Source organism: Pseudomonas wadenswilerensis (genome assembly GCF_900497695.1).
GTDB lineage: Bacteria > Pseudomonadota > Gammaproteobacteria > Pseudomonadales > Pseudomonadaceae > Aquipseudomonas > Aquipseudomonas wadenswilerensis.
Window position 1 is genome coordinate 171,422 of the sequence record NZ_UIDD01000010.1, and the last position, 57,671, is coordinate 229,092.

45 protein-coding genes, 1 other RNA gene and 1 pseudogene (2 of these 47 running past the window's edge) are annotated in these 57,671 nt (G+C 62.1%); 32 read left to right on the forward strand and 15 right to left on the reverse strand.

Annotated features, from left to right (window positions below; genetic code table 11):
• The 13 genes from ccoP (CCOS864_RS19625) to CCOS864_RS19685 all read left to right on the forward strand — a co-directional run.
• Positions 1-211 carry the final stretch of a cytochrome-c oxidase, cbb3-type subunit III gene (ccoP, locus tag CCOS864_RS19625; protein ID WP_115087974.1) on the forward strand. It extends 737 nt beyond the left edge of the window, so only the last 211 of its 948 coding nucleotides appear in the window; the start codon falls outside the window, past its left edge; it ends in the stop codon at positions 209-211.
• A gap of 487 nt (positions 212-698) precedes the next feature.
• A complete protein-coding gene (gene ccoN / locus CCOS864_RS19630) occupies positions 699-2,141 on the forward strand; it encodes a cytochrome-c oxidase, cbb3-type subunit I (RefSeq protein WP_115087975.1) in 1,443 nt (480 codons plus the stop codon).
• Complete coding sequence (ccoO, locus tag CCOS864_RS19635; RefSeq protein WP_115087976.1) at positions 2,141-2,749, forward strand: cytochrome-c oxidase, cbb3-type subunit II; 609 nt, start codon at positions 2,141-2,143, stop codon at positions 2,747-2,749. The genes ccoN and ccoO overlap by 1 nt, the downstream gene beginning before the upstream one ends.
• A gap of 5 nt (positions 2,750-2,754) precedes the next feature.
• Positions 2,755-2,952, forward strand: coding sequence for a CcoQ/FixQ family Cbb3-type cytochrome c oxidase assembly chaperone (locus tag CCOS864_RS19640; protein WP_010225992.1), 198 nt, complete (start codon positions 2,755-2,757; stop codon positions 2,950-2,952).
• Positions 2,949-3,929, forward strand: a complete 981-nt coding sequence (gene ccoP / locus CCOS864_RS19645) for a cytochrome-c oxidase, cbb3-type subunit III (protein ID WP_115087977.1) — start codon at positions 2,949-2,951, stop codon at positions 3,927-3,929. Before CCOS864_RS19640 ends, ccoP (CCOS864_RS19645) begins: the two co-directional genes overlap by 4 nt.
• 252 nt (positions 3,930-4,181) lie before the next feature.
• Positions 4,182-5,597 (forward strand): cytochrome c oxidase accessory protein CcoG, encoded by a 1,416-nt coding sequence (ccoG, locus tag CCOS864_RS19650; protein WP_115087978.1) that lies wholly within the window; start codon positions 4,182-4,184, stop codon positions 5,595-5,597.
• Positions 5,598-5,609: 12 nt separating this feature from the next.
• Positions 5,610-6,149 (forward strand): FixH family protein, encoded by a 540-nt coding sequence (locus CCOS864_RS19655; protein WP_115087979.1) that lies wholly within the window; start codon positions 5,610-5,612, stop codon positions 6,147-6,149.
• 102 nt (positions 6,150-6,251) lie between these two features.
• The gene (locus tag CCOS864_RS19660; protein ID WP_115087980.1) at positions 6,252-8,705 is read left to right on the forward strand and encodes a heavy metal translocating P-type ATPase; all 2,454 of its coding nucleotides are present in this window, start codon (positions 6,252-6,254) and stop codon (positions 8,703-8,705) included.
• A gap of 12 nt (positions 8,706-8,717) precedes the next feature.
• Positions 8,718-8,930 carry a cbb3-type cytochrome oxidase assembly protein CcoS gene (gene ccoS / locus CCOS864_RS19665; protein WP_010225999.1) on the forward strand — a complete coding sequence of 71 codons (213 nt, stop codon included), beginning with the start codon at positions 8,718-8,720 and terminating at the stop codon, positions 8,928-8,930.
• Positions 8,923-9,606, forward strand: a complete 684-nt coding sequence (locus tag CCOS864_RS19670) for a sulfite exporter TauE/SafE family protein (protein ID WP_115087981.1) — start codon at positions 8,923-8,925, stop codon at positions 9,604-9,606. Before ccoS ends, CCOS864_RS19670 begins: the two co-directional genes overlap by 8 nt.
• Positions 9,607-9,689: 83 nt before the next feature.
• Positions 9,690-11,072, forward strand: coding sequence for an oxygen-independent coproporphyrinogen III oxidase (gene hemN / locus CCOS864_RS19675; protein WP_115087982.1), 1,383 nt, complete (start codon positions 9,690-9,692; stop codon positions 11,070-11,072).
• Between the two features lie 214 nt (positions 11,073-11,286).
• The gene (gene fnrA / locus CCOS864_RS19680) at positions 11,287-12,021 is read left to right on the forward strand and encodes a Crp/Fnr family transcriptional regulator FnrA (RefSeq protein WP_010226003.1); all 735 of its coding nucleotides are present in this window, start codon (positions 11,287-11,289) and stop codon (positions 12,019-12,021) included.
• Positions 12,022-12,075: 54 nt separating this feature from the next.
• Positions 12,076-12,624 (forward strand): adenine phosphoribosyltransferase, encoded by a 549-nt coding sequence (locus CCOS864_RS19685; protein WP_115087983.1) that lies wholly within the window; start codon positions 12,076-12,078, stop codon positions 12,622-12,624.
• Between the two features lie 78 nt (positions 12,625-12,702).
• On the opposite strand, the gene recR is transcribed toward CCOS864_RS19685, so the two are convergent.
• Complete coding sequence (gene recR / locus CCOS864_RS19690) at positions 12,703-13,305, reverse strand: recombination mediator RecR (RefSeq protein WP_115087984.1); 603 nt, start codon at positions 13,303-13,305, stop codon at positions 12,703-12,705.
• Positions 13,306-13,669: 364 nt separating this feature from the next.
• Between recR and CCOS864_RS19695 the strand changes: the two genes are divergently transcribed.
• From CCOS864_RS19695 to CCOS864_RS28795, 5 genes and pseudogenes are all read left to right on the forward strand, one after another.
• Positions 13,670-14,215 carry a fimbrial protein gene (locus CCOS864_RS19695; RefSeq protein WP_115087985.1) on the forward strand — a complete coding sequence of 182 codons (546 nt, stop codon included), beginning with the start codon at positions 13,670-13,672 and terminating at the stop codon, positions 14,213-14,215.
• Between the two features lie 59 nt (positions 14,216-14,274).
• On the forward strand, positions 14,275-15,021 hold the full coding sequence (locus tag CCOS864_RS19700) for a fimbria/pilus periplasmic chaperone (protein ID WP_115087986.1): 747 nt from the start codon (positions 14,275-14,277) through the stop codon (positions 15,019-15,021).
• Positions 15,022-15,207: 186 nt separating this feature from the next.
• Positions 15,208-17,676, forward strand: a complete 2,469-nt coding sequence (locus tag CCOS864_RS19705; protein ID WP_115087987.1) for a fimbria/pilus outer membrane usher protein — start codon at positions 15,208-15,210, stop codon at positions 17,674-17,676.
• Positions 17,677-17,693: 17 nt separating this feature from the next.
• On the forward strand, positions 17,694-18,689 hold the full coding sequence (locus tag CCOS864_RS19710) for a fimbrial protein (protein WP_115087988.1): 996 nt from the start codon (positions 17,694-17,696) through the stop codon (positions 18,687-18,689).
• 699 nt (positions 18,690-19,388) lie between these two features.
• Positions 19,389-19,985: pseudogene (locus tag CCOS864_RS28795) on the forward strand (fimbrial protein); the annotation flags it as partial.
• A 111-nt stretch (positions 19,986-20,096) separates the two neighbouring features.
• Here CCOS864_RS28795 and CCOS864_RS19725 read toward each other — a convergent pair.
• From CCOS864_RS19725 to CCOS864_RS19765, 9 genes are all read right to left on the reverse strand, one after another.
• Positions 20,097-20,423 carry a YbaB/EbfC family nucleoid-associated protein gene (locus CCOS864_RS19725; protein ID WP_010226011.1) on the reverse strand — a complete coding sequence of 109 codons (327 nt, stop codon included), beginning with the start codon at positions 20,421-20,423 and terminating at the stop codon, positions 20,097-20,099.
• Positions 20,424-20,492: 69 nt separating this feature from the next.
• Positions 20,493-22,517 carry a DNA polymerase III subunit gamma/tau gene (gene dnaX / locus CCOS864_RS19730; RefSeq protein WP_115087990.1) on the reverse strand — a complete coding sequence of 675 codons (2,025 nt, stop codon included), beginning with the start codon at positions 22,515-22,517 and terminating at the stop codon, positions 20,493-20,495.
• 245 nt (positions 22,518-22,762) lie between these two features.
• An RNA gene (gene ffs / locus CCOS864_RS19735) (signal recognition particle sRNA small type) lies at positions 22,763-22,859 on the reverse strand.
• A gap of 189 nt (positions 22,860-23,048) precedes the next feature.
• Entirely contained in the window at positions 23,049-27,707 is a 4,659-nt protein-coding gene (locus CCOS864_RS19740) for an NEL-type E3 ubiquitin ligase domain-containing protein (RefSeq protein WP_115087991.1), read from the reverse strand.
• 76 nt (positions 27,708-27,783) lie between these two features.
• A complete protein-coding gene (locus CCOS864_RS19745) occupies positions 27,784-28,935 on the reverse strand; it encodes a zinc-binding metallopeptidase family protein (protein ID WP_115087992.1) in 1,152 nt (383 codons plus the stop codon).
• Positions 28,936-28,995: 60 nt separating this feature from the next.
• On the reverse strand, positions 28,996-31,350 hold the full coding sequence (gene ligA, locus CCOS864_RS19750) for an NAD-dependent DNA ligase LigA (protein WP_115087993.1): 2,355 nt from the start codon (positions 31,348-31,350) through the stop codon (positions 28,996-28,998).
• A gap of 131 nt (positions 31,351-31,481) precedes the next feature.
• Positions 31,482-32,360: a cell division protein ZipA gene (zipA, locus tag CCOS864_RS19755; protein WP_115087994.1), complete on the reverse strand. Its 879-nt coding sequence runs from the start codon at positions 32,358-32,360 to the stop codon at positions 31,482-31,484.
• Between the two features lie 204 nt (positions 32,361-32,564).
• Positions 32,565-36,053, reverse strand: coding sequence for a chromosome segregation protein SMC (smc, locus tag CCOS864_RS19760; RefSeq protein WP_115087995.1), 3,489 nt, complete (start codon positions 36,051-36,053; stop codon positions 32,565-32,567).
• Positions 36,054-36,055: 2 nt separating this feature from the next.
• Positions 36,056-36,715, reverse strand: coding sequence for a GntR family transcriptional regulator (locus tag CCOS864_RS19765; RefSeq protein ID WP_115087996.1), 660 nt, complete (start codon positions 36,713-36,715; stop codon positions 36,056-36,058).
• A 272-nt stretch (positions 36,716-36,987) separates the two neighbouring features.
• Here CCOS864_RS19765 and xdhA point away from each other — a divergent pair, with 272 nt between their 5' ends.
• The 4 genes from xdhA (at position 36,988) to guaD (ending at position 43,093) form a co-directional block, all read left to right on the forward strand.
• On the forward strand, positions 36,988-38,442 hold the full coding sequence (gene xdhA, locus CCOS864_RS19770) for a xanthine dehydrogenase small subunit (RefSeq protein WP_115087997.1): 1,455 nt from the start codon (positions 36,988-36,990) through the stop codon (positions 38,440-38,442).
• A complete protein-coding gene (xdhB, locus tag CCOS864_RS19775) occupies positions 38,435-40,831 on the forward strand; it encodes a xanthine dehydrogenase molybdopterin binding subunit (RefSeq protein ID WP_115087998.1) in 2,397 nt (798 codons plus the stop codon). Before xdhA ends, xdhB begins: the two co-directional genes overlap by 8 nt.
• Positions 40,832-40,932: 101 nt before the next feature.
• Positions 40,933-41,778 carry a xanthine dehydrogenase accessory protein XdhC gene (gene xdhC / locus CCOS864_RS19780; protein WP_115087999.1) on the forward strand — a complete coding sequence of 282 codons (846 nt, stop codon included), beginning with the start codon at positions 40,933-40,935 and terminating at the stop codon, positions 41,776-41,778.
• A 10-nt stretch (positions 41,779-41,788) separates the two neighbouring features.
• Positions 41,789-43,093: a guanine deaminase gene (gene guaD / locus CCOS864_RS19785; protein WP_115088000.1), complete on the forward strand. Its 1,305-nt coding sequence runs from the start codon at positions 41,789-41,791 to the stop codon at positions 43,091-43,093.
• Here guaD and aqpZ read toward each other — a convergent pair.
• Positions 43,090-43,782, reverse strand: coding sequence for an aquaporin Z (gene aqpZ / locus CCOS864_RS19790; protein ID WP_415842462.1), 693 nt, complete (start codon positions 43,780-43,782; stop codon positions 43,090-43,092). The genes guaD and aqpZ overlap by 4 nt on opposite strands.
• Positions 43,783-43,986: 204 nt before the next feature.
• The gene (locus tag CCOS864_RS19795) at positions 43,987-44,754 is read right to left on the reverse strand and encodes a GntR family transcriptional regulator (protein WP_115088002.1); all 768 of its coding nucleotides are present in this window, start codon (positions 44,752-44,754) and stop codon (positions 43,987-43,989) included.
• A 359-nt stretch (positions 44,755-45,113) separates the two neighbouring features.
• Between CCOS864_RS19795 and CCOS864_RS19800 the strand changes: the two genes are divergently transcribed.
• The gene (locus tag CCOS864_RS19800; protein WP_038996292.1) at positions 45,114-46,463 is read left to right on the forward strand and encodes an NCS2 family permease; all 1,350 of its coding nucleotides are present in this window, start codon (positions 45,114-45,116) and stop codon (positions 46,461-46,463) included.
• Positions 46,464-46,737: 274 nt separating this feature from the next.
• On the opposite strand, the gene uraH is transcribed toward CCOS864_RS19800, so the two are convergent.
• Positions 46,738-47,091 (reverse strand): hydroxyisourate hydrolase, encoded by a 354-nt coding sequence (gene uraH, locus CCOS864_RS19805; protein WP_010225132.1) that lies wholly within the window; start codon positions 47,089-47,091, stop codon positions 46,738-46,740.
• A 398-nt stretch (positions 47,092-47,489) separates the two neighbouring features.
• On the opposite strand from uraH, the gene puuE reads away from it, so the two are divergent.
• The 7 genes from puuE to CCOS864_RS19840 all read left to right on the forward strand — a co-directional run bounded on the left by puuE (position 47,490) and on the right by CCOS864_RS19840 (position 54,475).
• Positions 47,490-48,416, forward strand: coding sequence for an allantoinase PuuE (puuE, locus tag CCOS864_RS19810; protein ID WP_115088003.1), 927 nt, complete (start codon positions 47,490-47,492; stop codon positions 48,414-48,416).
• Positions 48,416-48,931, forward strand: a complete 516-nt coding sequence (uraD, locus tag CCOS864_RS19815) for a 2-oxo-4-hydroxy-4-carboxy-5-ureidoimidazoline decarboxylase (protein ID WP_115088004.1) — start codon at positions 48,416-48,418, stop codon at positions 48,929-48,931. The genes puuE and uraD overlap by 1 nt, the downstream gene beginning before the upstream one ends.
• 104 nt (positions 48,932-49,035) lie before the next feature.
• Complete coding sequence (locus tag CCOS864_RS19820; protein ID WP_045200421.1) at positions 49,036-49,539, forward strand: ureidoglycolate lyase; 504 nt, start codon at positions 49,036-49,038, stop codon at positions 49,537-49,539.
• Between the two features lie 50 nt (positions 49,540-49,589).
• The gene (locus CCOS864_RS19825; protein ID WP_115088005.1) at positions 49,590-50,915 is read left to right on the forward strand and encodes a urate hydroxylase PuuD; all 1,326 of its coding nucleotides are present in this window, start codon (positions 49,590-49,592) and stop codon (positions 50,913-50,915) included.
• Positions 50,916-51,048: 133 nt separating this feature from the next.
• Positions 51,049-52,404 (forward strand): nucleobase:cation symporter-2 family protein, encoded by a 1,356-nt coding sequence (locus CCOS864_RS19830; RefSeq protein ID WP_115088006.1) that lies wholly within the window; start codon positions 51,049-51,051, stop codon positions 52,402-52,404.
• Positions 52,405-52,538: 134 nt separating this feature from the next.
• On the forward strand, positions 52,539-53,324 hold the full coding sequence (locus tag CCOS864_RS19835) for an outer membrane protein OmpK (protein ID WP_115088007.1): 786 nt from the start codon (positions 52,539-52,541) through the stop codon (positions 53,322-53,324).
• Positions 53,325-53,686: 362 nt separating this feature from the next.
• The gene (locus tag CCOS864_RS19840) at positions 53,687-54,475 is read left to right on the forward strand and encodes an outer membrane protein OmpK (RefSeq protein WP_115088008.1); all 789 of its coding nucleotides are present in this window, start codon (positions 53,687-53,689) and stop codon (positions 54,473-54,475) included.
• A 107-nt stretch (positions 54,476-54,582) separates the two neighbouring features.
• Here the strand turns inward: CCOS864_RS19840 and CCOS864_RS19845 are convergent, their stop codons facing one another.
• Complete coding sequence (locus tag CCOS864_RS19845) at positions 54,583-55,491, reverse strand: DUF808 domain-containing protein (RefSeq protein WP_115088009.1); 909 nt, start codon at positions 55,489-55,491, stop codon at positions 54,583-54,585.
• A 146-nt stretch (positions 55,492-55,637) separates the two neighbouring features.
• Between CCOS864_RS19845 and CCOS864_RS19850 the strand changes: the two genes are divergently transcribed.
• On the forward strand, positions 55,638-56,246 hold the full coding sequence (locus tag CCOS864_RS19850; protein ID WP_115088010.1) for a TetR/AcrR family transcriptional regulator: 609 nt from the start codon (positions 55,638-55,640) through the stop codon (positions 56,244-56,246).
• Positions 56,247-56,354: 108 nt separating this feature from the next.
• Here the strand turns inward: CCOS864_RS19850 and CCOS864_RS19855 are convergent, their stop codons facing one another.
• The gene (locus tag CCOS864_RS19855; protein ID WP_115088011.1) at positions 56,355-56,795 is read right to left on the reverse strand and encodes a GlcG/HbpS family heme-binding protein; all 441 of its coding nucleotides are present in this window, start codon (positions 56,793-56,795) and stop codon (positions 56,355-56,357) included.
• Positions 56,796-57,051: 256 nt separating this feature from the next.
• Between CCOS864_RS19855 and gcl the strand changes: the two genes are divergently transcribed.
• Positions 57,052-57,671, forward strand: the beginning of a protein-coding gene (gene gcl, locus CCOS864_RS19865) for a glyoxylate carboligase (protein WP_115088013.1). Its footprint extends 1,156 nt past the window's final position; 620 of the gene's 1,776 nt are visible here — the first part of the coding sequence; it begins with the start codon at positions 57,052-57,054; the stop codon falls past the right edge of the window.

The following is a 57,671-nucleotide window of genomic DNA, read 5'->3' on the forward strand; positions in this document are numbered from 1 at the left end:
CATGGGCGCACCGGACCTGACCCACCCGACCGCGTTCATCTACGGTTCGAGCTTCGCCCAACTACAGCAGACCATCCGTTACGGCCGCCAGGGCCAGATGCCTGCCCAGGAAGCGATCCAGGGTAACGACAAGGTCCACCTGCTGGCCGCCTATGTCTACAGCCTGTCCCAGGAGGAACCTGCCCAAGGCGAAACCCTGTCTGCCAAGTAAAACGATTGAGTAACTGAGCCTTGACTCAAACCGCCGCATCGGCACCCGATGCGGCGGTTCCCTTCGCCCCTTGCGACCAAGTGTCGCACCCCGCCCTGCCCACGCCTTGCACCCCCCTCGATCACAACTAAGCTTGTTGCCACAGCGACTGAAACAGCCGGCGCGCTTGCACCTTTTTGGGGCATTTTTCGTCAGCGGTTCTGCGCAAAGGCTGATGGGGCCGACTCAAGCGCCGATGTGCGAGTGATCAACGGCACTGAGCAAGCGTTCGGCAGAAGCCTTTGCCTTAGACGAAAAATCAAATTTTGGTACACATATCAACTAATTAATTGTGTACAATTTGCCCGCCGAAAAGGCTCGAAACCGCTGTGGAGCAGGCGTTGGCAAGGATCGGCGCGGGCGCCATCGCGTTGCAATAACCACACGGTTTATACATACTTGCGCCGATTTTTACCCTATAAAAACACCCAAACCGTGGAACCTTAGAATGAGCACAGCAATCAGTCCGACTGCTTATAACTATAAGGTCGTCCGCCAGTTCGCCATCATGACGGTGGTCTGGGGGATCCTTGGCATGGGGCTTGGTGTCTTCATCGCCTCGCAACTGGTCTGGCCCCAGCTTAACCTGGACCTGCCGTGGACGAGCTTCGGACGCCTTCGCCCGCTGCACACCAACCTGGTGATCTTCGCCTTCGGTGGTTGTGCACTGTTTGCCACTTCCTACTATGTCGTGCAGCGAACCTGCCAGACGCGACTGATTTCCGACAGCCTCGCGGCCTTCACCTTCTGGGGTTGGCAAGCGGTGATCGTCGGCGCGCTCGTGACCTTGCCGCTGGGCTACACCACGACCAAGGAATACGCAGAGCTGGAATGGCCGATCGCCATTTTGCTGGCCATTGTCTGGGTCACCTACGGTGTGGTGTTCTTCGGCACCATCGTCAAGCGCAAGACCAAACACATCTATGTAGGTAACTGGTTCTACGGCGCCTTCATCGTGGTCACCGCAATGCTGCACATCGTCAACCACGCCTCCTTGCCGGTCAGCCTGTTCAAGTCCTACTCGGCTTATTCGGGTGCCACCGATGCGATGATCCAGTGGTGGTATGGCCACAACGCCGTGGGCTTCTTCCTGACCACCGGCTTCCTGGGCATGATGTACTACTTCGTGCCGAAACAGGCCGAGCGCCCGATCTACTCCTATCGCCTGTCGATCGTGCACTTCTGGGCACTGATCACCCTGTACATCTGGGCAGGTCCCCACCACCTGCACTACACCGCCCTGCCGGACTGGGCGCAGTCGCTGGGCATGGCCATGTCGATCATCCTTCTGGCGCCAAGCTGGGGCGGCATGATCAACGGCATGATGACCCTCTCGGGCGCCTGGCATAAGCTGCGCACCGACCCGATCCTGCGCTTCCTGGTGGTATCGCTGGCGTTCTACGGCATGTCGACCTTCGAAGGGCCGATGATGGCGATCAAGACCGTCAACTCGCTGTCGCACTACACCGACTGGACCGTTGGCCACGTACACGCCGGCGCCCTCGGCTGGGTCGCGATGATCTCGATCGGCGCCCTGTACCACATGATTCCGAAGGTCTACGGCCGCGAGCAGATGCACAGCACCGGCCTGATCAACGCACACTTCTGGCTGGCGACCATCGGTACCGTGCTGTACATCTCCTCGATGTGGGTCAACGGCATCACCCAGGGCCTGATGTGGCGTGCAATCAACGACGACGGCACCCTCACCTACTCCTTCGTCGAAGCCCTGCAAGCCAGCCACCCGGGCTTTATCGTCCGCGCCCTGGGCGGTGCGTTCTTCGCCTCCGGCATGCTGCTGATGGCTTACAACGTCTTCCGTACCGTACGCGCCTCGAAGCCGGCCGAAGCTGAAGCCGCCGCTCAGATCGCTGTAGTTGGAGCTCACTGATGAAGCATGAAGTAGTCGAGAAGAATATCGGCCTGCTGGCCTTCTTCATGGTCATCGCCGTGAGCATCGGCGGCCTGACCCAGATCGTCCCGCTGTTCTTCCAGGACGTCACCAACAAGCCGGTCGAGGGCATGAAGCCACGTACCGCGCTGGAACTCGAAGGCCGCGACATCTACATCCGCGAAGGCTGCGTGCAGTGCCACTCGCAGATGATCCGGCCGTTCCGCGCCGAAACCGAACGCTACGGCCACTATTCGGTCGCGGGCGAAAGCGTCTGGGATCACCCGTTCCTGTGGGGTTCCAAGCGTACCGGCCCGGACCTGGCCCGCGTCGGCGGTCGTTACTCCGACGACTGGCACCGTGCTCACCTGTACAACCCGCGCAACGTCGTGCCCGAGTCGAAGATGCCGGCCTACCCGTGGCTGGTAGAGAACAAGCTCGACGACAAGGACACGGTGAAGAAGATGGAAGTCCTGCGCACCCTCGGCACGCCGTACACCGATGAAGACATCGCCGGTGCCCGCGACGCGGTCAAGGGCAAGACTGAAATGGACGCCCTGGTTGCCTACCTGCAAGGCCTGGGCACCATCATCAAAAGCAAACGGTGACATTGATGGATATCGGGATGATTCGTGGCTTGGGCACCGTCGTAGTGATGGTGGCCTTTATCGGCCTGGCGTTGTGGGTGTTCAGTTCTCGGCGCAAGTCCGAGTTCGACGAAGCGACCATGCTGCCCTTCGCGGATGATCCCGAAGCCAGCAAGCACGTCGAGCAAGCGCAAGCGAAAGCGTCTAGGAGTAACAACGAATGACTACCTTCTGGAGTCTGTACGTCACCGTTTTGAGTCTGGGCACCATCTTCGCCCTGACCTGGCTGCTGCTGTCCACCCGCAAGGGCCAGCGCAGCGAAACCACCGAAGAAACCGTGGGCCACGCCTACGACGGCATCGAGGAGTACGACAACCCGCTGCCAAAATGGTGGTTCATGCTGTTCGTCGGTACCATCGTTTTTGCCCTGGGCTACCTGGTGCTGTACCCGGGCCTGGGTAACTGGAAAGGCCTGCTGCCGGGCTACCAGTACCTGGACAACGACAAGAAAACCGAGTTCGCCAACGGCCAGGCCGGCTGGACCGGCGTGCACGAGTGGGAGAAGGAAATGGCCCGCTCGGACGCCAAGTTCGGGCCGATCTTCGCCAAATTCGCCTCGATGCCCATTGAAGAAGTGGCCAAAGACCCGCAAGCGCTGAAGATGGGCGGCCGTCTGTTCGCCTCCAACTGCTCGGTGTGCCACGGCTCCGACGCCAAGGGCTCCTACGGCTTCCCCAACCTCACCGACAACGACTGGCGTTGGGGTGGCGAGCCGGAAACCATCAAGGCCACCATCATGGGCGGTCGTCACGGCGTGATGCCGGCCTGGGCCGAAGTGATCGGCGAGCAAGGCGTTGCCGACGTGGCCGCTTACGTGCTGACCAACCTCGATGGCCGCACCCTGCCCAAGGACGCCAAAGCCGATCCGGCCAACGGCCAGAAGCTGTTTGCCACCAACTGCGTGGCCTGCCACGGCCCTGAAGGCAAGGGCACCCCGGCCATGGGTGCGCCTGACCTGACCCACCCGACCGCGTTCATCTACGGGTCGAGCTTCGCCCAACTGCAGCAGACCATCCGTTACGGCCGCCAGGGCCAGATGCCTGCCCAGGAAGCGATCCAGGGCAACGACAAGGTCCACTTGCTGGCGGCCTATGTCTACAGTCTGTCGCACCAGCCTGAGAAAACCGCTGAAGCGAAGTAATTCGCCCAGCTGGCAAAAGCCCCGGCAGTAAAACTGCCGGGGCTTTTTTATAGACCCCCGCCCCTAGCCATGATCTGCGTCAATTGACACGGGCCAATACACTATTACCTGCGATTCCCCAACGCGGCCAAAGGTCGCACCCCTCCCCCCTACCGGCAACACAGGCGTATCATGCGCCCTAGAGCAGCAAGCTTCCGACTGCGGCCGGCATGTACTGGCCGCGGCACTTCACCACTGCCGTGGGACTCAATGATGAGCAAGCAGATTCCGGTACATGACGTCACCCCGCCTGCCAGTAAAGACAACAGCAGCGTCGATCTCTACGCCTCCCGAGAAAAGATCTACACCCGCGCCTTCACCGGCGTGTTCCGCAACCTGCGCATGGTCGGCGGCGCCGTCCTGTTCCTGCTGTACTTCGGCACGGTATGGCTGAACTGGGGCGGTCACCAGGCCGTCTGGTGGAACCTGCCGGAGCGCAAGTTCTACATTTTCGGCACCACCATCTGGCCCCAGGATTTCATCCTGCTCTCGGGGCTGTTGATCGTCGCCGCCTTTGGCCTGTTCTTCATCACCGTCTACGCTGGCCGCGTCTGGTGCGGCTACACCTGCCCGCAAAGCGTGTGGACCTGGATCTTCATGTGGTGCGAGAAAGTCACTGAAGGTGACCGCAACCAGCGCATGAAGCTCGACAAGGCCCCGATGAGCGGCAACAAGTTCCTGCGCAAGCTGGCCAAGCACAGCCTGTGGCTGAGCATCGGCTTTGTCACCGGCATGACCTTCGTCGGCTACTTCTCGCCGATCCGTGAGCTGGTGATTGAGTTCTTCACCGGCCAGGCCGACGGCTGGGCCTACTTCTGGGTCGGTTTCTTCACCCTGGCCACCTACGGCAATGCCGGCTGGCTGCGCGAGCAGGTGTGCGTGTACATGTGCCCGTATGCGCGCTTCCAGAGCGTGATGTTCGATAAGGACACCCTGATCGTTTCCTACGATCCGCGCCGCGGCGAAACCCGCGGCCCGCGCAAGAAAGACCTCGACTACAAGGCCAAGGGCCTGGGTGACTGCATCGACTGCACCATGTGCGTACAGGTGTGCCCGACCGGCATCGACATCCGTGACGGCCTGCAGATCGAGTGCATCGGCTGCGCCGCCTGCATCGATGCCTGCGACACCATCATGGACAAGATGAACTACCCCAAAGGCTTGATCAGCTACACCACCGAGCACAACCTGTCGGGGCAGAAAACCCACATGGTGCGTCCGCGCCTGATCGGCTATGCCGTAGTCCTGCTGGCGATGATCGGCCTGCTGGCCAGCGCCTTTGTCATGCGTTCGCTGGTCGGATTCGACGTCAGCAAGGACCGCGTGCTGTACCGTGAGAACGCCCAGGGGCGGATCGAGAACGTCTACAGCCTGAAGGTCATGAACAAGGACCAGCGCGATCACGTCTACGTGCTCGAGGCCGGTGGCCTGCCTGACCTCAAGCTTGAAGGCGCACGGGAAATCCGCGTCGCCGCCGGCGACATCGTCAGCCTGCCGGTACAACTGTCGATGGCCCCGGAACAACTGCCGTCGACCACCAACGAAGTCATCTTCACCCTCAAGGACGCTGACGACAGCGCCACCCAGGTTGAAGCCAAGAGCCGCTTCATCGGCCCGCAAATTCGATAAGAGACTGAGCCCATGCCTTCTGCAACTGCCGCTAGCCCCTGGTACAAGCACCTCTGGCCGTGGATCATCATCGGGGTGCTGGCCACCTCGGTGACCCTCAGCCTGACCATGGTGACCATTGCGGTGAACAACCCGGACAACCTGGTCAACGACAACTACTACGAGGCCGGCAAAGGCATCAACCGCTCGCTGGACCGTGAACTGCTGGCCCAGACCCTCAACCTCAAGGCCAGCGTGCACCTGGACGAGCTGACCGGCGAAGTCGACCTGCGCCTGACCGGCAACAGCCAGCCGCAGACCCTGGAACTGAACCTGATCTCGCCGACCCAGCCGGAGAAAGACCGCAAGATCGTCCTGACCCGCAGCGACAGCGAAGCCGGTCGCTACCTCGGCCAGCTCAGCGACAAGGTCGAAGGCCGGCGCTTCGTCGAGCTGCTGGGTAGCCAGGATGAGCATGTCTGGCGTCTGTTCGAGGAAGAAGAAGTCGCCCACGACAAGACCCTGGTTCTCGGTGACGAGGCGCTGCAAGGGGCTGAACACCTGGAAAAATGAGTCGCCCCTATCGCTGGCAAGCCAGCTCCCACAGGTTGCACTATCCCTGTGGGAGCTGGCTTGCCAGCGATGCGGCCACCCTAAAAATCTGCGACGACTACCATGACCAGCCCCACGCCCTGCTACCACTGCGCCCTGCCCGTGCCTGCCGGCAGCCACTTCACCGCCGTGGTGCTTGGCCAGCCACGGGCGTTCTGCTGCCCGGGCTGCCAGGCGGTGGCCGAAGCCATCGTCGCCGGCAACCTGGAAAGCTATTACCAGCACCGCAGTGAAGCCAGCGCCAACCCTGACGCCCTGCCTCAGCAACTGGTCGACGAACTGGCTCTGTACGACCGCGCCGACGTGCAAAAACCCTTTGTCCGTCACAGCGGCGAGCTGGCCGAAACCACTCTGCTGATCGAAGGCATCAGTTGTGCCGCCTGCGGCTGGCTGATCGAGAAACACCTGCGCAACCTTCCCGCCGTGGCCGAGGCGCGGCTGAACCTGTCCAATCACCGCCTGCAGGTGAGCTGGGCCGACAGCCAGTTGCCGCTCTCGAAACTGCTCGCCGAGCTGCGCCATATCGGCTACGCCGCTCACCCCTACCAGGCCGATCGCGCCGCCGAACAGTTGGCCAGCGAAAACCGCACAGCCCTGCGCCAGTTGGGCGTCGCCGGGCTGTTATGGTTCCAGGCAATGATGGCAACCATGGCCACCTGGCCGGAATTCAACATCGACCTGAGCCCTGAGCTGCACACCATCCTGCGCTGGGTGGCGATGTTCCTCACCACGCCGATCGTGTTCTACAGCTGCGCGCCGTTCTTTCGCGGCGCCGCCCGCGACCTGCGCACCCGCCACCTGACCATGGACGTTTCGGTGTCACTGGCCATCGGCCTGGCCTACGGCGCCGGGATCTGGACCGCGATCACCGGCAGCGGCGAGTTGTACTTCGACGCGGTGGGCATGTTTGCCCTGTTCCTGCTGGCCGGGCGCTATCTTGAACGCCGCGCCCGCGAACGCACTGCCGCCGCCACCGCGCAACTGGTCAACCTGCTGCCGGCCTCGTGCCTGCGCCTGGGCGCGGCCGGGCAGAGCGAGCGGATCCTGCTCAGCGAGCTGCGCCTGAAGGACTGCGTGCTGATCCAGCCCGGTCATGTGATCCCCGCCGACGGGCGTATTGTCAGCGGCCAGTCGAGCATCGACGAATCGCTGCTGACCGGCGAATACCTGCCGCAACCACGCAGTGCCGGCGACGCAGTCACCGCTGGCACCCTGAACGTCGAAAGCGCGCTGACCGTCGAGGTCCAGGCCCTGGGCCAGGACACCCGCCTCTCGGCCATCGTGCGCCTGCTGGAACGGGCACAGTCGGAAAAGCCGCGCCTGGCGGAAATCGCCGACCGTGCCTCGCAATGGTTCTTGCTGTTCACCCTGATCGCCTCCGCCGCCATCGGCCTGCTCTGGTGGCAGATCGACCCGGCGCGGGCGTTCTGGATCGTCCTGGCCATGCTGGTTGCCACCTGCCCCTGCGCCCTGTCGCTGGCCACCCCAACCGCGCTGACCGCCGCCACCGGCACCCTGCACAAGCTCGGCCTGCTGCTGACCCGCGGCCATGTACTGGAAGGCCTGAACCAGATCGACACGGTGATCTTCGACAAGACCGGCACCCTCACCGAAGGCCGCCTGACCCTGCGGGCGATTCGCCCCTTGAGCGATACCGATGCCGACCGCTGCCTGATGCTCGCCGCGGCACTCGAGAACCGCTCCGAGCACCCCATCGCCCGCGCGTTTGGCCGCGCCAGCCAGGCCGCTGAAGAGGTCCAGGCAGTGCCCGGCCTGGGCCTGGAAGGCCAAGTCGGCGGGCAGCGCCTACGCATCGGCGAAGCGGGCTTCGCCTGCGCCCTCAGTGGCACCACCGCACCGGCGATGCCGGACGAAGCCGGGCAATGGTTGCTGCTCGGTGACCAGCGAGGCCCGCTGGCCTGGTTCGTCCTCGACGACCGCCTGCGCAGCGACGCCGCCGACTTGCTGGCCGCCTGCCGTGCCCGTGGCTGGCAAACCCTGCTGTTGTCCGGCGACAGCTCGCCGATGGTCCAGAGCGTGGCCGCCGAACTGCAGATCGACCAGGCCATCGGTGGCCTGCGCCCGGACGACAAACTGGAAAAACTCAAGGCCCTGCAACAGCAAGGGCGCAAGGTGCTGATGCTGGGCGACGGGGTCAATGATGTGCCGATACTCGCGGCTGCCGATATCAGCATCGCCATGGGCTCGGCCACCGATCTCGCCAAGACCAGTGCCGACGCGGTGCTGTTGTCCAACCGCCTGGACGCCCTGGTCCAGGCCTTCAGCCTGGCCCGCCGCACCCGGCGGATCATTATCGAGAACCTGCTGTGGGCCACGGCGTATAATGGCGTCATGCTGCCGTTTGCCGCGCTGGGCTGGATCACGCCAATCTGGGCGGCGGTCGGCATGTCGGTCAGTTCGCTGATCGTGGTCCTCAATGCCCTGCGCCTGACCCGCGCCAGCGGCTTGCCGGCCAGCCATGTGCCAGCCACTGCCACGCATCCCGCGACGGCCTGACCAGGAGCCTCCATGCCCGCGCTTTACATCATGATCCCGGCCGCCCTGCTGATCGTCGCCATCGCCATCTACATCTTCTTCTGGGCGGTGGACAGCGGCCAGTACGATGACCTCGACGGCCCGGCCCACAGCATCCTGTTCGACGACCAGGACCCGCAGCACCAGGCTGCCATGGACGAGGCCGACGGCAAGAAACCCGACGACGGTACGCCGCCTCGTGACTGAACTTCTACCCCTGCTCAGCTCCGCCTTGATCCTCGGCCTGCTCGGCGGCGGCCACTGCCTGGGCATGTGCGGCGGCCTGATGGGCGCGCTGACCCTGGCCATCCCCAAGGAACAACGCAGCCGCCGCTTTCGCCTGCTGCTGGCCTACAACCTGGGGCGCATCCTCAGTTACGCCCTGGCCGGCCTGTTGCTCGGCCTGGCCGGCTGGGCGGTGGCCAACAGCCCGGTGGCGACCGCCATGCGCGTATTGGCAGCGCTGCTGCTGATCAGCATGGGCCTGTACCTGGCCGGCTGGTGGAGCGGCCTGACCCGCATCGAAGGCCTGGGTCGAGGCCTGTGGCGGCATATCCAACCCGTGGCCAACCGCCTGCTGCCGGTTTCCAGCCTGCCGCGCGCGCTGCTGCTTGGCGCCCTGTGGGGCTGGCTGCCGTGCGGGCTGGTGTACAGCACCCTGCTCTGGGCGGCGAGCCAGGGCAATGCCGCCGACAGCGCACTGCTGATGCTGGCCTTCGGCCTTGGCACCTGGCCGGTGCTGCTCGCCACCGGCCTCGCCACCGAACGCACCAGCGCCCTGCTGCGCCAGCGTGGCGTGCGCATTGCCGGCGGTGTGCTGGTGATGCTCTTCGGCCTGTGGACCCTGCCGGGCCCGCACCAACACTGGCTGATGGGCCACTGAAGCGGCGTTGATACAAATCAACACGGGTTTGCCCCGCGCTCCCTAGACTCCGGACACTGCTGCTCTTTCTGGGGACTGCCCGCATGCTCGACGTTCTTCGTTGGGACTCCGACCTGATTCGCCGCTACGACCTGGCCGGCCCACGCTACACCTCCTACCCGACCGCGGTGCAACTGCACAGCGAAGTCGGCTCCTTCGACCTGCTGCACGCCCTGCGTGACAGCCGTCGCGCCGTACGCCCACTGTCGATCTATGTGCATGTGCCGTTCTGCGCCAACATCTGCTACTACTGCGCCTGCAACAAGGTCATCACCAAGGACCGTGGCCGCGCCGCGCCCTACCTGCAGCGCCTGGAGCAGGAAATCCAGCTGATCGCCTGTCACCTGGACCCCAAGCAGACCGTCGAGCAACTGCACTTTGGCGGCGGCACCCCGACCTTTCTCAGCCACGTCGAACTGCGCCAGCTGATGGCCCACCTGCGCCAGCATTTCAACCTGCTGGACGACGACTCCGGCGACTACGGCATCGAGATCGACCCGCGCGAGGCCGACTGGTCGACCATGGGCCTGCTCCGTGAACTGGGCTTCAACCGCGTCAGCCTCGGCGTGCAGGACCTCGACCCGCTGGTGCAACGGGCGATCAACCGCCTGCAGAGCCTGGAGCAGACCCGGGCGATCATCGAAGCCGCGCGCACCCTGCAGTTTCGCTCGATCAACCTCGACCTGATCTACGGCCTGCCCAAGCAAACACCGGAAGGCTTCGCCCGCACCGTCGAAGAAGTCATCAAGCTGCAACCGGACCGCCTCTCGGTGTTCAACTACGCCCACCTGCCGGAGCGCTTCATGCCCCAGCGGCGTATCGACAGCGCCGACTTGCCGGCCCCGGCGGCAAAACTGGAAATGCTCCACAACACCATCGAGCAACTGACGGCCGCCGGCTACGTGTACATCGGCATGGACCACTTCGCCCTGCCGGACGACGAATTGGCGATTGCCCAGGAAGAGTCGACCCTGCAGCGCAATTTCCAGGGCTACACCACTCATGGCCATTGCGACCTGATCGGCCTCGGGGTCTCGGCAATCAGCCAGATCGGCGACCTCTACTGCCAGAACAGCAGCGACCTCACCACCTACCAGGACACCTTGTCCACGGCCCAGCTGGCCACCAGCCGCGGGCTGATCTGCACCGAGGATGATCGCTTGCGCCGGGCGGTGATCCAGCAGTTGATCTGCCATTTCGAACTGGATTTCGAGACCATCGAACGGGCCTTCACCATCGATTTTCGCGGCTACTTCAAGGACCAGTGGCCCGCCCTGCAGGCCATGCACAAGGACGGGCTGATCGAGCTGAGTAACGCGGGCATCAAAGTACTGCCGGCCGGGCGGCTGCTGGTGCGTTCGGTGTGCATGGTGTTCGACGCCTACCTGGACCTGCACAACCGTCAGCGCTTTTCCCGCGTGATCTGATACTGAGGTTTTTTGTCGCAGTTTTCTCTGGCTTCGCCCAATAAAACCGGGGCCAAGCAGCGCTCAGAGGCTCTACAGCGCACAGGCTGTAAGCTTACCGTCTATAGATGGCATCCTTGCGCCTGCCGACGACACAATCGTCCAAGCTGGCCGAAACACCCTGCCCTGGGTTACCCTTACGGCTTATGTGTGCATTCCCACAAGGATTGAAGAAATGTCCGAGCCAGTCAAACTGCGCCCCCACAACCAGGCCCATTGCAAGGATTGCAGCCTGGCGCCTCTGTGCCTGCCCTTGTCGCTGAACTTGGAAGACATGGATGCACTGGATGAAATCGTCAAACGCGGGCGTCCGCTGAAAAAAGGCGAGTTTCTGTTCCGCCAGGGCGACAATTTCGGCTCGGTCTATGCCGTGCGCTCCGGCGCCCTGAAAACCTTCAGCCTGAGCGACAGTGGCGAAGAACAGATCACCGGCTTCCACCTGCCCAGCGAACTGGTCGGCCTGTCGGGCATGGACACCGAGGCCTACCCGGTGTCGGCCCAGGCCCAGGAAACCACGTCGGTCTGCGAAATCCCCTTTGAACGCCTGGATGAGCTGTCGGTGCAACTGCCACAGCTGCGCCGCCAGTTGATGCGGGTGATGAGCCGCGAAATCCGCGACGATCAGCAGATGATGCTGCTACTGTCGAAAAAGACCGCCGATGAGCGCATCGCCACCTTCCTGGTCAACCTCTCGGCGCGCTTCCGTGCCCGTGGCTACTCGGCCAACCAGTTCCGCCTGAGCATGTCGCGCAACGAGATCGGCAACTACCTGGGCCTGGCAGTGGAAACTGTCTCGCGGGTGTTCACGCGCTTCCAGCAGAACGGCCTGATCCAGGCCGAAGGCAAGGAAATCCATATCCTTGACCCGATCCAGCTGTGCGCCCTGGCCGGTGGTTCGCTGGAAAGCTGACCCCTCGGATAACAGGTATACTGGCGGGCATTCGTTTTTCAGGATACCCGCCTCATGCCCAGCGCCACTTTCGACCTTAAAGCCCTCATCCGCCCGGTACCGGACTTCCCCAAGCCTGGCGTGATCTTTCGCGACATCACCCCGCTGTTCCAGTCGCCGCGGGGCTTGCGCCATGTCGCCGATGCCTTTATCGAACGCTACGTCGAAACCGAATTCAGCCATATCGGCGCCATGGATGCGCGCGGCTTTCTGATCGGCTCGATCATCGCCCACCAGTTGAACAAACCGCTGATCCTGTTTCGCAAGCAAGGCAAGCTGCCGGCCGATGTACTCGCCGAAGGCTACCAGACCGAATACGGCGAAGCCTTCCTCGAAGTGCACGCCGACAGCCTCTGCGAAGGCGACTCTGTGCTGATTTTCGATGACCTGATCGCCACCGGCGGCACCTTGCTGGCCGCCACCAAGCTGGTGCGGCGCATGGGTGCGCAGGTGTTCGAGGCAGCGGCGATCATCGATCTGCCGGAGCTGGGCGGCTCGCAGCGCCTGAATGAGGCGGGTGTACCGACCTTTTGCCTGACCGAGTTCTCGCTGAGCGAGTATTGACAGCATCGCGGGGCAAGCCCGCCCCCACAGGCTGAGGTTCTGTGGGAGCGGGCTTGCCCCGCGAATAAAGAGCCTGGATTACAGCGAGATCGGTTTGCGCCCGGCGAACGAATGCGCCAGGGTCCCGCCATCGACCAGCTCCAGCTCACCGCCCAAGGGCACGCCGTGGGCGATACGTGAAGCGACCAGGCCCTTGTCGGCCAGCAACTGGGCGATGTAATGGGCGGTCGCTTCACCTTCCACCGTCGGGTTGGTAGCCAGGATCACTTCGGTAAAGCTGCCCTGCTCTTCGATTCGCGCCATCAGTTGCGGAATGCCAATGGCTTCCGGGCCCAGGCCATCCAGCGGCGACAGATGCCCCTTGAGCACGAAGTAGCGGCCGCGATAACCGGTTTGCTCAACGGCATAGACGTCCATCGGACCTTCCACCACGCACAACAGGGTGTCGTCACGCCGCAGGTCGGAGCATTGCGGGCACAGTTCCTGCTCGGTCAGGGTCCGGCATTGGCGGCAGTGCCCGACGCCCTCCATGGCCTGGTTCAAGGCCTGGGCCAAACGAGTCCCCCCACTGCGATCACGCTCAAGTAGCTGCAAGGCCATGCGCTGGGCGGTTTTCTGGCCGACACCAGGCAAGATGCGCAATGCGTCGATCAGCTGTCGGATAAGCGGGCTGAAACTCATGGGAAAAGGCCTTGATGCAAGTGAAGGCGGTTTATACCTGCCAGACTGGCCAACGTCAAATCTTACAGACATTTAGATTAGCATCGTAAGAAGATAATATTTCTATTTCTTAAGCAGGAACATTACCTACATAACATACAGCAATTGGCACACCTTCAAACACCTGCAGAAGCACACCCCATCTAAAGACTCCCAATCGTACAGCATCCGGCTAAATCCTCCCGTTGCCACCACCCTCTTTCCTACATCCAGCTAATCAAATAAACCGCATAATTTCCCGGCGTTAAAAAACAAGTAAATATGCCTCCACAACAACTCACTTACTTATTAACGCACAACCTTTATCAATCTAGCTGGAAAACAAATGAACAAACGTACTTTGGGCTTTGCACTGTCTTTACCGCTGCTGGCCGGTATCAGCCTCCATGCCCAGGCAACTGATGGACAGATCGAATTCACCGGCAGTATCTCGGGCACCACCTGCACCATCAACGGCGGCCCTGGCGGCCAGAACTTCACCGTCCCCATGAGCCCGGCGCACACCAGCGAGTTCTCAGGGGCCGGCAGCATTGCCCAGCCTCGCACCTTCGAGATCTCCCTGACCAACTGTGCCGCCGGTAGCGGCGGACAGGTAGACATCGAGTTCCTGGGAGGCGCCCTGGTGCAAAACGGCCGCCTGAACATGGATGCCGGCCCTGCCAGCGCAACCAACGTGCAGTACCAACTGCTCAACCAACAAGGCGGACAGATCATTATCGGCGGGCCAACCGGTTCGCAGAACACCATTCCGGTTGACCTTGAAGACGGCGCGGCAACCCTGCGCTACACCAGCCAGTACTACGCCACTGCCGCAACGGTCACCCCGGGTGCCGCCAACTCCCGTGTTCAGTACCTGATCAATCTCCCGTAATGAACCGGCAGGCGCGCTCAGCGCGCCTGCTACCCCTAATCAGGTCGGATTTCGCATTCATGACTCGCTTTTTCCCCTCCCTGCTGACGGCCCTCGCGCTACTGGCGGCCAGTGTGCCCGTGCATGCCAGCGTTGTAATTACCGGTACCCGCATCATCTTTGCGGCTCAAGAGCGCGAAGCCACCGTCAACCTTGTCAACAATGGCAAAGACCCCAGCCTGGTCCAGGTCTGGGTAGACGATGGCGATACTCGTGCCGCGCCCGAGACCATCCAGGTGCCGTTTACCGTGACGCCAGTGCTGGCCCGTGTCGAACCTGCACAAGGGCAAAGTATTCGCCTGCTGCATACCGGCAGTCCAATGGCCAGTGATCGAGAGTCGCTGTTCTGGTTCAACATGCTTGAGGTTCCGCCAAAAACCAAGGACAGCAATGTCCTGCAACTGGCCTTCCGTACCCGTATCAAGCTGCTGTACCGCCCGCAGGGCCTGCCGGGCAAGGCCGAGGACGCACCGGCCCTGGTGACCTGGCACCGAGCGCCTGGACAAGACGGCAAGCCTGAAACGCTGGTTGGCCGCAACCCGTCGGCCTACTACGTCAATCTCGGTGAAATAAAAATTGAATATAACGGCAAGTCGACTTCACTGGGCACGGGCTACATTGCGCCTTATTCGCTGGGACACTTCATATCCTCGTCACCTGTCAACCCGCGCTCAACGGTCAACTTCACCAGTATCAATGACTACGGCGCCGGCAATAACCATAACCAACTATTGAGCTCTACGCCTGCCAGTACTCCATCCCCTTAGCCCACTCTCCCTCCTCGACACTCCGGGCGTTCTCGAAGTTTTCGTGCGTGCCCAAGTTTAATATTGGCACCCCTGAAAATGACTTTAATATCATTACACTTTCGCTCGCCCCGAAAAAAATCAGTCTCAACAATAAGCCGATTATCTGTTGGTCTGTCCGGTTTGTTGTCATGGCACGTTTCGGTCATGGCCGACACCGCCTTATCCGCGCAGGTTGAATTTGAACCGGCATTCCTGGGCAACGGCAGTAACCTGCCCGTGGACCTGTCGCGCTTCGAGCGGCGCAACGTCGCAAGCCCTGGAATCTACAATGTGGACGTTGTGGTCAACGACGAGTGGCACGGGCGCTTCAACCTCAGTTTCAAGGCCCGGCCTGGTAACGAAGAAGCCCTGGCCTGTTTCGACAATGCCCTGCTAGAGCGTCTCGGCCTGGATAGCAGCAAGTTTTACCCGCACGCGCAACAGCAACTTTCTGCCGCCGAGGCCTGCATACCCATCGACGGAGCACTGGACGATGCCAGCAGCCGCCTGGACTTTGCCAACCAGCGCCTGTACTTGTCGGTGCCGCAAATCGCGGTCAAACGCAGCGCCCGCGAAACGGTTGACCCGTCACAATGGGACAGCGGCATAACAGCGGGTTTTCTCGATTACAACCTCAACACCTACGGCACCCAGCATCGCAGCCAGGGCAATTTTCGCCAGACCTACCTGGGGCTCGGTGCCGGGCTCAATATCGGGCCGTGGCGCCTGCGCCATGATGGTTCGCTGAACTGGAGCGACCAAGGCCAGCAGCGCTACCAGAGCATTGCCAGCTATGCCCAGCGTGATATCACCCCCTGGCGCTCGCAACTGACACTGGGTGAAAGCTACACCTCGGGCGGGCTGTTCGATTCGTTGAGCTACACCGGCATACGCCTGGCCAGCGACGATCGCATGCTGCCCGCCTCGCTGCGCGGCTATGCACCAGTGGTGCGCGGTATCGCCAGCAGTAACGCACGAGTGCTGATCCGACAACGCGGTGTAACCCTGCACGAAACCACCGTCGCACCGGGCGCATTCGAAATCGATGACTTGTATGCAACCGGCTACGGCGGCGACCTGGAGGTCACAGTGACCGAGGCGGACGGCCGCGAACATAGTTTCTCCGTGCCTTACGCCGCCGTTCCGTTGTCCTTGCGCGCCGGTGCCAGCCGCTACAGTGCAACGCTGGGCACCTTGCGCAACCAGCAACTGAACAGCGACCCGGTGTTCGTCGAAGGCACCTGGCAATATGGCCTGAACAACCTGGTCAGCACCTACAGCGGTATGACCCTGGCATCCGGGTATGGCTCAGCCTTGCTCGGTGGTAGCCTGAACACTGAGCTGGGAGCGTTCGGCGCCGACCTTACCCAGGCCCGTACCCACCTGCCCGGGCTAGGCAGTCAGCAAGGCCAGAGCCTGCGCCTGAGCTACGCAAAGACCCTGAGCGAAACCGACACGCAGATCGCCCTGGCCACCTATCGCTACTCCACCCGCGGCTTCTATGGCCTGGAGGACGCCCAGCTCAGCCGCCAGTTCCTGCGCGATGCCGGCGATCAGCGCTACCAGCGCCATCGCAGCCGCACCACCCTGTCACTAGCCCAACCGTTGGCACTAAATTACGGCCAACTGCACCTGAGCACCTCGGCGTCGAGCTACTGGGACCATGCCGGCAGTGATCTGAGCTACTCGATCGGCTATAGCAATCACTACAAGACCCTGGGCTACACCCTCAGCAGTACTCGGGAACGTGACCGCTTCGGGCGCGCCGGCAACACCCTCTATCTGAGCCTGTCCCTACCACTGGGCAGCGAGCGTGTGCGCAGCCTCAGCAGCAGTATTTCCAGGGACAGCAACGGCAACAGCCGGGCCCAGGCCACCCTTACGGGCGCCACCAGTGACGATCAGCACCTGAGCTACGGCATCACCGCCAGCCAGGACCGCCATCATGGCCAGAACAACCATACACTCAGCAGCAACCTACTCTACCGCGGCTCGGCCGCCGAGCTCAGCGGTTCACTCAGCCAGGGACGGCACACTTCGCAAGCCTCGCTTGGCCTGCGCGGCGCCATCGTCGCCCATGCTGACGGTTTAACCTTGTCGCAACCCTTGAGTGAAACCTTCGGCCTGATTCACGCCAAAGACGCCGATGGCGCACGAGTCACCTCCGGCACCGCGCTGAAAGTCGACAGCGGTGGCTATGCCGTAGTACCAAACCTTACGCCTTACCGGCGCAACACGGTTGCCATCGACCCCAAGGGGCTGTCGACCGACGTCGAGTTGCAATCGAGCAGCCAGCAGACCGTGCCGCGGGCCGGCGCCATTCCACTGCTGGTATTCCAGACCCGCTCCGGGCGTTCGGCCGTTATCCACGCCCGCCAGGTCGATGGCCAGCCATTGCCGTTTGGCGCAGCGGTGGTGGATACCGACGGCAATGAATTGGGTGCCGTCGGACAAGGCAGCCAACTGTTCGCCCGCGGCCTTCAGGATGAAGGTGAAATCATCGTGCGCTGGGACAACGGCTCGACAGGCAATTGCCGGATTACCTATGCCCTGCCCGCCGCCGCGAAAAAAACTGCGGGCGCCGCGCCGCAAAACATTCAGTCCGTTTGCCTTGCAACGCCAGCCCACCCTTGAACCGTCGAGACCTGCCCATGCTTTGTTCTTTACCCGCGCGCATCGCCGGCGCGACAGGATTGCTGCTGCTGGCCCATAGCGGCATCAGTACCGCCAGTTGTGTACATATCGGCTCCAGCCCTTCCCAAGCCTACATCACCATAAACTCGCAGCTGACGGTGTCTGCAATAGATCCGGTAGGCAAGGTGATTTATGACAGCGGCACCCGGTACGCGACACGCATGGCCTACCGCTGCTCTGCCGCCCATGGGCAGCGAGCCGGTTTTACCGCGGTCTTCACCCACATCGGCGAAGGCATTCATCAAACCAATCTGGAGGGTATCGGTATCAAGATCACGGGCTCCGAAGCCGGCGCCAGTCGTTTTTATAGCTGGCCGGTCCCCACTATCACGCATCCGGCCGGCACTACCGACGTCACCCCTTGGTACAGACTGCAGTTGATCAAGACCGGACCGGTGAACAGCGGGGTCCTGTTTTTCCCGCAGACAATCATTAGCCAAACCTTTGAGCCGCATACCCCGGCCAACACCGCCAGGCTGACGATGGTGCAAACCAGAGTCGAGGTTGTCTCAGCCGAGCCTACCTGCGACATCGACGCCAGCTCGAAAAACATTCCGGTGAACCTTGGAAACCACCCGCAATCGTTCTTCACAGGCGTGAACAAGACGACTCCGGAAAGGTCATTCAACATTCGCCTTAATTGCATGGGTGGATCTACGGGTGGCTCGCGAAATATCAGCTACACCATTACCGATGCCCATTTTCCGGGCAATCAGACCCTTGCAGTAAACCTGGCACCCGGGGCCGGTGCTCATGGTGTTGGTATTCGACTGCTGGACAGGAACGACACAGCCATACGCCTGGGCGCCGCACGCATGGCCGGTACGGTTGATCATGGAACAACCCGTTATGACATTCCGCTGAAGGCGCAATACATCCAGCAGGTTCCAGCTTCCCAGATTCGCCCAGGAGCGGCCCTTGGGCGCGCGCTGTTCACCATGGATTATCACTGATGTGCCTGGCGCTGGCACAACTGATCAGCAATGCCGGCAGTCGCTTCGAATTCGCCAGCCAGCACCTGCACCCCTCCGCGCCCCGGGCGTCAATGAAGCGAACCATGCGCGACGCTGCGCAATCATTCAGGCCGACGGCGACATTCAACGCCTGGATGCCACCTGCGATATGCCATCAGCTGATCAGACGTCGGGGGCCTGACTTTTCGCCCACATCCATTGCGCGTTGAAGCATGCAGCACGCGCCAATTCCTGCAGAGACACGCCATGACTTCACCGCACGTCCATCCCTTTCCCACAAATTACCTGGTCATGCTGGGCTGTCTGCTTGCCAGCTTGCCCAGCTGGGCAACAGAACCACCGTACAACTCGCTTCTGGGTAGCGGCGTAGGTGGCCCGGATCGATCCACGGCCCGCAACAATTGCCGCTTTGAATCGGGCGGCATTTCAAGGGCTACGTTCGATTTACCTTCACAGCTCATCGTTTCGCCTTCGGCCTCCTATGGCACCGTGGTATATCGGACCAGCGTCAGCGGGCCCCAGTTTCGGGTGACATGCCCGAGCAGCCACCAAAACAATTATGGCTATACGACACCACTGAGTTACTCGCACGAACAATATTATCGCACCAACGTACCAGGTCTCGGCATTCGAATCTTTTTGCGAGAGACAGGCCCTGGAGGCCCCAACAGCACGTATATGAGCTGGCCTCGTGGAGTGTCTTCACACCCTGCTGGCCGTCATCATGTCACTCCAAGCTACGATATAGAGCTGATAAAATTATCGAACGGCCCGGTCAGCGGTACCCTCCAACTTTCCGCCCAATTGGCGACAGCAGTCACAACGCCCATCACTGCAGCTGAGCTGAGACCTTCGCGCACCACGGTTGCTATCATCTCGCCTAACCCGACTTGCTCGGTCGATAACGGCTCAGGAAGCATTCCGGTATTTTTGGGTGACCACCCCCGCAGGAACTTCAACGGCATCGGCTACGTAACCAACGAAGTCCCCTTCAACATTAACCTCAACTGCTCGGGCGGATCATCGGGCGGCAGCCTGAACATTCGTTTCACTCTCTTGGACGCCCACTCTCTGGGTAACAGGACCCAAGCTTTGAGCTTGGCACCTGGCGCAAGTGCCCATGGCGTTGGCATTCGTATTCAACGCAATCTGAACGGTACTCCTTCGATCGTTACACTGGGCACGGTACAAACTGCCGGAACGGTCTATCCCGGTACCTCGCGCCATGTGATCCACCTAAGCGCCCAGTACATTCAGCAAGTAGCGCCGTCACAAATACGCCCCGGCTGGCGCCAGGCCGGGCCACGTTCGCCATTACCTACGATTGATCATCTGCACACACAAAAAAAAAGCCAGGCATTGGCCTGGCTTGTTGATTCTCGTACCTCAGAACGGCATCTTGAAACCCGGCGGCAACTGCATGCCGGCGGTCATGCCGCCCATTTTTTCCTGGCTGTTGGCTTCGACCTTGCGCACGGCGTCGTTGACGGCGGCGGCGATCAGGTCTTCAAGCACTTCCTTGTCTTCCTGCATCAGGCTGTCGTCCAGGCTGATGCGCTTGACGTCGTGACGACCGGTCATCACCACGCTGACCAGACCGGCACCGGATTGGCCGGTCACTTCGGCGTTGGCCAGCTCTTCCTGCATCTTGGCCATTTTTTCCTGCATCTGCTGAGCCTGCTTCATCAGGCCGGCCATGCCACCTTTCATCATGGGGATCACCTCAAATATTAGGTTACGGGGTGCGGCGCGGGTCAGGCCCGGGCCGCTGCTGTTTATCCGTTACTCGCCCTGGGCAACCGGGGCGTCGACAGGTTCAATCGTATCGTGGCGGACCATGGCGCCGAACTGCTGGATCATCTGCCGGATCAGCGGATCATCCTCGATCGAGGCCTCGGCCTGACCCTGACGCTCGGCCCGTTTGCGGGCTGCGGCCTGGGCGGGGGTTTCCTGCTCAGGGCGAATCAGCTCGATGGTCAGTTTGAGCGTGCGGCCCAGGTGCTGGTTCAACGCGTCGTTCAGGCGCCGCTGTTGCGTGCTGTTGAACAGGGCGCTGTGAGCCGGGTCCAGGTGCAGCAGCCAGTCGTCGCCTTCGGCGCTGATCAGCGTACAGTTGGCGGCGATATTGCCGGTCATCCCGGAAATCGGCAACTGCGGGAACAATTCCAGCCATTTCAGCGCCAGGCCCGTGGCCGGTTGCGCGGCGGGCAATGGCTCGGCAGGCGGCGCGTCAACTTCGTTGGCATGTTCGATGGCCAGCTCATCCAGATAACTGTAGCTGGCCGGGTCCATTTCTGGCTCGTAATAGTCTTCGTCCAGCGGCGGCTCGTCGTCGCGATCCATGCCGGCCGGGCTGTAACCAATACCGTCGTCGTGCGCGGGCAGGTCCTGTGGCGCAACTTGCTGAACCGGCGCAGGCGCAGGCGGCTCTACGGCAACCGGCGTGGCCTCGACTTCAGGTTCGCAGGCGACAGGATCGTTCCAGGGCAGGTCGACAACCGGCTCAGGCGCCGGGGCCTCGACCGGCTCGGGTACACGTTCAGGCGCTGGCTCTGGTTCGGCAACAGGTTCAGGCTCGGCAACCACTGGCGCTGGCGCCGCAACCGGTGCAACAGCCATGACCGGCGCAGCCTGGGTGGCGGCTGCCACCGTGCTTGCAGAATCAGCTGTGGCCTGGCTGATCCCCACCGGCTTTAGCACCGGTTTCGGCGCATCGTCGGTATCGGCGGGGCGGAACGCCAGCATCCGCAGCAGGACCATCTCGAAGCCACCACGCGGATCCGGCGCCAATGGCAGGTCGCGTCGACCGATCAGCCCCATCTGGTAGTAGAACTGCACATCCTCGGACGGCAATGCCTGAGCCAGGGCCAGGACCCGATCGCGATCACCCTGACCGTTATCGACCGCCTCCGGCAGTGCCTGGGCAATGGCCACGCGATGCAGCACGTTGAGCATCTCGGCCAGCACGCCATTCCAGTCCGGCCCCTGTTCCGCCAGGTGCCGAACGGCTTCGAGCAAGGCCCGGGCGTCCCCTTCGAGCAGGGCCTGCAGCACGCCATACACCTGGCCATGATCCAGGGTGCCGAGCATCGCCCGCACATCCGCTGCCAGTACCTTGCCTTCACCAAAGGCGATGGCCTGGTCGGTCAGGCTCATGGCATCGCGCATGGAGCCGTCGGCTGCACGGCCGAGCAGCCACAGGGCATCGTCTTCAAAGGGTACGTTTTCGGCGCCGAGCACATGGCTCAGGTGCTCGACCACCCGCTCGGGGGTCATGTTCTTCAGCGAGAACTGCAGGCAACGGGACAGAATGGTCGCTGGCAGTTTCTGCGGATCGGTGGTGGCAAGGATGAACTTGACGTAGGGCGGCGGCTCTTCCAGCGTTTTCAACAAGGCGTTGAACGAGTGGCTGGAGAGCATGTGCACTTCGTCGATCAGGTAGACCTTGAAACGCCCACGGCTCGGTGCGTACTGCACGTTGTCGAGCAACTCGCGGGTGTCTTCGACCTTGGTGCGGCTGGCGGCGTCGATCTCGATCAGGTCGACAAAACGCCCCTCGTCGATTTCCCGGCACACCGAACAGGTGCCGCAGGGCGTCGAGGTGATACCGGTTTCGCAGTTAAGGCACTTGGCGATGATCCGCGCGATGGTGGTCTTGCCCACGCCGCGGGTACCGGTGAACAGGTAGGCATGGTGCAGGCGTTGGTTGTCCAGCGCGTTGATCAAGGCCTTGAGCACATGGGTCTGGCCGACCATTTCGCGGAACGAGCGCGGACGCCATTTACGTGCAAGAACCTGATAACTCATCGAAAACCGTCGCGACTGCAAGCTGAAGACCGCTAATCGTAGCGGAGCGGGGGCAAAATTGCACCCTGCCGATATCAACCGCGGATGAAGACATCTGGGGGAGCCCGCACCACACGGTTGGACTCGCAGGCACGCAGGCAACTAAACCGGCTGCGGAGAAATACTGGCTGCGGAGGAATCCGCGGGCGGGTGTTCGAACTGGGGGGGGGGAAATACAGAGTGCCAACAGGCATGATGGGTGGCAACCCCACCAGCCACACCCCGGCACACAATGTCACCGCTGCGGCTGCTCCCTTCCAGGCCTGACCGGGTTCACGGTTGATCGTTGCGGGGGGACCGATGGGGTCACCATAACGCAGCTCATCTGGCGACGAGCCGCGCCATTGTAACGGCATCAAGCCAAGTTACAACCTTTAATTGCTAAAAACTCATCATTACTCAATGACTTGGCGCTCGGGCAAAGCCGGCAGCGCCTGCAACGTGCTCAGTAACGCCTGCACCCAGGCACGCTGCAGGCGGCTTCTACTGCATTTACCCTTGTAGGTGACGCAGGCTTGTAACATCCGCCAGGTCCCGTCCCACCGCCTCTTCGCTCAGGCTCTGGATCAGTTCGGCGGTTTTTTCCTGAAACACCTGGAAGAGGCTCGAGTAGCCGGCGTAGTACTCGGCATCGCTGATCGAGGCCCGACGCTCTTCCAACGCCTGCTCCTGTTGCTCCAGCGAGTTACGCAGGGCAAGGAATGCCGGGGTGTCGCGCTGGCGCAACCAGTCGCACCAGAAGTCCTGCATGCCAAGGTACTCGGCCAGCGCCGCGGGCGTTTCGGCAGCCTGTATCGCCTGCCTGGCCGCCTCGATCTGCTCGGGGCTGATCATCTCCAGGTCCGGGAACAACATGGCCGATGGCTGCCCCGGCAGGTCCAGAGCTTCGGCCAGCCTGACCCGATATCCCAGGCTGACTTCCACTTCCTCGACATCGCGCCAGCGCCCCTGGGCGCTTTCCCGCCGCTGCCTGATATCGTCCAGCACCACCTTGTCGAGCTTGTCCAGGCGGAACAGGCCCTTGCCCAGACGCAGCAGCCGGGCGGTCACCTGGGAGTTCTCGCTCGCCGCCAGGGCCTGAAAGACCTGGACCTGGATTTCCAGGTAGCTGAAGTTCAGCGCAATACTGTTACCGCAGGTACGCGGATGGCCCGCCAGCCTGAACAACTTGGCACGCAACTGACTGTCGGCGCTGGCAGCATCGATCATGCGCCAGACCCTGTCGAACAACTCGGTGCGCGCCACGTCGTACTCGGCGGTCATGCTCAGCTCGCCCAGGATACGGAAGAACTCCTGGCTACCCGCCTCCTTGCGCAAGCTGAACCACTTCACCTCACGCTGGCGTGTCAACGCTTCGTTGTCGCCCCGGGTCCAGAACAGCTCCGGCCCGATCTCGTTCGACTCGACCAGGCCACCCAGGTTGATTCCGGTCTGCTGACGATAGGCCTCGATTTGCGTAGTTGTCGACGCCGACAGCGGGTTGTCCTGCAAATACAGGGCACGCGCCGGGCGCGACTGTGACTGGTACAGCGTTTCAGGCAGCTCACTCAACTGGTTGTCACGCAGATCGGCCAGTTCCAGCCGCGTCAGTTCGACGTAGCCTTGCGGAAACGCATCGATTGAGGTGAAACGCAGGTTCAGGCTTCGCAGGCCGGTGAGGCCGGTCAGATGCGGAGGCGTGCCCAAGGGGTTGTTACTCAGGTCAAGCACCTCCAGCCGGCGCAGATTGCCCAGGATACCCGCCGTTCGTTCGGTCAACTGTATGTCGTTATCGGCGCAACGCAGCTCTTCGAGGCGGGTCATGTCGATAATGATGGCGGGCAGTTCCGTGAGCCGGTTACGCCCAAGCTCGAGCACGCGCAGCTTGCTGAATGCATCGAGAAAACCGTTGGGGATGGCCGTCAGGCCAGTATTTTTCAGCGACAGGCGCTGAACATGGCTGAAGTCCACGCCAAGCGGGAACAGCGGCGGCGAACCCAGGTCGGCGCCTTCAAGGTCCAGGCGGTAGCCGCGCAGCTCGCCGGTATCGCCGAATTCCCGAGGTGTCTGCCGGCGCCAGGCCATGATGAGCGTGTCAGCCACACGCTGACGCCGCCGCTGCATGCCACTGGAGTGCGGCCCAGGACGATCCTGCACCCACTCACTCAAAGACTCGCGCAAACTGGCCAGTTCCTCGGCTTTCTCCCTGAGCAGCCTGGGCACATCGACACTGGCCATCGACAGGCCTTGCAGGTAATCGGTGAGTTCAGCATCCGTGAGCCGCGGAAACAACTGCTTGGCCTGGTCGCGATAAAACTGCCATTGCTCGTCCGCTGCACCGCGGCCACTCAAGGGATAGCCGACCCGCCCATCGGCCAGGCGCACCGGAGGCCTGAACCGGTCCTCCAACAATACCTGGCCACTCAGGCGTCGGGCGCGATTACGGTCGGTATCGGCCAACTCCGCCAGTGCCTGAGCCAGTGATTGGCCATCCTCCTGGCGCACGCCCTCTGGCAATAACGGGTTCAACATTGTAAACAGGTCGGTATCGCTCCCCTCCTGCCCCTCGATGCTGAAATGCCCCTCGGCACTTTTGACCACGGTGCGCACCTGGCCCGGAAGGTTTGTTCCGGCACTTGCCAGCAGCACGCCGGCACTGTCCTGGCCGTGCAGTTCGATGCGCAAGCCGGAAGGCCAGCCAGGCAGATGTTCGAGCAAACCGAAGACCAGTTGGTCGAACCGGTGATCGCGCCGCCAGGGCCATTCGAAGCCCTGGCGGACACACAGGAATCGGTACTGACTCAGTTGCCTTCTGGCGCCTTGGGCTATTGACAGGGGCACCCGTGCCTGACGATGCATGCGGGCGACCAGATCCTCGCGGGCCTGGCCCAGAAGCTCTTCGGCCATTCTTACCGGCAAACCAGGAAAATCCCGCCTGAGCAAGCTGCTTTCCTGCACAGCCGGTTCAGCCCGCCTCTGACAGAAATCGAACAGGGCCTGACGTTGCCCCTGCGCTTCGGTCGCCAGTAACTCACAGAATTTCTGCTGCGCCAGCGTGTCGAGCGCCTCGGCTTCGATGCCCAGTTGCTCAAGCTGCTGCTCGCCCAGCGCATCCCGCAACACCGTCAACAGCAGCGAATCCTGTGCGGCCTGGATGCGCGGCGTCAGTTGCGGGTCCCAACCCGGGAGATGCGGCAAGAGGAAAATCGCCATGGCGTTATCGCTGACAGTCGTCGTCCCAAGCGCCGCGATGAATCCGCTGATGTCCCTGTCCAGACGCCAGTGCACGCAGGCCTGGCGCAATAGAGCCGGTACCGGTGCGTTGTCCATGTGCAATTGGCAGAGCTGCGCCGCATCGACGTCGGCCCAGCGCAATACGCGGGCAATGTCCGCATCGTCCATGCCCTGGGCCAGCGGCCCCAGTCGGCGAAAGGCATAGCGGGCCGAAGACCACTCCCAGGGGCGCTCCCATTGATGCCGCCAGGCCCCTTCGCCATTGTGTTCAAGCCTGGGCTTGAAGGCTTGGGGACGTTCAGGGTGGACAATCTGCCAGGAACCACCGGCGCCATCTTGCTCGACGCGGTAGGCATGACCTTCGATAACCACATGATCATTGCCATGGGCCAGCAAGCGCCCGCGCTGATCGATGGCTGCAGGCGTCACTTCAAGGCGCTGGCGATAGGGCTCGAGTTCCGGACTCCAGAGTTGCAGGGAGCGGTCGAAGCGTTGCACCGGCCGCAAACTCTGAAAAAAGCCGTGCTCGTTCACCCATCGCCCGACCTTGTGCGCCGCAAGCCCGAGCACCGCGCCTACGGCGATGGTTTCAACCACGCCAAGCAAGTGCTCCATGGCCTCATCGGTCCTGTCCTCGCTCCAGTCCTCGATACCGTGGTACACCTCGGACATCAGGTCATAGGCGGTATAGGCCAGCATCGCGGCATTGAGCACCGGGACGAACAGCGATACCAGATTGAGCACCTGCAAGCCGACGCTTTCCAGGGTTTCCAGCAGTTGCTGGCGTTGCTGATGATCGACCTGCGCCGTCGGTACTGCCAGCACCAGGCTGTCCTGGCGCCGCTGCAGGCATTGGCGCCGGACCAGTTGCTCGAACAGCTTGCCACTGAGCGGTTGTTCCCGGACATGCCCGTCGATGCCGCTTTCAAGCTTGTTGTTCAGCACTGCCTGCTCGGTCAGCGGCGCGTGGCGCAACAGGGCCTGCCTGAATGTGGTGTAGATCAGCTGGCGGGAAAGCGCGGTAACCATGAAGGGTAAATCAGCGTACTCATGCAACTCGCCCGCAGCCCCTTGCGGTACATAGAGCACCCGCTTGCGAGACACCGGGTAAGGGTAAAGCGACTGCGCCTGGCGAAACACCAGCACGCCCTCCAGCACATGACCATGCAGCACCAGCTGGCAGCATTCGAGCGGTTGCAGGTCGTAGGGCACAGACTGCTCGCCATTGCTGACCGCCAGCAGCATCTGGTAAGCCGACCAACTGATATACCCACGCATGAATGCAACCTGTGCCGAGAGTTCCAGATTGGCCGCTTTGGTGCTGGCCAGGGTCGACAACACCGATGCGCTGGGCTCTCCGGTCCAGGTACTGCCCGGCTGCCCTGGCGCCAGCACCGAGGCGAGATGTTCCTGGTAACGGCGGCCGATATCGACTTCCCGGCACAGGGCGATAAAGTCAGAAGCCGCGATGGCGCTGATCTGCACCTGGGCAAGGTGCACTTTCGACCCTGGTGCCGACTCGACGGCGTCCGCTTGCGCAGCGGTAAAATTCTGCAGGGCCATGTGCAAAAGGCTGCCCTGCTGCCACAGTCTGGAGACCCGCTGAAGGTTCGAAGGCGACCCGATCTGCGCCGATAAATACCAGGTGTAATGATCGAGCTGCACCTGCGTCACATCGACAGACACGCGAAAACGCTGGATCAGTTTCTCGCTCAGCAGCGAGATCGCAAACCGCTCCAGCGGCTCGATCCGTTGCATGACCTGCCTGGCCGCGCGCCCGGCCTTGTGCGCCTTGCTCAGGCTGCGACTGTAGGATTGACGGGTGGAGAGATCAGCCTTCAACAACCATTCGGGGCAGGCGCGTGCCAGGGTATCGAGATTGCTCTGCCGATGACTGTGTTCGGCATCCGGGTCGGTTTTCTGGCGGGCGCGGGTCATGCTGTCCTCCTGTCAGTGATGGCTTCACAAAAGACACGAGGCTATTGAATTGTCCTGCAGCAGCTGCACTACATAGCTATGCCACCGGCGCCAGTTGACAGTCGGCAATGCGCAGATGAATGAAGTGCAATTTGGCCACCACCGCCGACGGCAGCACAAACGGATAGAAATCCACCTGGCCCATGCTGCGCGACAACTCATTGAGCATCGCTGACAGCTCGACCCAGGCATTGATAAAGGCGAGAAAGTCTTTTGCCCCGGGGTCATCCGGGCGGTACAGGTCTTCACGGGTGAAAGGCGGGAAGTCCAGCTCCAGGCTGCTGGCATTCATGCCCAATGCCAGCGCGGTGTCGACGGCATCGGTCATGTGCAGGTAATGCGCCCAGGTTTCGGCCCAGTCTTCCCACGGGTGCATGGTCGCGTAGGCACTGACATGAGCTGCGGCCCAGTCGCTCGGCGCACCTTGCTGGTAGTGGCGCTCCAATGCCTCGCTGTAGCTTTCGCGCTCGTCACCGAACAGGTCGCGAAAGCCGTCGAGCCAATGGCTGTCGGCAATCAAACGGTCCCAATAGTAGTGACCGACTTCATGACGCAGGTGGCCCAGCAAGGTGCGATAGGGTTCGTGCAGTTGCACCCGCACCCGCTCGCGCCAGTCATCATCGGCCTCGCGCACATCGAGGGTGATCAGGCCATTGGCATGACCGGTCACTGGTGCGTTGCCCTCAAGATCGACGCCGATGAAATCGAACGCAAGGCCCGGGCCACCCTCCTCGCCTTTCGGCTCCACCGGCAAGCCCAGGTGCAACAGCTGCGCGGTCAGCCGGCGCTTGGCGGTTTCCAGCTTGCGCCAGCGTAGGTGGTTGTCAGCGATGGAAAGGTCCGGAATGGTCCGGTTCAGGCGACAGGCCAGGCACAGGCTATCCGGCTCGCGGTCGGCCAACAGCCAGTTGCAGGCAGCCGGGGTATCGAGGTTGGCGCAACGCCGCAGCGGCCCGGCCTCAGGCTCGCCATCGAGCAGCCAGAGCCGCGCAGCAGGCCCGGGCAAGAGGCTCGCCACCCGGTTGCTCGGCGGCCAGTAGCCCAGCGCCGATTGGCAGGCCAGGCACTGGCTGTTGCGAAAGAACACCGACTGCCCGCATTGGCACTGCCAGACCCGATCCGGGCGCTGCTGCTGGCTGACAAAGGGCGCCGCGATCCTGGCGCCCAGCTGTTCGAAAAAACGGTACATGGCGATCCCTCCTGGCTGCTTGCCAAGACTAGACCATGGCGACCGCTGCGAGTGCCGTGTTTACACCTCGATGCCGTGACCGGCCAGGAAGCCGACGAAGGCATCTTCATCCAGCACCTTCAGGCCCAGGTCATTGGCCTTGGCCAGCTTGGAACCGGCACCGGGGCCGGCGACCACGCAGTGGGTTTTAGCCGACACGGAACCGGCCACCTTGGCCCCGAGGCTTTCCAGCTTGTCCTTGGCTACATCGCGGCTCATGCGCTCCAGCGAGCCGGTCAGCACCCAGGTCTGGCCGGCCAGGGGCAAGCCTTCGGCGACTTTCTTCTCGCTCGACCAGTGCATGCCGAAGTCGCGCAGCTGCGCTTCGATGGCCAGGGCCAGGGCAGCGTTCTCCGTCACTTGGAAGTACGCACGCACCGCTTCGGCCGGCTTGGCTGCCAGGGCCTGGCGCAGGTCGATGCCGTCGGCAGCGATGATCTTCTCCAGGCTGTCGAGCTTGGCCACCAGTTTCTCGGCGCCGGTCGGCCCGACCGAAGGAATATCCAGCTTGGCAATCAACCCGGCCAGCGTGGTGCTGGCAGCGAATTCGGCGCTCAGCTCACCTTCGTCCTGCAACTGCAGGCCGCGCTCGAGCAGTTGGGCGATCACCGTCCGGTTGTGTTCGTCTTCAAAAAAGCTATGGATCTCGTGAGCGACTTCCAGGCCGATATCCGGCAGGTAGGTCAGCACCTGCGGCAAGGCTGCCATGACCCGCTGCAACGAGCCCAGGGAACGGGCCAGGACCTTGGCCGTCTCCTCGCCCACATCAGGAATGCCGAGCGCATAGATAAAGCGCGCCAGGCCGGGCTTCTTGCTGGCTTCGATCGCTGCCAGCAGGTTGTTGCTCGACAGCTCGGCAAACCCTTCAAGGTCGACGATCTGCTCGAAGGTCAGCTGGTACAGGTCGGCCGGTGAACGGATCAGGCCTTCATCCACCAGTTGCTCGACGCTCTTCTCGCCCAGCCCTTCAATGTCCATGGCCCGGCGCGAAACATAGTGGATAATCGCCTGCTTGAGCTGGGCGGCGCAGGCCAGGCGGCCGACGCAGCGGTACACGGCGCCTTCGCTGACGGTCTCCTTGCCTTTGCTGCGCTTGACCAGCTGGGTGCGCTCGACCTGCGAGCCGCATACCGGGCACTCGGTGGGGATGTGCACAGGGCGCGCATCCTCGGGACGGCGCTCGGTGACCACCTGCATCACCTGCGGAATTACATCACCGGCGCGGCGGATGATGACCATGTCGCCGATCATCAAGCCCAGGCGCGCCACTTCGTCCATGTTGTGCAAAGTGGCGTTGGACACGGTCACACCGGCGACCTTGACCGGCTTGAGCCGGGCCACGGGGGTTACCGCACCGGTACGACCGACCTGGAACTCGACATCCAGCACTTCGGTCAGCTCTTCCATGGCGGGGAACTTGTGGGCAATCGCCCAGCGCGGCTCACGGGCCCGGAAGCCCAACTCGCGCTGGGAGGCGAGGCTGTTGACCTTGAACACCACGCCATCGATCTCGTAAGGCAGGTCGTTGCGCCGTGCGCCGATGTCGCGGTAGTACTCCAGGCATTCAGCCACGCCGGCGGCATGGCGCAACTCGCGGCTGATCGGCATGCCCCAGGCCTTGAGCTGCTCCAGGGTGCCGATATGGCTGTCCGCAATCGGCGCCGAGACCTGGCCGACGCCGTAGCAGCAGAATTCCAGCGGGCGGCTGGCGGTGATCTTCGAGTCCAGCTGGCGCAGGCTGCCGGCAGCGGCGTTGCGCGGGTTGGCGAAGGTCTTGCCGCCGGCCTCGATCTGCGACCGGTTGAGGCGCTCGAATCCGGCCTTGGACATGTACACCTCGCCACGCACCTCCAGCACCGCCGGCCAACCCTCGCCCTGCAACTTGAGCGGGATGTTGCGCACGGTGCGCACGTTGACGCTGATGTCTTCACCCGTGGTGCCGTCGCCACGGGTTGCGCCCTGCACCAGTTGGCCGTCGCGGTACAGCAGGCTGACCGCAAGGCCGTCGAGCTTGGGTTCGCAGCTGTAATCAACTGCGGCGCCGTTGCCGAACAGATCGCCGGCCGGCAGGTCCAGGCCTTCAACCACACGGCGGTCGAATTCACGCAGGTCGTTTTCCTCGAAGGCATTCCCGAGGCTGAGCATCGGCACTTCGTGGCGTACCTGGCTGAACGCCGACAGCGCCGAGCCACCGACGCGCTGGGTCGGCGAGTCAGCGGTCACCAGCTCCGGGTGTTCGGCTTCCAGGGCCTTGAGTTCGTTGAACAGGCGATCGTATTCGGCGTCAGGCACGCTCGGCTCATCGAGCACGTAGTAGCGGTAGTTGTGCTGATCGAGCTCGGCACGCAGTTCAAGAATTCGGGATTCGGCGGTCATGGTGTGTAATCTCTTGCAAAGCAAAAGAGCAGCCGTGGCTGCTCTTTGGGGCATGTCTGAACTATCAGTTGCGTCTTCATCGCCGGCAAGGCCGGCTCCCACAGTGGGAGCCGGCCTTGCCGGCGATGCTCTTAACGTTTCTGGGTCAACGCCCGGCGCTCGAACTCGACGATGCGCTGGCGGTAGTGCTCGATGGTTTGCGCGGTCATCACACTGCGCTGGTCATCCTTGAGCTCGCCGTTGAGTTCGTGGGCCAGCTTGCGCGCTGCCGCCACCATCACGTCGAAGGCCTGCTTGGGATGACGCGGGCCTGGCAGACCGAGGAAGAAGCTCACCGCACGGGTGCTGAAGTGGTCGATGTCATCGAGGTCGAACACGCCCGGCTTGACCGCGTTAGCCATCGAGAACAGTACTTCGCCGTTACCGGCCATGCTTTCGTGACGGTGGAAGATGTCCATTTCACCGAAACGCAGGCCGCTTTCAAGGATGTTCTGCAGCAATGCCGGGCCCTTGAAGCCACCTTCATCGCGGGAAATCACACTGATCACCAGTACTTCTTCAACCGGTGGCAGGTCTTTGTCCGGCACAGAACCGTAGCCGCTGGTTTTCGGGCTTTCGTCCGGGAAGTCATCGTCGGCATTGCCGAACAGATCAGGCTCACGCGGTTCGGCGGCCAGGTTCAGGTCGCCCTGCTGGGGCTCGTTGCCGCGCTTGTTGCGCTTGTTCTTGCCGACCTTGGGTTCACGCTCACGGTCACGCCCGGCACTCATCGACGGCAGATCGTGCTCGTCCAGCGCAGGCTCTTTGTGGTTATCGAGCACGCGGGGCTCGCCGATCACTTCGGTGCCACCACTGCTGCTGTCATCGTCCGGCAGGTTGGAAAAGCTGCGGTCCAGACGGAATTTCAACTTGCCCTTGCCGCCGCGCATGCGGCGCCAGCCGTCAAAAAGAATACCGGCAATGACAATAATGCCGATGACGATCAGCCACTCGCGCAGACCGATTTCCATGTAATCCCGTGCCTCTGTAAAAAATGCTGAAAAATAAAGGGTTTAAACCCCTTTAAAACGTGGCGCCAACTCTATGTTCTGACAGGCGTTTTACCCACGCAAAAAAATAAGTGACATTAAGCTAGCACGACCAAAGATAACTTTACACCGTCTGTCGCAACTGACAGGGCCATTTACCGCAGGTTCACGCCTTATTGCCTCGAATCAGGCGTCGACCATGGCCATCGCCTCCTCCACATCCACCGCCACCAGCCGTGAACAACCCGGTTCATGCATGGTCACGCCCATGAGTTGATCAGCCATTTCCATGGCGATCTTGTTGTGGGTGATATAGATGAACTGCACCGTCTGGCTCATCTCCTTCACCAGCCGGGCGTAACGCCCGACGTTGGCATCGTCCAACGGCGCATCGACTTCATCGAGCATGCAGAACGGTGCCGGGTTCAACTTGAAAATGGCAAATACCAGGGCCAGGGCGGTCAGCGCTTTCTCACCGCCCGAGAGCAGGTGAATGGTGCTGTTCTTCTTGCCCGGTGGCCGCGCCATGATTGTCACCCCTGTATCGAGTAGATCTTCGCCCGTCAGTTCCAGGTAAGCGCTGCCGCCACCGAAAACTTTTGGGAAAAGTGCCTGTAATCCGGCATTTATCTGATCAAAGGTATCCTTGAAGCGGTTGCGGGTTTCCTTGTCGATCTTGCGAATGACGTTCTCGAGGGTGTCCAGGGCTTCGACCAGGTCGGCGTCCTGGGCATCCAGGTAGCGCTTGCGTTCGGACTGCTGCTGATACTCGTCGATGGCCGCCAGGTTGATCGCCCCCAGGCGCTGGATACGCGCGTCGATGCGCTCGAGCTCCTGTTCGGCTTCCTCCTCGCTGGCCTGTTCGCCCAGGGTCGCCAGTACCCCGTCGAGGTCGTAGCCATCGGCGTGCAACTGCTCCTGCAGGGTTTTGCGCCGCACGCTCAACCCTTGCCATTCCAGGCGGTGTTGCTCCAATTGGCCACGCAGCAGCTGCGACTGCTGTTCGGCCTGGGTGCGGCGCTTCTCGGCGTCGCGCAGCTCGCGGTCGGCTTCGTCCATGTGCAGGCGCGCCTGACGCATCTCGTCATCGACGCTCATGCGTTTTTCCAGCAGCTCTTCGAGCTTGAGGCGCAGCTCTTCCAGCGGCGCCTCGCCCTCCTCCAGGTTCAGGGTCAGCTGTTCGCGCTTCTCGCTCAGGCGCTCGGACTGCAGCTCCAGGCGCTCCAGGGCCTGGCGGGTAGAATCGTGCTGGGCCTTTAACGAGCCCAGGCGCACAGCCAACTGGTGGGCGTGATCCTTGTGCTGACGGGCCTCCTGGCGCACCCGGTCGAGGCGCTCGCGCAGGCTGTCGCGCTGGGCCAGGAGCAACTCGCGCTGCTCGGTGTCCTGGGCCATCAGGTCGAGGGCTTCCTGCAGTTGCAGGCGCGACTCGCCGAGGTTTTCGTGTTCGATGCTGCGCTGCTCAAGCAGCTCGGCAAGCTCTTCTTCCAGACGCTGGCGGCGCAGGCTCAACTGCTCGGCGCGGGCCTTGCCGGCCGAGAGCCTGGCGTTGAGTTCGCTTTGCTGGCGGGCTTCGTCCTGGGCGCGGCGGCGCAGTTGCTCGCGGCGCTCTTCGAGTTGCTGCTGCTGTTCGCGCTGCTCCTGCAGCCTGGCTTCCAGCAGCTCCAATGCGGCTTCATGTTCTTGCAGCTCTTGGCCCAGGCGCTCCAGCTCCTGGCCGCGGGCCAGTACGCCACCCTGGGCATCGCTGGCACGGCTGACGCGCAAAAAGTGCCGGCCAACCCAGTAACCGTCCCGGCTGATCAGGCTTTGCCCGTCTGCCAACTGAGCGCGCAGGGCCAGGGCCTGTTCGAGGCTGTCTACCGGTTTGACCTGGCCGAGCCAGGGCGCCAGATCGATGCGCCCTTCGACCTTGTCGAGCAGGCTGCCGGGAATGCGCACGCCTTCGCCACGGCTGTCGAGCAGGCGCAGTTCGCCCTGTTCGAAGGCGCCCAGGTCCAGCCCGTTGAAATCGTCGACCACTACTGCCTGCAGATCGGCGCCAAGCACGGTTTCCACCGCCAGCTCCCAACCTGGCTCAACGCGCAAGCCTTCGGCCAGGCGCGGACGCTGTGCCAGACCTTGCTCACGCAGCCATTGCGCAGTGCCGGTGCCGGGGTCGAGCGCCGCTTGCTGCAGGGCTTCGAGCGAAGCCAGGCGACCGCCCAGGCGCTGCAACTCGCCCTGGGCTTGTTGCTGGGCCTGAACGGCCTGCTGCAATTGATCACGCAGGGCTTCGAGCTGCTCGACCACCTGCAGCTCGTCTGTCTGTAGCGCTTCGAGCAGCATTTCGCTGGTCGCCAGTTGCTCGCCCAGTTCAAGGATTGCTGCGTCTTCCGGGTCGGCACTGAGCTGATCGCGCTCTTCGCCGAGCTTGCGCTGGCGCTCGGCCAGGCGCTCGAGGCTGGTTTCCAGCTGCTGGATACGCGCCTGCTGCACTTCGGCCTGGCGCCGCGGCTCGGCCGAGCGGGTGTTGAAACTGTCCCACTGCTCCTGCCAGCCGTGCATGGTGGTTTCGGCATCTTCCAGGGTGGCGGCGGCCTCTTCGGCGGCGGCCAGGGTCATCTCCTGCTCGGGCTCGAGCATTTCAAGCTCTTCACCCAGGGTGGCGAGCATCGTACGGTCGTGGCCCAGGTGCGATTCGGTTTCGAGCCGCGCGCGCTCGGACTCTTTCAGGTCATCCTGCAACTGGCGCAGCCGTTGCTGACCGTGCTGGATACTTTGCTCGACCCGGGCGATATCGCCGCCGACCGAATAGAAGCGCCCCTGCACCAGGTTGAAACGCTCGGACAGCTCATGGTGGCCATCACGCAGGCGCTCGATGCTGGCATCGGCATTGCGCTGTTCGGCCACCAGCGCCTCGAAGGCGACTTCCTGGTCGCCGATCACCGCTTCGCGCTGGCCCACCTGATCGTTCAGGGCCTGCCAGCGCAGGGCCGCCAGTTGCGCCTTGAGCTGACGCTCTTCGGCTTTGTATTCCTTGTACTTCTCGGCGGCCTGGGCCTGGCGGTGCAGGCGTTCGAGCTGGCGCTCCAGCTCTTCGCGCAGGTCGGTCAGGCGCTCGAGGTTCTCGTGGGTGCGGCGGATGCGGTTCTCGGTCTCGCGCCGGCGCTCCTTGTACTTGGAGATACCCGCCGCTTCTTCGATGAAGTTGCGCAGGTCTTCGGGCTTGGCTTCGATCAGCTTGGAGATCATCCCCTGCTCGATGATCGAGTAGCTGCGCGGGCCCAGGCCGGTGCCGAGGAAGATATCGGTAATGTCCCGGCGCCGGCATTTGGCGCCGTTGAGGTAATAGGTGTTCTGCCCGTCGCGGGTCACCTTGCGGCGAATGGAAATTTCCGCATAAGCCGCGTATTCACCGACCAGGGTACTGTCGGAGTTATCGAACACCAGCTCGATGCTGGCCTGGCTCACCGGCTTGCGGCTGGTCGAGCCGTTGAAGATGACGTCGGTCATCGACTCGCCACGCAGGTTTTTGGCCGAGCTTTCGCCCATCACCCAGCGCACCGCATCGATGATGTTGGACTTGCCGCAGCCGTTGGGCCCGACCACGGCCGCCATGTTGCTGGGGAAGTTGACCGTGGTTGGGTCGACGAACGACTTGAACCCGGCCAGGCGAATGCACTTTAAGCGCATGCTCAGGCAGTCGCCAGCGCCGCCAGCACCAGCTCGCAGCTGCGCTGGCAGTACTCGGCCAGCACCGTGCGGATGCGCAGCTGGTCACGGGCCACCACGGCCTCGAGCAGGTTGGCAAACAGCACCAGGAAGTCGTTCATATTGGCCTTGCGCTGGTCCAGTGCCAGGTAATAGGCACGACTCATGGCCGGCTGCAGGTTCTCGACGGTTTCCTGCAAGTAGGGGTTGTCGGCGAACGGATAGGCAGCGCGCATCACCGCGAAGCTGTCTTCGACGAAGGTACGGATGTCCTGACGCTCAAAAGCGCTGGTCAGTCGCTGCTGGATCTTGAGGAACGGCAGCAGGTCAGCGTCATTGCGCCAGTGCTGTGCCACGGCGTTGCCGAGCAAGGTGTACAGCTCGCCCATCAACGTGCACAGGCTGCGCACGTTGTGCTCGTCGAGCTCGGTCACGTGGGCACCACGACGCGGCAGGATGGTCACCAGATGGCGGCGTTCGAGGATCAGCAGCGCCTCGCGCACCGAACCACGGCTGACATTCAACGCCTGGGTAACCTTCTGCTCCTGGATACGTTCGGCAGGCTTGAGCTCGCCGCGGATGATCCGCTCGGCCAGGTAATGGGCAATTTGCTCGGAGAGGCTGTCCGGCGCCTTGAACGTCATGGTTTTCCTTCAAAATCATTGAACTGTGCACAAGCGCCGAATTGTAGCGCACTTGCCCCCGCGCCGCGCAGTGGCCATATAGCAGAAGTTGGCACGATTGGCGCAAAAGATTCGGATCCCACAGAGCCAACTATGCTCATAACAGAGCACCTGTGAAAGGGCGGAAGCGCCACGAGAAATTTCCTGACCCGAAGGTCAGAAAAATGTTGACCTGAAAATCAAGTCTGCTTACAGTCCGCTCAACAACAATAAGTCGCTTGTGAGGCCTTCCCGTGATCCAGTTTCTACTTAACCAGGAGCTGCGCAGTGAGCATGCCCTGGACCCCAACCTGACCGTGCTCGAGTATCTTCGTGAACACCTGGGCAAGTCCGGTACCAAGGAAGGCTGCGCCAGCGGCGATTGTGGCGCCTGCACCGTGGTGGTCGGCGAGCTGGCCCAGGGCGAGGACGGCCGCGAGCACATCCGCTACCGCAGCCTCAACTCGTGCCTGACGTTCGTCTCCTCGCTGCACGGCAAACAACTGATCAGCGTCGAAGGCCTCAAGCACCAGGGCAAACTGCACAGCGTGCAGCAGGCCATGGCCGATTGCCACGGCTCGCAATGCGGCTTCTGCACCCCGGGCTTTGTCATGTCACTGTTCGCCCTGCAAAAGAACAGCGATGCACCCGATCTGCACAAGGCCCAGGAAGCCCTGGCCGGCAACCTCTGCCGCTGCACCGGTTACCGGCCGATCCTGGCCGCCGCCGAGCAGTCCTGCTGCCAGGCCAAGCCTGATCAGTTCGACAGCAGCGAAGCCCAGACCATCGCCCGCCTCAAGGCCATCGCGCCGGGTGAAACCGGTGAGCTCAACAGCGGCGACAAGCGCTGCCTGGTGCCGCTGACCGTGGCCGATCTGGCCGAACTCTACGGCTCGCACCCCGAAGCCCGGTTGCTGGCCGGCGGCACCGACCTGGCGCTGGAAGTCACCCAGTTCCACAAGACCCTGCCGGTGATGATCTATGTCGGCAACGTCGCCGAACTCAAGCGCATCGAGACTCAAGGCCAGTACCTGGAAATCGGCGCCGCAACGCCGCTGACCGATTGCTACGACGCCCTGAGCGCCGAGTACCCGGATTTCGGCGAGCTGCTGCACCGTTTCGCCTCGCTGCAGATCCGTAACCAGGGCACCCTTGGCGGCAACATCGGCAACGCCTCGCCGATCGGTGACTCGCCACCCCTGCTGATTGCCCTGGATGCGCAGATCGTTCTGCGCAAAGGTGAAAGCACCCGCACCCTGGCGCTGGAAGACTACTTCATCGACTACCGCATCACCGCGCGCCAGGAAAGCGAGTTCATCGAGAAGATCATCGTGCCACGGGCCCGTGCCGACTGGGCGTTCCGCGCCTACAAGGTGTCCAAGCGCCTGGACGACGATATCTCGGCGGTGTGCGCGGCATTCAACCTGCGCATCAGCAACGGCGTGGTCGAGGCTGCGCGCATTGCCTTCGGCGGCATGGCGGCGATCCCGAAACGGGCCCGCGCCTGCGAAGCGGCACTGGTTGGCAAGGCCTGGAACCAGGCCAGCATCGAGCGCGCCTGCCAGGCCCTGGCCGAGGACTTCACGCCACTCTCGGATTTTCGCGCGAGCAAGGAATACCGCCTGCTCAGCGCGCAGAACCTGCTGCGCAAATACTTCATTGAACTACAAACGCCGCACATCGAGACTCGGGTGACCGCTTATGTCTAACCATCACGTCGCCAAAAGCCAGGCAGAGCTGGCCGAACTGTTCAGCCAGGACCTGACCACCGGGGTCGGTCGCAGCCTCAAGCACGACAGCGCCGACAAGCATGTGTCAGGCGAAGCGGTGTACATCGATGACCGCCTGGAATTTCCCAACCAGCTGCACGTGTATGCGCGCCTGTCCGACCGCGCCCACGCCCGGGTATTGAGCATCGACACCAGCCCCTGCTACGCCTTCGAGGGCGTGCGCATCGCCATCACCCATGAAGACGTGCCGGGCCTCAAGGACATCGGCCCGCTGCTGCCCGGCGACCCGCTGCTGGCCATCGACACCGTCGAGTTCGTCGGCCAGCCGGTGGTTGCCGTCGCCGCCCGCGACCTCGATACCGCGCGCCGCGCAGCCATGGCCGCGATCATCGAATATGAAGACCTGGAACCGGTGCTGGATGTGGTCGAGGCGCTGCGCAAGAAACACTTCGTGCTCGACAGCCACACCCACCAGCGTGGCGACTCGGTCAGCGCCCTGGCCAGCGCCCCGCATCGCCTGCAGGGCACCCTGCACATCGGCGGCCAGGAGCACTTCTACCTGGAAACCCAGATCTCCTCGGTGATGCCCACCGAAGACGGCGGAATGATCGTCTACTGCTCGACCCAGAACCCCACCGAAGTGCAGAAGCTGGTGGCCGAAGTCCTCGACGTGCCAATGAACAAGATCGTCGTTGACATGCGCCGCATGGGCGGTGGTTTCGGCGGCAAGGAAACCCAGGCGGCCAGCCCCGCCTGCCTGTGCGCAGTGATCGCGCACCTCACCGGCCAGCCGACCAAGATGCGCCTGCCGCGGGTCGAAGACATGCTGATGACCGGCAAACGTCACCCGTTCTACATCGAGTACGACGTCGGCTTCGATGACAACGGCCGCCTGCACGGCATCAACTTCGACCTGGCCGGCAACTGCGGTTGCTCGCCGGACCTCTCGGCCTCGATCGTCGACCGCGCCATGTTCCACGCCGACAACGCCTACTACCTGGGCGACGCCACCATCCATGGCCACCGTTGCAAGACCAATACCGCCTCGAACACCGCCTACCGCGGCTTTGGCGGCCCGCAGGGCATGGTCGCCATCGAGGAGGTGATGGACCATATCGCCCGCCACCTGGCCCTCGATCCGCTGGCGGTGCGCAAGGCCAACTACTACGGCAAGACCGAGCGCAACGTCACCCACTACTACCAGACCGTCGAGCACAACATGCTCGAAGAGATCACCGCCGAGCTTGAAGCCAGCAGTGATTACGCCGAGCGTCGCGAATCGATCCGCCGCTTCAACGCCAACAGCCCGATCCTGAAAAAAGGCCTGGCGCTGACCCCGGTGAAATTCGGCATCTCGTTCACCGCCAGCTTCCTCAACCAGGCCGGCGCCCTCGTGCACATCTACACCGACGGCAGCATTCACCTGAACCACGGTGGCACCGAGATGGGCCAGGGCCTGAACACCAAGGTGGCCCAGGTGGTGGCTGAAGTGTTCCAGGTTGATTTCCAGCGCATCCAGATCACTGCGACCAACACCGACAAGGTACCCAACACTTCGCCGACTGCCGCCTCCAGCGGCGCCGACCTGAACGGCAAGGCGGCGCAGAATGCGGCCGAGATCCTCAAGAAACGCCTGACCGAGTTCGCCGCACGGCAATACAAAGTCAGCGAGGAAGACGTCGAGTTTCGCAACGGCCACGTGCGCGTGCGCGATGAGATCCTCAGTTTCGAAGCGCTGGTGCAGCAGGCCTATTTCGCCCAGGTCTCGCTGTCGAGCACCGGCTTCTACAAGACCCCGAAGATCTACTACGACCGCAGCCAGGCGCGTGGCCGGCCGTTCTACTACTTCGCCTTCGGTGCAGCCTGTGCCGAGGTCATCGTCGACACCCTGACCGGCGAATACAAGATGCTGCGCACCGACATCCTGCACGACGTCGGTGCCTCGCTGAACCCGGCCATCGACATCGGCCAGGTCGAGGGCGGCTTCATCCAGGGCATGGGCTGGCTGACCACCGAAGAGCTGGTGTGGAACGCCAAGGGCAAGCTGATGACCAACGGCCCGGCCAGCTACAAGATCCCGGCGGTGGCCGACATGCCGGTGGATTTGCGCGTCAAGCTGGTGGAAAACCGCAAGAACCCGGAAGACACCGTGTTCCATTCCAAGGCCGTGGGCGAACCGCCGTTCATGCTCGGCATCGCTGCCTGGTGTGCGATCAAGGATGCCGTGGCGAGCCTGGGCGATTACCGCGTGCATCCGCTGATCGATGCGCCGGCGACGCCGGAGCGGGTGCTCTGGGGTTGCGAGCAGATGCGCAAGGCAGTGGCGGCGCAGCAGCCTGCTACCGAGGTTGAGACAGTCGTTCCGTAGGGCGCCTATCGCGGGTCAAGCCCGCTCCTACAGGGGGACTACTGTGGGAGCTGGCTTGCCAGCGATGAGGCCAGAACAGGCACCGTAGAGGTAACTGAATAATGCACACCTGGATCAACGCCCTGTCCGACCTGCAATCTCGCGGCGAGCCCTGCGTATTGGTGACCATCATCGAAGAACGCGGCTCGACGCCACGCAATGCCGGCTCGAAAATGGTCGTCAGCGCCGAGCAGCTGTTCGACACCATCGGCGGCGGCCACCTGGAATACAAGGCCATGCACATCGCCCGGCAGATGCTCGCCGAGCGCCGTGAAGCGCCGCACCTGGAACGCTTCAGCCTCGGCGCCAGCCTCGGCCAGTGCTGCGGTGGCGCCACCGTGCTGCTGTTCGAGCCGATGGGTCAGGTGCAGGCGCAGATCGCCGTATTCGGCGCAGGCCATGTCGGCCGCGCTCTGGTACCCTTGCTCGCCGCCCTGCCCTGCAAGGTGCGCTGGATCGATTCGCGCGAGCAGGAATTCCCCGAGAGCCTTCCCGCCGGGGTCAGCAAGATCGTCAGCGAAGAGCCGGTGGATGAAGTCGATGAGCTGCCCGCCGGCAGCTACTGCATCGTCATGACCCATAACCATCAGCTGGATCTGGAACTGACCGCGGCGATCCTCAAACGCAATGACTTCACCTGGTTCGGCCTGATCGGCTCGAAGACCAAACGCGTCAAGTTCGAGCATCGCCTGCGTGAGCGCGGCTTTGCCGAGGAGCGCCTGCAACGCATGCGTTGCCCGATGGGCATCGCCGAGGTCAAGGGCAAGCTGCCGATCGAGATCGCCGTGTCGATCGCCGCGGAAATCATTGCCACCTACAACGCCAGCTTTGGCCAGCACAACAACGCTGTCAACGCCGGCCCCATTGCCCAATTGCTGCCGCCGTCACGGCGCAGCCAAGCCATATGACGAGAGCCCTATGAGCGCAACCCGCAAAGCCTACCGTGCCGCCATCCTGCACAGCATCGCCGACCCTGCCGAAGTAGGCGTCGAAGCCTCCTATCAGTATTTCGAAGACGGCCTGCTGCTGATCGACGACGGCAAGATCAGCGCCCTGGGCGATGCCCGCGACCTGCTGCCGACCCTGGCGGCTGACATCGAGGTTGAGCATTACCAGGATGCCCTGATCACCCCGGGCTTTATCGACACCCATATCCACTTCCCGCAGACCGGCATGATCGGTTCCTACGGCGAGCAGTTGCTGGACTGGCTCAACACCTACACCTTCCCCTGCGAGAAGCAGTTTGCCGACAAGGCGCATGCCGACAAGGTCGCGAAGATCTTCGTCGAGGAACTGCTGCGCAACGGCACCACCACCGCCCTGGTGTTCGGCAGCGTGCACCCGGAATCGGTCAATGCCTTCTTCGAAGAAGCCGAGCGCCTGGACCTGCGAATGATTGCCGGCAAGGTGATGATGGACCGCAATGCCCCGGACTACCTGACCGACACCGCCGAGTCCGGCTACATCGAGAGCAAGGCGCTGATCGAGCGCTGGCACGGTAAGGGCCGCCTGCACTACGCAGTGACCCCGCGTTTTGCACCGACCAGCACCCCGGAGCAACTGACCCTGGCCGGCCAGCTGCTGGGCGAATACCCCGACCTGTACATGCACACCCACCTGAGCGAAAACCTCAAGGAAATCGACTGGGTCAAGGAACTGTTCCCGGAGCGCAAGGGCTACCTGGACGTCTACGATCACTTCAAGTTGCTCGGTCAGCGCTCAGTGTTCGCCCACGGCGTGCACCTGTGCGACGACGAATGCCAGCGCCTGGCCGAAACCGGTTCGGCCGTGGCCTTCTGCCCGACTTCCAACCTGTTCCTCGGCAGCGGCCTGTTCAACCTGCCGCAGGCCGAGAAGTTCAAGGTCAAGGTCGGATTGGGCACCGACGTGGGCGCCGGTACCAGCTTCTCGCTGCTCAACACCCTGAATGAAGCCTACAAGGTCATGCAACTGCAGGGCGCGCGCCTGAGCCCGTTCAAGTCACTGTACCTGGCGACCCTGGGCGGCGCCCGGGCGCTGAGCCTGGATGACCGCATCGGCAGCCTGCAGCCGGGCAACGATGCCGACTTCCTGGTGCTCGACTACAAGGCCACGGCGCTGATGGACTACCGCATCCAGCAGTCGAACAGCATCGACGAGACGCTGTTCGTGCTGATGACCCTGGGCGATGACCGCACCGTCAGGCAGACCTTCGCTGCCGGGCGCTGCGTGCATCAGCGCTAAGGCTCGCGGAACAGCCCCTTGTACAGCGCGCCGCCGATCACTGCCCCGATCAGCGGCGCCACCCAGAACAGCCACAACTGCTGCAGTGCCCAGCCACCGACAAAAATCGCCGGGCCCGTGCTGCGCGCCGGGTTCACCGAGGTATTGTTGACCGGAATCGAAATCAGGTGGATCAGGGTCAGCGCAAGGCCGATGGCAATCGGTGCAAAGCCTGCCGGGGCACGGCTGTCGGTGGCGCCCATGATGATCAGGATGAACATCGCGGTCATCACCACTTCACTGGCAAAGCCTGCCGCCAATGAATAACCGCCGGGGGAATGCTCGGCATAGCCGTTGGACGCCAGCCCTGCCGACAACTCGAAACCGGCCTTGCCGCTGGCAATGAAGTAGATCACCGCCGCACCGAGAATTGCCCCGATCACCTGGGCGATGACGTAGGGCAGCAGGTCCTTGAGCGGAAACCGCCCACCCACCACCAGCCCGACCGACACCGCGGGGTTGAGGTGGCATCCGGAAATATGGCCGATGGCGAAAGCCATGGTCAGCACGGTCAGGCCGAAGGCCATGGCCACCCCGACCAGGCCGATGCCAATGGGGAACGACGCGGCGATCACCGCACTGCCGCAGCCACCCAACACCAGCCAGAACGTCCCGATCAGTTCAGCACCCATGCGTTTGCTCAGGGGCATCGACATATACCTGTCCTCAAGTAGTTGAAGTTCTACGCATAGCGCGCAAGCCCAACTGCTTGATGAAGGTTTGCGGTGGATCAGGTGAGAATCTAGCAGAGGCTGGATAACCTGCCAGTGGCCTGAAACGCATCGCGGGGCAAGCCCGCTCCCACAGGAGCTCTGTGGGAGCGGGCTTGCCCCGCGATTTGATGTTACTGGCTTTCAACCCTTGAGCGGTGCAATCCCACCACGCTTCTTGGTCTGCAGCAGGTGCGAGAACACCGCATGCAGGTCATCCGAGGCGCTGTCTTCATCGAGGTTGAGCTTGCTGTCGATGTGGTCCATGTGGTGCATCATCAGGCTCACTGCCTGGTTGACGTCACGGGCCTCGATGGCGTCGATCAGCTGCATGTGCTCGTCGTAGGAGCAATGCGAGCGGTTGCCGCTTTCATACTGGGCGATGATCAGCGAGGTTTGCGACACCAGGCTGCGCTGGAAGCTGATCAATGGGGCATTGCCCGCCGCTTCCGCCAGTTTCAGGTGGAACTCGCCGGACAAACGAATACCGGCACCGCGATCGCCACGGGAGAAGCTGTCGCGCTCCTCGCGGACCATCTGGCGCAGTTCGTTGAGTTGCTCGGCAGTGGCGTGCTCGACCGCAAGCTCGGTGATGGCGCGCTCGACCATGCGTCGCGAGAAGAACACCTGGCGGGCTTCCTCGACCGTCGGGCTGGCCACTACCGCGCCGCGGTTGGGCCGCAGCAGGACCACGCTTTCGTGGGCCAGGCGCGACAGGGCGCGACGGATGATGGTGCGGCTGACGCCGAAGATCTCGCCCAGGGCTTCCTCGCTCAACTTGGTACCCGGCGCCAGACGCTGCTCGAGGATGGCCTCGAAAATGTGCGCGTAGACGATATCGTCCTGGGTTCCGCTACGACCGGCCTTGCCGGTACGCACTGGTTTCTTGAGAGGTTGCAGCTGTTCGTTCATGGGCACTCGAGCACGGAGATCCGCCAGTCGGACCCTGACTGTAATACCAGCCAGTGGGGCGATGGCAAGTCCTGGTAAGAAAATTAAACGATTAAGGTATTGGCACATTGTACACAGCCGCAGGGATTTCTGCAGGTGGCGATGGCCTTTATAGCTGCACTGGCAAATTATCTGAGCACAACAAAGAAAACATTATTTGCATTCTTTGTATACAAACGCATAATCCATCCGTGCAACTTCCTGACCCAGAAGTCAACAAACGGTCCGGTGGCCTGCCATCCCATCCGCCTCACAGAGCCCCCCAGTGCGTGCGCAGGACTGGTTCTGGAAAACAAGAAAAGACTTGAGGAGTACACGCTGTGGAAAGCCGCAAATCCGACGCCCCTACGCTGGATCTTGCCCCACCGCTCGAAACGAGCTGGCTGGAGCGGATTTTCAAACTCAAGCTACATGGCACCACCGTCAAAACCGAGATGATCGCCGGGTTGACCACCTTCATCACCATGGCCTACATCATTTTCGTCAACCCCAACATCATGGCCGATGCCGGCATCGATCACGGCGCGGCGTTCGTCGCCACCTGCATCGCCGCCGCCCTTGGCTGCCTGTTGATGGGCCTGTACGCCAACTGGCCAGTAGGCCTGGCGCCGGGCATGGGGCTCAACGCCTTCTTTACCTACACCGTGGTCGGGACCATGGGCTACACCTGGGAAGCCGCGCTGGGCGCGGTGTTCGTCTCCGGGGTGCTGTTCATGCTGCTGACCTTGTCGCGGGTGCGCGAATGGCTGCTCAACAGCATTCCGGTCAGCCTGCGGCATGCCATGGGTGCCGGCGTCGGATTGTTCCTCGGACTGATCGGTCTTAAAACCGCCGGGATTGTCGTCGACAGCCCGGCGACCCTGATCAAGCTCGGCTCGCTGCATGAGCCTGGCCCGCTGCTAGCGGCCATCTGCTTTTTGATGATCGCGGTGCTCAGCTACCACCGGGTGTTCGGCGCGATCCTGATCAGCATCATCAGCGTCACCCTCGCCGGCTGGGGCCTGGGCCTGGTGGAGTACGGCGGACTGTTCTCGCTGCCGCCGAGCCTGGCGCCGACCTGGATGGCCATGGATGTCGCCGGCGTGTTCAACGTCAGCATGATTGCCGTGGTGTTCGCTTTCCTTTTCGTGCACATGTTCGACACCGCCGGCACCCTGATGGGCGTGGCCCAGCGGGCCAACCTGGTGAATGCCGACGGGCGCATCGAAAACCTGTCGCGAGCGCTTAAAGCCGACAGTGCATCGAGCGTGTTTGGCGCCGTGGTCGGCGTGCCACCGGTGACCAGCTATGTGGAGAGTGCCGCGGGGGTCGCCGCCGGTGGCCGTACCGGGCTTACCGCGGTGGTGGTGGGCCTGTTCTTCATCGCCGCGATGTTCTTCGCCCCGCTGGCCGGGATGATTCCTGCCTATGCCACAGCCGGCGCGCTGATCTACGTGGCGATGCTGATGATGGGCAGCATGGCCCACATCAACTGGGATGAAGCCACCGACAGCATCCCGGCGATTGTCACTGCGATCATGATGCCGCTGACCTTCTCGGTCGCCGACGGCATCGCCCTGGGCTTTATCACCTATGTGGTGCTCAAGGCCGGGACCGGACGCTACAAGGAGATCTCGGCAAGCCTGTGGGTGCTGACGGCGATCTTCATTGCCAAGTTTGTATTCCTGTAAACACAACTGCAGGTAAACAGGGCCTCACCTTCGGGTGGGGCTTTTTGTTGTCGGCTAAACAGTGCTGATGCCTGAGTGGTCCCTGTGGGAGCTGGCTTGCCAGCGATCGACCGCGAAGCGGTCGTAATCCGGGCAACAACTTTGGTGCGAACCGCACTGGCCTCATCGCTGGCAAGCCAGCTCCCACAGGGATAGGCGGGATCTCGAATCACAGGCAAAAAAAAGCCCGCAGTGTGAGCGGGCAAGGACCTACGAAGATTCTTCTAGCGACCAACTAGCTTCCACGATAGGTCGAGTAACTGTACGGCGAGATCAACAGCGGTACGTGGTAGTGATCCTGCTCGGCACTGATGCCGAAACGCAGCACCACCACATCAAGGAAAGCAGGCTCGGGCAGTTGTACGCCGCGGGCACGGTAGTAATCGCCGGCGCTGAACTGCAGCTGGTAGACACCGCTGCGGTAATCATCGCCTTGCAACAGCGGCGCGTCGCAACGGCCATCGCTGTTGGTCAGGGTAGTGTTCACCAGCTCCAGCTGCTGGCCTTCGACCCGGTACAGCTCGACCTTGATCGAGCTGCCAGGGCAGCCATGAGCGGCATCCAGTACATGCGTGGTCAAACGTCCCATTGCTTGCTCGCCTCTGTTCTATCTGTGGGCAAAAAATACCCGCACGCCAGCGTCAGGAAGCCCGACAACGTGCGGCTGTCGGATTATTAAGACATTTCTCTGTAAAATTGTACACAATAATTCGGTATTCTTTCCTGACATGCCGCTCATCCCCTGTAAATAAGCCATCAGTCGCAAATCCACGCCATTGGCCGACGCGACCGTCATTAGCTGACCGATCAGGCAGGTTTCTTGCAGGGCTCCTTATAGAGGCAGGAGTGGGTAAAAAGGCAAAGAAAAGCGAAAAAACAGGCTTACAAATCGCAAACAAAGTTGTATACAATCATTCCATCGTCGTGGCCGATACCCTACCCGGGTGCCCACGCCCTCCGCATTAACGTACAAGAAGGAAGACTGCAGTGAGCGCTGATTACCCTCGCGACCTGATCGGTTACGGCAACACCCCACCCCATCCGCGCTGGCCGGGGAACGCCCGCATTGCTTTGTCTTTCGTGCTCAATTACGAAGAAGGTGGCGAACGCAACATCCTTCATGGCGATAAAGAGTCCGAAGCCTTCCTCTCGGAAATGGTCTCCGCCCAGCCGCTGCAGGGCGCGCGCAACATGAGCATGGAGTCGCTGTACGAGTATGGCAGCCGCGCTGGCGTGTGGCGCCTGCTCAAGCTGTTCAAGGACACCGGTGTACCGCTGACCATCTTCGCCGTGGCCATGGCCGCCCAGCGCCACCCGGACGTGATCCGCGCCATGGTCGAAGCCGGCCACGAGATCTGCAGCCACGGCTACCGCTGGATCGATTACCAATACATGGATGAGGCCCAGGAGCGCGAGCACATGCTCGAAGCCATCCGCATCCTCACCGAACTCACCGGCGAGCGTCCGCTGGGCTGGTACACCGGCCGCACCGGGCCGAACACCCGCCGCCTGGTGATGGAGGAAGGTGGCTTCCTCTACGACAGCGACACCTACGACGACGACCTGCCCTACTGGGAACAGAACAATCCGACCGGCAAGCCGCACCTGGTGATCCCCTACACCCTGGACACCAACGACATGCGCTTCACCCAGGTGCAGGGCTTCAACTGCGGCGAGCAGTTCTTCCAGTACCTCAAGGACGCTTTCGATGTGCTCTACGAAGAAGGCGCCGAGGCACCGAAGATGCTCTCGATCGGCCTGCACTGCCGCCTGATCGGCCGCCCGGCGCGCCTGGCCGCGCTCAAGCGTTTCGTCGAGTACGCCAAGAGCCATGACCAGGTCTGGTTCGCCCGGCGCGTGGACATCGCCCGTCACTGGCATGCCACCCACCCTTTCCAAGCCGAGAAAGCATGATGACCGCATTCAAGACCCTGAAGCCTTCGACCCTGGATCGCGCAGCGTTCGTTGCAGCCTTCGCCGACATCTACGAACACTCGCCGTGGGTCGCCGAAAAGGCCTACGACCTGGGCCAGCTGCAGGAAATCGAGCAGATCGAAGCCCTGCACCAGCGCATGAGCGACATCCTCCTGAGCGCCGACCACGCCGCCCAGCTGGCGCTGATCAACGCGCACCCGGACCTCGCCGGCAAGGCCGCGATCCAGGGTGAACTGACCGAATCGAGCACCCATGAACAAGCCGGCGCCGGTATCCACCAGTGCACCGCCGAAGAGTTCGAGCGCTTCACCGAACTCAACGATGCCTACAAAGAGAAGTTCAAGTTCCCGTTCATCATGGCGGTCAAAGGCAGTAACCGGCACCAGATCCTGGCCGCCTTTGAAAAGCGCATCCACAACTCGGTCGAAGCCGAGTTCAAGGAAGCGCTGGCGCAGATCAACCTGATCGCCCTGTTCCGCCTGCTGCAGCTTTAAGGGCGTCGACCGCCGGGCTGGCCCGAGTGCGCGACGCGAGCGTACCCAGGGCCTGACCGGCGCAACAACGGCCCCCTCCACAACACAGAATAAAGAGAATCCGCATGCGCACTTTAGTGATTGAGCCCCTGAGCAAAGAAGCCTTCGCCCCTTTCGGTGACGTGATCGAAACCGACGGCAGCGACCACTTCATGATCAACAACGGCTCGACCATGCGCTTCCATCGTCTGGCCACGGTCGAAACCGCACAACCCGACGACAAGGCGATCATCAGCATCTTCCGCGCCGACGCGCAGGACATGCCGCTGACCGTCCGCATGCTGGAGCGCCATCCGCAGGGCAGCCAGGCTTTCATTCCGCTGCTCGGCAACCCCTTTCTGATCGTGGTCGCGCCCGTTGGCGATGCACCTGTATCAGGCCTGGTCCGTGCCTTCATCAGTAATGGAAGGCAGGGCATCAATTACCATCGCGGCGTCTGGCACCACCCGGTGCTGACGATCGAAAAGCGGGATGACTTCCTGGTGGTTGATCGCAGTGGCACTGGCAACAACTGCGATGAGCATTTTTTCAATGAGGATGAGCAATTGATCCTCGCCCCCCACCAATAAGAGAAGACCTGAGCGCCCGGCTACAGGGCGCCAGGGTAGAGGTAAAGACTGTGGAAGCACATCTGTTGGAATGGCTGAACCTGAGCGTGCGTTGGGTTCACATGATCACTGGCGTGGCATGGATTGGCGCGTCGTTCTACTTTGTCTGGCTGGAAAACAACCTCAACCGGGCCAACCCGCGCGACGGTCTGTCCGGCGATCTCTGGGCGATTCACGGTGGCGGGATCTACCACCTGGAGAAATACAAGCTGGCTCCGCCAAAAATGCCGGAGAACCTGCACTGGTTCAAATGGGAAGCCTATTTCACCTGGATGTCGGGTATCGCCCTGCTGTGCCTGGTGTTCTACTGGAACCCGACCCTGTACCTGCTGGCCCCCGGCAGCACCCTGAGCGGTGGTGAAGGCATCGCCATCGGTATCGGTTCGCTGATCGCCGGCTGGTTCATCTACGACTTCCTCTGTGACTCGCCGCTGGGCAAACGCCCTGCCCTGCTCGGCCTGGTGCTGTTCGTGCTGGTCATCGCCGCCTGCTACGGCTTCAGCCAGGTGTTCAGCGGCCGTGGCGCGTACCTGCACACCGGCGCGATCATCGGCACCATCATGGTCGGCAACGTGTTCCGCACCATCATGCCGGCCCAGCGTCAGCTGGTCGCCGCCATCGAAGCCAACCAGACGCCCGACCCGGTACTGCCGGCCAAGGGTCTGCTGCGCTCGCGGCACAACAACTACTTCACCCTGCCGGTGCTGTTCATCATGATCAGCAACCACTTCCCGAGCACCTACGGCAGCCAGTACAACTGGTTGATCCTGGCAGGTATCGCGGTGGCTGCGGTGTTGGTACGTCACTACTTCAACACCCGTCATGACAGCAACAAGTACGCCTGGACCCTGCCGGTCGGTGCCCTGTCGATGATCTGCCTGGCGTACGTCACCGGCCCTGCGCCGATGCCGAGCGCCCCTGAGCAGGCCGCCGCCAAGGTCGAGTACCAGCCGTTGCCGGAAACCGCCCTGGGTGGCAAGACCGCTGCCGAGAAAGCTGCTGAACAGGCTGCCGCTCCAGCACAGCCTGCCGCACCGACCGAGGCGCCAGCCAACGCCACCGCCAAGCTCGACGACGCCGGCTTCGACAAGATCCACAGCGTCATCCAGGAGCGTTGCACCGTGTGCCACTCGGCCAAGCCGACCAGCCCGCTGTTCAGCGCCGCTCCTGCCGGGGTGATGCTCGATACCCCGCAACAGATCCAGCAACAGGCCGCACGCATCCAGGCACAAGCCGTGGCTACGCAGATCATGCCGCTGGGCAACATCACCCAGATGACCCAGCAGGAACGTGAACTGATTGGCGCCTGGGTCGCCAAGGGAGCACCGACCCACTAAGGCAGCCGCAAGCTGCCAGCTGTAAGCGACAAGCAAAAAAAAGCTGCAAGCCAAGCGCGACCTCCTGCTTCTTCTTGAAGCTTGGCGCTTGAAGCTTGCAGCTCCAAGAATAAAAACAAAACCGAGGTGTTGCATGTCCGAGTCACGCAAGGCGTACATCCCTGTTGCGCCCCCACGACAGCCACTGCCCCTGTTCCAACTGTTCCTGGTGGGTCTGCAGCATGTGTTGCTGATGTACGGAGGCGCGATTGCCGTGCCGCTGATCATCGGACAAGCCGCCGGACTTTCTCGTGAAGAAGTCGCTTTCCTGATCAATGCCGACCTGCTGGTCGCTGGTGTCGCCACCATCGTCCAGTCGTTCGGCATTGGCGCAGTCGGCATCCGCATGCCGGTGATGATGGGCGCAAGCTTTGCCGCGGTCGGCAGCATGGTGGCCATGGCCGGCATGCCCGGCGTCGGCCTGCAGGGGATTTTCGGCGCGACCATCGCCGCCGGTTTCTTCGGCATGATCATCGCGCCGTTCATGTCCAAGGTCGTGCGCTTCTTCCCGCCCCTGGTGACCGGCACGGTCATCACCTCGATCGGCCTGTCGCTGTTCCCGGTTGCCGTCAACTGGGCCGGCGGTGGCGCCGATGCCGCGCCCTTCGGCTCCCCCGTCTACCTGATCGTCGCCGGCCTGGTGCTCGCCACCATCCTGCTGATCAACCGCTTCATGCGTGGTTTCTGGGTCAATGTCTCGGTACTGATCGGCATGGGCCTGGGCTACATCATCGCCGGCTCCATCGGCATGGTCGACCTCTCTGGCCTGAGTGAAGCGCCATGGGTACAGGTCGTGACGCCGCTGCATTTCGGCATGCCGACCTTCAGCCTGGCGCCGATCCTGTCGATGTGCCTGGTGGTGGTGATCATCTTCGTCGAGTCCACCGGCATGTTCCTCGCCCTGGGCAAGGTCACCGACCGTGAAGTTACCCCGGGCATGCTGCGCCGCGGCCTGATGTGCGATGCCGGTGCGTCGTTCGTGGCCGGCTTTTTCAACACCTTCACCCACTCCTCGTTCGCCCAGAACATCGGCCTGGTGCAGATGACCGGCGTGCGTTGCCGCTACGTCACCGTGGTCGCCGGCGGCTTCCTGATCCTGCTCAGCCTGCTGCCAAAAGCGGCGTTCCTGATTGCCTCTATTCCGCCTGCGGTACTCGGCGGGGCGTCGATTGCCATGTTCGGCATGGTCGCCGCCACTGGCATCAAGATCCTTCAGGAAGCCGACATCGCCGACCGCCGCAACCAGTTGCTGGTGGCCGTCAGCGTCGGCATGGGCCTGATCCCGGTAGTGCGTCCGGAGTTCTTCGCGCAGATGCCGCAGTGGATGGAACCGATCACCCACAGCGGGATTGCCATGGCCACGGTCAGCGCGTTGATCCTCAACCTGCTGTTCAACATTCTCGGTGGCGCCGAGCGCGCCGCCCACAACGATACCGCCCACCAGCACTGAGCCTTTGGGCGGCGCTTGCCGCCCGGCATCACCCAAGCAATACGCAAGGCCGTCGACCCGTGGGAGCGGGTCGGCCGGGGCGCTTCGCGCCAAAAAAACCGAAAACCAACAATAACAAAGCCGGGAATCACAACATGAAAGGCATCACCACTTCCCTCCTGCTGGGTAGCAGTCTGCTGGCCACCTTGCCAGCCGCCGCAGGGGACTTGCTGCTCTGGCACACCAACAGCCTCACCTACCTCTACGGCAAGGACTTCCAGGTCAACCCTGCAATCCAGCAGACGGTGACCTTCGAACATGCCAACAAGTGGAAGTACGGCGACACCTTCCTGTTCATCGACAAGATCTTCTACAACGGCGGCACCGACCGCAACAAAGGCAACAACACCTACTACGGTGAATTCAGCCCGCGCCTGTCGTTCGGCAAGATCTTCGATCGCAAATTCGAGTTCGGTCCGATCAAGGACGTGTTGCTGGCCATGACCTACGAGTCTGGCGAAGGCGACAACGAGGCCTACCTGATCGGCCCCGGCTTTGACCTGGCGATCCCCGGTTTCAACTACTTCACCCTCAACATCATGCAGCGCAACACCGAAGGCAGCCGCCCCGGTGATCGCGTCTGGCAGATTACCCCGACCTTTTCCTACACCATCCCCGTGGGCAAGTCCGATGTGCTGATCGACGGCTACATGGACTGGGTGGTGGACAACGACCAGAGCCGGCGCGGCACCTACCACGCCAACCTGCAGTTCAACCCACAGGTCAAATACGACCTGGGCAAGGCCCTGAACCTGGGCGCCAAGCAGTTGTACGTGGGTATCGAGTACAGCTACTGGAAAGACAAATACGGTATCGAGAACAGTGGAAAGCTCGACACCAACCAGAGCGTTACCAGCGCCCTGGTTAAGGTTCACTTCTAAAAGCTGACCAAATGCACAGTTTTTGCCTCACCCGCTCCAGGACGGGGCACTTGAGGACCGGCGCGCAAGTCAGTAATCTGCGCGCCCCCTCGATCAGGGCAGGACGGATCCTGCCTGCGTTTGCTGACCGCTCAGTCAATGAATTCGGGCGGTTGGCAGGCGTCACGCCAACCTGAAATACCCATTTTCAACTGTTCAGAAAGACGTCGAGCAGGATTGCTTGCGCCACCCCGGAAGGTTGGCCCAGCTCTTGCCAAACAGCTGTGCCCAATCGAAAAAAACTGACCCAAAAGACAAGTATTTACCCAAAAGGTGCCGCACCAGAGCACCGACACAGAATCAATCAAGGGAGCAACTACGCGATGCGTATTACCAACAGCCTGATCCTCGCCAGCGGCCTGCTGGCGGCCAGCACCGCCGCCAGCGCCGGTGATCTGCTGCAATGGCAGAACAACAGCCTGACCTACCTGTGGGGCAAGAACTTTGCCGTCAACCCGTCGATCCAGCAGACCGTGACCTTCGAGCACGCCGATGCCTGGAAGTACGGCGACAACTTCATCTTCGTCGACAAGATCTTCTACAACGGTGACAAGGACTTCAACAACGGCCCCAATACCTACTACGGCGAAATCAGCCCGCGCCTGTCGTTCGGCAAGATCTTCGACCAGAAGCTGGCCTTCGGCCCGGTCAAGGACGTGCTGCTGGCGATGACCTACGAGTTTGGCGAGGGCGACACCGAGTCCTACCTGATCGGCCCGGGTTTCGACCTGGACATCCCAGGCTTCGACTACTTCCAGCTGAACTTCTACCAGCGCAACACCGAGGGCAGCCGTGCCGGTGACAACGTCTGGCAGATCACCCCGGTCTGGTCCTACACCATTCCTGTGGGCAAGTCCGACATTCTCATCGATGGTTTCATGGACTGGGTCGTCGACAACGATGCCACCAGCCGCCGTGGCACCTACCACGCCAACCTGCACTTCAACCCGCAGGTCAAATATGACCTGGGCAAGGCGCTGAACTGGGGCGAGAAGCAGCTGTATGTCGGTTTCGAATACGACTACTGGAAGAACAAGTACGGCATCAAGGACAGCGATGCCTTCGATACCGATCAGAACACTGCCAGCTTCCTGGTCAAAGCGCACTTCTGATCAAAGAGGCAAAGCCCTTCGGGCTTTGATCGCCGGCAAGGCCGGCTCCCACAGGATCGGTTTAACACCTGCCCCTGTGGGAGCTGGCGTTGCCAGCGATGAGGCTATCAGCCTCTGACAGCACGCCAGAGCTTGCCGATCAACGCAACCACTGCCAACACTGCAGCACCCGCGACAATCCCCACCCCGGCATTGAGCAACGTACTGGTCAGCACCCCGCCGCGCCCTGCGCTGAAGGCTTCAATGGCGTGATGCAGCGGCGCCACGCCGTGCACCAGGATCCCGCCACCGACCAGAAACATCGCCGCCGTACCGATCACCGACAGGCTCTTCATCATGTACGGCGCCGCGCGCAGGATGCCGTTGCCGATCGCCTTGGCCGCGCTCGAGGCCTTCTGGGTCAGCCACAGGCCCAGGTCATCGAGCTTGACGATGCCGGCCACCAGGCCATAGACACCGATGGTCATGACAATGGCGATGCCCGAAAGGACGATGATCTGCTGGGTCAGCGGCGCATGGGCGACCGCGCCTAGGGTGATGGCGATGATCTCGGCCGAAAGGATGAAGTCGGTGCGCACCGCGCCCTTGATCTTGCCCTGCTCGAAGGCCACCAGGTCGACTGCTGGGTCCGCCACCGCCTCAACCAGCGCCGCATGCTCGGCCTGGTCTTGTTCCTTGCTGTGGAGGAACTTGTGCGCGAGCTTTTCGAATCCTTCAAAGCACAGGAACGCACCGCCGACCATCAGCAGCGGCGTCACCGCCCAGGGGATGAAGGCGCTGATCAACAGCGCCGCCGGCACCAGGATCAGCTTGTTGAGGAACGAGCCCTTGGCCACCGCCCAGACCACCGGGATTTCCCGCTCGGCACGCACGCCAGTGACCTGCTGGGCATTGAGCGCCAGGTCATCGCCCAGCACCCCTGCGGTCTTTTTTGCCGCGACCTTGGTCATTACCGAGACATCGTCGAGTACCGTGGCGATATCGTCGATCAATACCAGAAGACTGCTTCCTGCCATGTTTGCCTGATTCCAGCGGGTTGAGAGGGCCACAGTCTAGCTCAAAGTCGCCACCTTGAGCCGCTTGCGAACGCGGTGCTACCATGCGCAACCGCCCTCCCAGGCCCGGTGCCGCCAGCGGCCAGACACGAGGAACAGCGTCAACCATGAGCAGCATTCGCGAGCGCAACAAAGAACTGATCCTGCGCGCGGCCAGTGAAGAGTTTGCCGACAAGGGCTTCGCTGCCACCAAGACCAGCGACATCGCGGCCAAGGCCGGCCTGCCCAAGCCCAACGTCTACTACTACTTCAAGTCCAAGGAAAACCTCTACCGCGAGGTCCTGGAAAGCATCATCGAGCCGATCATGCAGGCATCGACGCCGTTCAATGCCGACGGCGATCCCAAAGAGGTATTGAGCGCCTACATCCGCTCCAAGGTGCGAATCTCCCGTGACCTGCCGTTTGCTTCCAAAGTCTTCGCCAGCGAGATCATGCACGGCGCGCCGCACCTGAGCCCGAGCCAGGTCGAGCAGCTCAACGAGCAGGCCCGGCACAACATCGAGTGTATCCAGGCCTGGATCGACCGCGGCCAGATCGCCCCGCTCGACCCGCACCACCTGATGTTCAGCATCTGGGCGGCGACCCAGACCTACGCCGACTTCGACTGGCAGATCTCGGTGGTCACCGGCAAGGCCAAGCTCGATGACAGCGATTATGAGGCGGCGGCGCAGACCATCATCCGCCTGGTGCTCAAGGGGTGTGAGCCGGACGCTTAGGCAAATTTGCCGAGATCCCTGTGGGAGCTGGCTTGCCAGCGATGAGGCCAGCGAGCGCTTTGCGCTCGATCGCTGGCAAGCCAGCTCCCACAGGTTCCGCGATAGGCCTTAAGCCGCTACCCCCGCATCCGCCGTCAACCCCGCCTCCTCGATCGCACTGATCGCGCATTGCTCGTCGATATCCGAGGTATCGCCACTGATGCCGATCGCCCCCAGCACCACGCCCTGCTGATTACGAATCAGCACCCCGCCCGGCGCCGGTACCACCGGGCTCTGGCCCAGGCCGTTGAGCGCGGCGAAGAACGCCGGGCGCTGCTGCGCATCCAGCGCCAGCAGGCGCGAGCCCTTGCCCAGGGCAATTGCACCCCAGGCCTTGCCCATCGCTACTTGCGGTCGTAGCAGGCTGGCGCCGTCTTCACGTTGCAGGGCCAGCAGATGCCCGCCGTTATCCAGCACCGCCACGGTCAACGGCGCGGAGGAGATCTTGTGCCCGGCAACCAGCGCAGCATTCACCAGGCTGACAGCGACTTTCAAGGTCAAAGCGTTCATGGAAAGGTCCTCTTGTTGTTAGAAGCCCGAGGGCAGGTGTAAAAATCAATAGAACAAATAGAACACAATGGCGAATATTTTTGTATACAATAATTTCGACGCGATGAACCAATTCTGACGAAATGCCATTTTTAAAGGCTTCCCGACGAAAGCGCCGATCGCCGATGAAAATGGATTGACCAGAGTCGCCTGGCGTGAATACACTCTGGTGAAAAGCAATTTGTATACAATTACAAAATCAAAGAGGCACAAAACCATGAGCAAAATGAGAGCAATTGATGCAGCCGTTCTGGTGATGCGCCGCGAAGGTGTGGAAACCGCGTTTGGCATTCCGGGTGCAGCCATCAACCCCCTGTACTCGGCCCTGAAGAAAGTCGGCGGTATCGATCACGTCCTCGCTCGTCACGTTGAAGGCGCCTCGCACATGGCCGAGGGTTACACCCGCACCAAGGCCGGCAACATCGGCGTGTGCATCGGCACCTCCGGCCCTGCCGGCACCGACATGGTCACCGGCCTGTACAGTGCCTCGGCCGACTCCATCCCGATTCTGTGCATCACCGGCCAAGCGCCGCGTGCCCGCATGCACAAGGAAGATTTCCAGGCCGTCGACATCACCAGCATCGTCAAGCCGGTGACCAAGTGGGCGACCACCGTGCTGGAACCCGGCCAGGTGCCGTATGCGTTCCAGAAGGCGTTCTATGAAATGCGCTCCGGCCGTCCAGGCCCGGTGCTGATCGACCTGCCGTTCGACGTGCAGATGGCCGAGATCGAATTCGACATCGACGCCTACCAGCCGCTGCCGGTGCAAAAGCCTGCGGCCAACCGCGTCCAGGTCGAGAAAGCCCTGGCCATGCTCGATACTGCCGAGCGTCCATT

Coding starts and splice junctions, on each gene's coding strand:
- CCOS864_RS19685 (WP_115087983.1), top strand. CDS start 12,076: ATGCCCAGCGCCACTTTCGACCTTAAAGCCCTCATCCGCCCGGTACCG.
- smc (WP_115087995.1), bottom strand. CDS start 36,053: ATGCGCTTAAAGTGCATTCGCCTGGCCGGGTTCAAGTCGTTCGTCGAC.
- CCOS864_RS19695 (WP_115087985.1), top strand. CDS start 13,670: ATGAACAAACGTACTTTGGGCTTTGCACTGTCTTTACCGCTGCTGGCC.
- CCOS864_RS19765 (WP_115087996.1), bottom strand. CDS start 36,715: ATGACGTTCAAGGCGCCGGACAGCCTCTCCGAGCAAATTGCCCATTAC.
- hemN (WP_115087982.1), top strand. CDS start 9,690: ATGCTCGACGTTCTTCGTTGGGACTCCGACCTGATTCGCCGCTACGAC.
- ligA (WP_115087993.1), bottom strand. CDS start 31,350: ATGACCGCCGAATCCCGAATTCTTGAACTGCGTGCCGAGCTCGATCAG.
- CCOS864_RS19660 (WP_115087980.1), top strand. CDS start 6,252: ATGACCAGCCCCACGCCCTGCTACCACTGCGCCCTGCCCGTGCCTGCC.
- CCOS864_RS19820 (WP_045200421.1), top strand. CDS start 49,036: ATGCGCACTTTAGTGATTGAGCCCCTGAGCAAAGAAGCCTTCGCCCCT.
- fnrA (WP_010226003.1), top strand. CDS start 11,287: ATGTCCGAGCCAGTCAAACTGCGCCCCCACAACCAGGCCCATTGCAAG.
- CCOS864_RS19745 (WP_115087992.1), bottom strand. CDS start 28,935: ATGTACCGTTTTTTCGAACAGCTGGGCGCCAGGATCGCGGCGCCCTTT.
- ccoS (WP_010225999.1), top strand. CDS start 8,718: ATGCCCGCGCTTTACATCATGATCCCGGCCGCCCTGCTGATCGTCGCC.
- xdhC (WP_115087999.1), top strand. CDS start 40,933: ATGCACACCTGGATCAACGCCCTGTCCGACCTGCAATCTCGCGGCGAG.
- CCOS864_RS19655 (WP_115087979.1), top strand. CDS start 5,610: ATGCCTTCTGCAACTGCCGCTAGCCCCTGGTACAAGCACCTCTGGCCG.
- CCOS864_RS19835 (WP_115088007.1), top strand. CDS start 52,539: ATGAAAGGCATCACCACTTCCCTCCTGCTGGGTAGCAGTCTGCTGGCC.
- CCOS864_RS19850 (WP_115088010.1), top strand. CDS start 55,638: ATGAGCAGCATTCGCGAGCGCAACAAAGAACTGATCCTGCGCGCGGCC.
- recR (WP_115087984.1), bottom strand. CDS start 13,305: ATGAGTTTCAGCCCGCTTATCCGACAGCTGATCGACGCATTGCGCATC.
- CCOS864_RS19710 (WP_115087988.1), top strand. CDS start 17,694: ATGCTTTGTTCTTTACCCGCGCGCATCGCCGGCGCGACAGGATTGCTG.
- CCOS864_RS19830 (WP_115088006.1), top strand. CDS start 51,049: ATGTCCGAGTCACGCAAGGCGTACATCCCTGTTGCGCCCCCACGACAG.
- dnaX (WP_115087990.1), bottom strand. CDS start 22,517: ATGAGTTATCAGGTTCTTGCACGTAAATGGCGTCCGCGCTCGTTCCGC.
- xdhB (WP_115087998.1), top strand. CDS start 38,435: ATGTCTAACCATCACGTCGCCAAAAGCCAGGCAGAGCTGGCCGAACTG.
- uraH (WP_010225132.1), bottom strand. CDS start 47,091: ATGGGACGTTTGACCACGCATGTACTGGATGCCGCTCATGGCTGCCCT.
- CCOS864_RS19740 (WP_115087991.1), bottom strand. CDS start 27,707: ATGACCCGCGCCCGCCAGAAAACCGACCCGGATGCCGAACACAGTCAT.
- ccoO (WP_115087976.1), top strand. CDS start 2,141: ATGAAGCATGAAGTAGTCGAGAAGAATATCGGCCTGCTGGCCTTCTTC.
- CCOS864_RS19840 (WP_115088008.1), top strand. CDS start 53,687: ATGCGTATTACCAACAGCCTGATCCTCGCCAGCGGCCTGCTGGCGGCC.
- CCOS864_RS19795 (WP_115088002.1), bottom strand. CDS start 44,754: ATGAACGAACAGCTGCAACCTCTCAAGAAACCAGTGCGTACCGGCAAG.
- CCOS864_RS19700 (WP_115087986.1), top strand. CDS start 14,275: ATGACTCGCTTTTTCCCCTCCCTGCTGACGGCCCTCGCGCTACTGGCG.
- CCOS864_RS19725 (WP_010226011.1), bottom strand. CDS start 20,423: ATGATGAAAGGTGGCATGGCCGGCCTGATGAAGCAGGCTCAGCAGATG.
- ccoP (WP_115087977.1), top strand. CDS start 2,949: ATGACTACCTTCTGGAGTCTGTACGTCACCGTTTTGAGTCTGGGCACC.
- CCOS864_RS19845 (WP_115088009.1), bottom strand. CDS start 55,491: ATGGCAGGAAGCAGTCTTCTGGTATTGATCGACGATATCGCCACGGTA.
- aqpZ (WP_415842462.1), bottom strand. CDS start 43,782: ATGCCCCTGAGCAAACGCATGGGTGCTGAACTGATCGGGACGTTCTGG.
- ccoG (WP_115087978.1), top strand. CDS start 4,182: ATGAGCAAGCAGATTCCGGTACATGACGTCACCCCGCCTGCCAGTAAA.
- CCOS864_RS19640 (WP_010225992.1), top strand. CDS start 2,755: ATGGATATCGGGATGATTCGTGGCTTGGGCACCGTCGTAGTGATGGTG.
- ccoN (WP_115087975.1), top strand. CDS start 699: ATGAGCACAGCAATCAGTCCGACTGCTTATAACTATAAGGTCGTCCGC.
- CCOS864_RS19705 (WP_115087987.1), top strand. CDS start 15,208: ATGGCCGACACCGCCTTATCCGCGCAGGTTGAATTTGAACCGGCATTC.
- CCOS864_RS19855 (WP_115088011.1), bottom strand. CDS start 56,795: ATGAACGCTTTGACCTTGAAAGTCGCTGTCAGCCTGGTGAATGCTGCG.
- guaD (WP_115088000.1), top strand. CDS start 41,789: ATGAGCGCAACCCGCAAAGCCTACCGTGCCGCCATCCTGCACAGCATC.
- uraD (WP_115088004.1), top strand. CDS start 48,416: ATGACCGCATTCAAGACCCTGAAGCCTTCGACCCTGGATCGCGCAGCG.
- zipA (WP_115087994.1), bottom strand. CDS start 32,360: ATGGAAATCGGTCTGCGCGAGTGGCTGATCGTCATCGGCATTATTGTC.